The sequence below is a fragment of the Xanthomonas sp. DAR 34887 genome, assembly GCF_041245805.1.
In the GTDB taxonomy this organism is placed as follows: Bacteria; Pseudomonadota; Gammaproteobacteria; order Xanthomonadales; family Xanthomonadaceae; genus Xanthomonas_A; species Xanthomonas_A tesorieronis.
Window position 1 is genome coordinate 2,368,776 of record NZ_CP162490.1, and the last position, 57,671, is coordinate 2,426,446.

Consider the following 57,671-nt stretch of genomic DNA (forward strand, 5'->3'; position numbering starts at 1 on the left):
CCCTGCGCCGACGCCAGCGAGGCGCGCAGCGGCGCCGGATCGATCTGGAACAGCGGCTGGCCTTCCTTCACGTCGGTGCCTTCGGTGTACAGGCGCTTTTCCAGCACCCCGGCCACGCGGGCGCGCACGTCGGCGCTGCGGTAGGCGGACAGGCGCCCGACCATGTCGCGCTGCAATGGCAGCGTCTGCGGCTTGGCTTCCAGCACGCCCACTTCCGGCGGCGGCATGGCCTGCTGTTGCTCTTGTTTCTTGCAGGACGCCAACACCACCACGACGGCGCAGGCCAGGGCGAGAGAACGCAACGGGGAGGTCATCGGGTGGTACTCCGGTCTGGTGTTGATAACGAAAGGGAAGGGGCAGGCGGCGCGGCGAACGCGCGCAGAAAACCGTCGACGGCGAATTCGGCCCAGGCGCGCTGCGCGGCGGCGTCGCTGCGATGGGCGGTATGGAAGCGTTGGCGCTCGAAATCCATCCCGACGATCATGCTCAACAACAGTTCGGCCATGAAGTGCGGATCGTCATGGCGCAGCTGGCCGGCGGTCACCGCCAGTTGCAGGCGTTCGCTCAGGCGCTGCATCAACGCCTCGGCGCTGTCGCGGAACAAGGCGCGGACCTGCTCGGGGAAATGCCGCGCTTCGGCCGCGATCAGCTGGCAGCTCTGCAGCACGCTGGGCTCGGACAATTGCTCCAGATGCTCGCGGGCGAAGCGCAGCAGGCTGCCGCGCAGTTCGCCCTGCGCCGGACCCAAGTGCGTGGCGCTCAGCTCGGTATGGTCCTGGAGCACCCGTTGCAGCAGGTCCTGCTTGCTGCGGTAGCGGCTGTACAGGGTCTGCTTAGAGCAGCCGGCGCGCGCGGCCACCGCATCCATGCTCAGGCGCATGCCGGTTTCGGCCAACAGTTCGCGCACAGCGGCGTACACGCGCTGATCGCGCGCCTGGGGCAGGCGGGACGGGGCAGGGGAGGCGCTCATCGAATATGGACTATACCGTCCAGTTTAGAATTGGAACAGCCTTGACATCGGCGCGCCGATCGCGACAAGTCCCCGGCATCGGCGACGCTCCGCCGGATGAAGTTAGGGCGGTGTGACGGCGGCGCGCATGCGACTTTGCCCGATATGGCGTGTCGTTTCGTTCCCCGGCCTGGTTTGCGCCATGCAGCAAGGTAGTTGAACGCGCCACCGGTACAATTCTGGCTTTCCCAATGAGCATCGTTGTTGCTCCCCGTCATGAAACCCAAATCAGACGCTTCCCGTTCCAGCACGTCCTCGGCCGCCGCCTCCCGCAAGTCCGCGTCCAAGCCAGCTACTCCCTCGTCCAAGGCGCCCGCCAAGCCGTCGGCCAAGCAGGCCAAGGCCGCACCGGCGGTCAAGCAGGCCAAAGCCGCACCAGCCGCGAGCAAGCGCGGCGCGGCGCGCGCCACCGCCAATTCGCGGGTGATCGACGCGGTGCCGGCCGCTTCCGCGGTCGGCTTCAGCCTGGAGCCGGTCTACACGGCGTTGCGCCAGCGCTATCCGGGCGGCCGCCAGGCCGAGGCGCAGGCCTTCGCCGAGGAGTTCTACAAGCGCATGGAGGAGGACGAGTTCCCCCACCACAGCGCGCAGGAATGGGCCGCGCTGGCGGCGTCGATGCTGGAGTTCGCGCGCAAGCGCAAGCCGGGGACGTTCAACGTGCGGGTGTTCAATCCGAGCGTGAAGGAAGACGGCTGGGAGTCCTCGCGCACGGTGCTGCAGATCGTCAACAACGACATGCCGTTCCTGGTGGATTCGGTGAGCATGGCGCTGTCGGAGCTGGGCATCGGCGTGCACGTGCTCGGCCACCCGGTGCTGCGCATGAGCCGCGACAAGGCCGGCAAGCTGGAGACGGTCGGCGAGGGCAAGCCGGAATCGCTGATGCTGCTGGAGATCGACCGGCAGCCGCCGGAGGACATGCCGCGCGTGGACGCGGCGATCCAGCGCATCCTCGGCGAGGTGCGCAACATCGTGCGCGACTGGAGCGGCATGCGCGAGAAGATGCTGACCTTGGCCGACGACCTGACCACGCGGCGCCTGCCGGTGGACGACAAGGGCCGGCGCGAGGCGCAGGAATTCCTGCGCTGGGCCGCGGCCGACCATTTCACCTTCTTCGGCTACCGCGAGTACCGGGTCGAGAAGCAGGGCGGGGAAGACGTGCTGGCGCCGCTGGAGGACAGCGGCCTGGGCCTGCTGCGCGGCCACGACAAGTCGCCGGCACGTCCGGTGCGCACGCTGGCCGCGCACGGCCTCAGCGAATCGGGCATCAAGGAAGCGCTGATCCTGACCAAGACCAATGCGCGCTCGCGGGTGCACCGCAGCGGCTACATGGACTACATCGGCGTGCTCGAATTCGACGCCAAGGGCCGCATCGTCGCCGAACAGCGCTTCCTCGGCCTGTTCACGTCCAGCGCCTACAACCGCCGGCCGTGGGAGATCCCGCTGGTGCGCGAGCGCTTCGACTACGTGATGCGCAAGTCCGGGCTGACCCCGAGCAGCCATAGCGGCAAGGCGCTGCGCCACATCCTGGAGACGCTGCCGCGCGAGGAGCTGTTCCAGTCCAACGAGGAAGAGCTGTACCGCACCGCGATGGGCATCCTCGGCCTGCAGGAGCGGGTGCGCAGCCGCCTGTTCCTGCGCCGCGACAAGTACGGCCGCTTCATCTCCGCGTTGGTCTACATCCCGCGCGAGCGCTTCAACACCGACGTGCGCCTGCGCATCGAGGCTTTGCTGAAGGACGCATTGCACGGCGAATACATCGACTCCAGCGTGGTGCTGGGCGAATCGCCGCTGGCGCAGCTGCACCTGATCGTGCGGCCCAAGCCCGGCGAGGCGCTGGAATTCGACACCACCGAACTGGAATCGCGTCTGGCGCACCTGCTGCGCAACTGGCAGGACGACCTGCGCGAGGCGTTGGTCGCCAGCCGCGGCGAGCGCGACGGCCTGCGCCTGGCCGCCAGCTACGGCCGCGCGCTGCCGGCCGGCTACATCGAGGAATCGACCGCGCAGATCGCCGCGCGCGACGTCGAACGGCTGGCCGCGCTGCGCGGTCCCGACGACCTGCACCTGAGCCTGCAGTCGCTGCGCCGCGACGGCGCCGACAGCCTGCGCCTGAAGCTGTACCGCCAGCGCGACGACCTGCCGCTGTCGGACGTGCTGCCGATGATGGAGAATCTGGGCCTGCGGGTGATCTCCGAGCGCCCGTACCGGCTCACCGTGGACGGTACGCTGCTGTACATCCAGGACTTCGAAGTGGAGCCGCTGGCCGGCAGTATCGACGTCGAGCGCGCCGACGCGCCGCTGTGCGAGGCATTCGTGCGCATCTGGCGCGGCGATGCCGAGAACGACGGCTTCAACCGCCTGATCGTCGGTGCCGGCCTGGGCTGGCGCCAGGTGGCGATCCTGCGTGGCTACTGCAAGTACCTGCTGCAGACCGGCGTGCCGTTCTCGCAGGCCTACGTCGAAGAGACCTGCACGCGCTATCCGCTGCTGGCACGGCTGCTGGTGGAGCTGTTCGAGGCGCGTTTCGATCCGGCCACCGGCACCGAGAGCAAGGCGCAGATCGCCGACGGCCAGGCCGCGCTGGCGGCGCAGCTGCAATTGCTGGCGGGCGGCGACGAGGGCGCGCTGAAGGCGCTGCAACCGGTGATCGACGCACGCCGCGGCGACCGCGCTGCGCAGCTGGATGCGGCCAATGCCGCGCTGCTGAAGCTGTTCGACCAGGTCGCCAGCCTCGACGAGGACCGCATCCTGCGCAGCTTCAAGGGCGTGATCGAAGCGACCCTGCGCACCAGCTACTACCAGACCGGCAAGGACGGCGGGCCGGGCCATTGCATCAGCTTCAAGCTCGATTCGGCCAAGGTGCCGGAGCTGCCCAAGCCGCGCCCGTACCGCGAGATCTTCGTGTACGGCCCGCGCGTGGAAGGCGTGCACCTGCGCTTCGGCGCGGTGGCGCGCGGCGGCCTGCGCTGGTCCGACCGGCGCGAGGATTTCCGCACCGAGGTGCTGGGCCTGGTCAAGGCGCAGATGGTCAAGAACACGGTGATCGTGCCGGTCGGCGCCAAGGGCGGCTTCTTCTGCAAGCGCTCGCCGGGCGGCGGCGACCGCGACGCGGTGCTGGCCGAAGGCATCGCCTGCTACAAGCTGTTCATCCAGGGCCTGCTCGACATCACCGACAACATCGTCGGCGGCAAGATCGTGCCGCCGCCGCAGGTGGTGCGCCACGACCAGGACGATCCGTACCTGGTGGTGGCCGCCGACAAGGGCACCGCCACGTTCTCCGACATCGCCAACGGCCTGGCGATCGACCACGGCTTCTGGCTCGGCGACGCCTTCGCCTCCGGCGGTTCGGTCGGCTACGACCACAAGGGCATGGGCATCACCGCGCGCGGCGCCTGGGAGTCGGTCAAGCGCCACTTCCGCGCGCTGGGCCGCGACTGCCAGAGCGAAGATTTCAGCGTGGTCGGCATCGGCGACATGTCCGGCGACGTGTTCGGCAACGGCATGCTGCTCTCGAGGCATATCCGCCTGCTGGCCGCGTTCGACCACCGCCACATCTTCCTGGATCCGAATCCGGACCCGGCGGCCTCGTTCGCCGAGCGCGAGCGCCTGTTCAAGCTGCCGCGCTCCAGCTGGGCCGACTACGATGCCAAGCTGATCAGCGCCGGCGGCGGCATCTATCCGCGCACGCTGAAGTCGATCGAGATCAGCGCGCCGGTGCGCGAGGCGCTGGGCCTGGAGGCGGGCGTCAAGCAGCTGTCGCCGAACGACCTGATGAACGCCATCCTCAAGGCGCCGGTGGACCTGTTCTGGAACGGCGGCATCGGTACCTACGTCAAGGCCGCCAGCGAGACCCATGGCGACGTCGGCGACCGTGCCAACAACGGCCTGCGCGTCAACGGCGGCGAGCTGCGCTGCAAGATCGTCGGCGAAGGCGGCAACCTCGGCCTGACCCAGCTCGGTCGCATCGAGGCCGCGCAGGTCGGGGTGCTGCTCAACACCGACTTCATCGACAACTCGGCCGGCGTGGACACCTCCGATCACGAGGTCAACATCAAGATCCTGCTCAACGACGTGGTGCAGGCCAAGAAGCTGACCCTGGACGCGCGCAACAAGCTGCTGGCGTCGATGACCGACGAGGTCGCCGAACTGGTGCTGTGGGACAACATCCGCCAGAACCAGGCGCTGAGCCTGATGGAGCGGATGAGCGTCAAGCGCCTGGGTTCCAAGCAGCACTTCATCCGCACCCTGGAAGCGCAGGGCCTGCTCGACCGGCAGATCGAATACCTGCCGTCGGACGCGGAGATCTCCGCACGCAAGGCCCGCGGCCAGGGCCTGACCCGGCCGGAGCTGGCGGTGCTGCTGTCCTACTCCAAGCTGGTCGCGTTCCAGCAGCTGCTGGAATCGGACATCCCCGAAGACCCGTATCTGTCCAAGGAACTGCAACGCTACTTCCCGCAACCGCTGCAGAAGAAGTACGCCGATGCGATGGAGCGGCACCGGCTCAAGCGCGAGATCATCGCCACCGCGGTCACCAACACCACCATCAACCGCATGGGCGCCACCTTCCTGATGCGCATGCAGGAAGACACCGGGCGCAGCATCGGTGAGGTCGCCAAGGCGTACACGATCAGCCGCGAGACGCTGGACGCGCGCGCGCTGTGGACGCAGATCGACGCGCTGGACGGGCAGGTGCCCGAGTCGGTGCAGATCGATGCGCTGGAAGTGATCTGGAAGCTGCAGCGCGCGTTCGTGCGCTGGCTGCTGTTCCGTCCCGGCCCGATGCCCGGCATCACCGCGGCGGTGGAGCGCTACCACGAACCGTTCAACGACATCCGCGTCGCGTCCGGCGTGCTGTCGGACTCGCAGCGTCCGCTGTACGAGGCGCTGGTGCAGGAATGGCAGGACAAGGGTCTGCCGCCGGCGCTCGCGCAGCAGCTGTCGGAACTGCGCTTCCTGGAGCCGGCGTTCGACATCATCGAGATGGCGCGCACCCGCAAGCTCAAGCCGGTGGAGGTGTCGAAGGTGCACTTCCGCCTCGGGGAGGCCCTGCAGCTGCCGTGGCTGTTCGAGCAGATCGACGCGCTGGAGGTCAACGGCCGCTGGCATGCGGTGGCCCGCGGCGTGCTGCGCGACGAACTGGCCAAGCACCACAGCGCCCTGGCCGGGCAGGCGCTGGCGTTGCCGGGCGGCAATGCCGAGGCCAAGGTGCAGCAATGGCTGCAGCGCGACGACAGCAGCCTGCGCTTCACCCTGAACATGCTGCAGGAACTGTCGGCGCAGAAGACGCTGGATTACCCGACGGTGTCGGTGGCGGTGCAGCGCCTGGGGCAGCTGGCGGCGCACGGGGTGTGACCCGTGCACGGACCCGCGTTGCGGGTCTGGTGCGCAGGTCGGCAGCGCCGGGCCAGGTGGCCCGGTCGCTGCGGCTGTCGCGATGCCCGTTCCACCGGAGCGGGCGTGGCGCAGGCGTCGTGCTCGTCGCCATGGCCGCTGCGCGCATGATGCCGAAGGCCACGCCTCCAGCCGCGGTGCCATTCGCCCTGGCGCCTGGCGATCCGATGTCACGCGTGCAGTCCGCCTCGCGTTCTGCGGCATCGCGCTGGCATAGACCATGATCTACCTTCTCATTCCCGCGTTCGTCGCGCTGCTGCTGGTGCTGCTGGCCCGGCGGCCGTCGCTGGACGCGCGGCTGCAGCGTGCGCTGCAGGAACAACGGCAAGGCAACCTGGCGCCGCTGCGCGCGCTGTCTAGGGCGTCGTTGGGCGATGCCGCGTACGCGTGGTTTCTGCACCTGGACGCGATCGGCGAGCAGGGCGCGGCGCTGGCCGCATTGAAGCGCGCGGTCTACGCCCGCACCTGGCTGGACAATCGTTTCAGCGCCGCCTACCGGGAGTACGGCCGCCGCTGCTTTCTCGGCGTGGGCACCGAAGCGGATCATGCCGCGCTGTTGGCGCAATGGGGCGCGCGCGGCTGGCGCGAGGGCGCGGGCTGGGAGCCCGAACTGGCCTGGATCCAGGCCTTTGGCCCGCAGCAATGCAGGGATGTGGCACGCGCCTGGTACTGGTTGTGTCTGGCCGATGCGCGACAGGCCGAGGGCACGGGCGACATCCAGTCCGCGCAACTGGCGCAGCAGGTCCGCGAGCACTTGATCGCCGTCGTGCCGGAGTCGGTCCGCCAGGAGATGCAGGAACAGGCCGTGCGCACCGTCTACAACGATTACGCGTCCGGACGCTGACGCCGGCAGCACCTGGATGGCAGCGCGCGCGTAACGGCGTGCCGGGTATGATCGGCGCATGAACGTTCCTGTCCTGCCATCTTCTCCCCGCATCTGTTTCCTCGCCAGTACGGCGCCGGCCGCGCTCGCGGCGCGCGATCAGCTGATCGCACGCTATGGCGACCACGCCCCGGCCGACGCCGACGTGCTGTGCGCGCTCGGCGGCGACGGCTTCATGCTGCAGACCCTGCACCGCCATGGCGGGCTGGGCAAACCGGTGTTCGGCATGAAGCTGGGCACCGTCGGTTTCCTGATGAACCAGTCGCTGGACGACGACCTGGTGGCGCGCCTGGCGCAGGCCGAGCCGGCCAAGCTGCGGCCGCTGGAGATGCTGGCGCAGACCGAGTCCGGCACCACCACCGGTTCGCTGGCCTACAACGAAGTCTCGCTGCTGCGGCAGACCCGCCAGGCCGCACACGTCAGCATCGACCTCAACGGCCAGACCCGCGTCGACGAACTGATCTGCGACGGGGTGATGGTGGCCACGCCGGCCGGCAGCACTGCCTACAATTCCTCGGCGCACGGCCCGATCCTGCCGCTGGGCTCGCACACGCTGGCGCTGACCCCGATCGCGCCGTACCGGCCGCGGCGCTGGCGCGGCGCGATCCTCAAGGCCGACACCGAAGTGCGTCTGCGCGTGCTCGATCCGTACAAGCGCCCGGTCAGCGTCACCGCCGATTCGCACGAAACCCGCGACGTGGTCGAAGTCACCATCCGCGAATCGCGCGACCGCCTGGTCACCCTGCTGTTCGATCCGGAGCACAACCTGGAGGAGCGGATCTTGAGCGAGCAATTTATGGTTTAGGGCGGGGAATGGGGAATCGGGAATGGGGAATCGCAGAAGCGGTTTCCGTGTTTTTCGTTTTCCCCATGTCACGTCCACGCCTGTAAATCGCTTTTACCTATTCCCCATTCCCGATTCCCCATTCCCAGCCCCCAAATGTCCGACAACTCCCCCCGCCTGCTGACCGTCGCGATCACCTCGCGTGCCCTGTTCGATCTGGAAGAGGGCCATGCCCTGTTCGAGCAGCAGGGCGTGGAGGCGTACAGCGCGTACCAGCGCGAGCGCGAGGACGATGTGCTGGCGCCGGGCGTGGCGTTTCCGGTGGTGCGCAAGCTGCTGGCGCTGAACCAGGGCACGCCGCCGGAGACGCCGCCGGTGGAGGTGATCCTGCTGTCGCGCAATTCCGCCGACACCGGGCTGCGCATCTTCAATTCGATCCAGCATTACGGGCTGGGCATCGTCCGCGCCACCTTCACCTCCGGCGAGCCGACCTGGCCGTACGTCAAGCCGTTCGGCACCGACCTGTTCCTGTCGGCCAATCCGGAATCGGTGCGGCGCGCGCTGAGCCACGGCATCGCCGCGGCCACGATCCTGCCCAAGCCGCCGGGCGAGCGTGCGCAGGAAGCCGCCGCGGCGGCCGGCGCGATCGATTCGGAGCGGCTGTCCACGCAGCTGCGCATCGCCTTCGACGGCGATGCGGTGATCTTCGGCGACGAAGGCGAGCGCTTTTCGCGCGAGCAGGGCGTGGAGGCGTTCGGCCGCCATGAGCGCGAGAACGCGCGCGAGCCGCTGACCGGCGGGCCGTTCCGCAATTTCCTGTCCGCGTTGCATGCGCTGCAGTCCGCGTTCCCGGCCGGCGAAGCCTCGCCGATCCGCACCGCGCTGGTCACCGCGCGTTCGGCGCCGGCGCACGAGCGGGTGATCCGCACGCTGCGCGAGTGGGGCGTGCGCCTGGACGAGGCGCTGTTCCTGGGCGGCCGCCACAAGGGGCCGTTCCTGCAGGCGTTCGGCGCCGACATCTTCTTCGACGATTCGCAGCACAACATCGACAGCGCCGCACGCGAGCGCGTGGCCGCCGGGCACGTGCCGCACGGCGTGGCCAACCTCATCGCCAAGCCGTGAGCGCGGCCTCCGGCGGCAGCGGCGGCGCAGGCGGTCGCTGGGCCACGCTGCGCCAGCTGCTGCGGCCGGGCCGCGCGCAGACGCAGGCGCTGCGCCCGGGGCGGCCGTATGTGGAACGCGGCTGGCGCTACACCAGCCTGCAGTTCAAGGGCGAGGTAACGCAGAGCCGGATGCTCACCTGGTGGCCGCACGTGCTGGAGGTGGGCTACACCCGCAGCATGCTCGGCGCGCTGTTGCTGCGCCCGCAGCCGCACCGCATCGGCATCGTCGGCCTGGGCGGCGGTTCGCAGGCAAAATTCTGCTACCGGCACCTGCCGCAGGCGCAGATCGAGGCGATCGAGGCCGATGCCGACGTGCTGGCGTTGCGCGATGCCTTCCAGATCCCGGCCGACGACGCACGGTTCCAGGCGCTGCACGGCGACGGCGCGCGCCTGTTGCCGCAACGCCGCGGCCGCTACGACCTGCTGTTGCTCGATGCCTACGATGCCGACGGCATCCCGGCGGCCTTGCGCTCCCGCGGTTTCTATGAGGATTGCCATGCCGCGCTGACGCCCGGTGGCGTGCTGGCGGTGAACCTGTACGACACCGACACCCGCCAGCACGTGGCGCACCTGCGCAAGGTCTTCGGCGGCCGCGTGCTGCGCATGGACGAGCCGGAGCTGGACAACCACATCGTGTTCGCCTGGACCGGCGATGTGCGGGCGCTGGATGCGCGCGCCGCGCTGGCGCGCCTGCCGTGGTCGGCGCGCTGGCAGTTGCGGCCGACGTTCCGGCGCCTGCAGCGGGCATTCGAGACGACCGCCTGGCGCCGCTGAGCGGCGCGACGCGGCGACATGCTGCCGGTCATTGTGGCGCCGGCTTCAGTCGCGACAAGCAGAGGCGGAGACCCTCCATGCGCCGGTTTGCTGCTGCGGATGCATCGCGCAGTCGGGACTGAAGTCCCTCCCACAGTGCACCCAGCCGGCTTGCCGCAAGTTCTTGTGGGAGCGACTTCAGGGCACCTCTAATAGCCCCTAAAAGCATGTCGATGCACTTGCAAGACGCCGACATGCCCAGCCGGCAGGTTCGGCATCGACACGTTTTAGATGCCATGGAGTGGCAAAGGCGCATTGGCGGTAGACGGTGGGCGTTGCGGCCGCGTTTTCCATGGACGCCTTGGCATCACGGCCGCTTCGTCTTCCTGTCGCGGCTGAAGCCGCTCCTTGTATCTGGACATGGCGTCGTGATGGCGTTATGTCTTCCGACTGATCATCGGAGCAGTGCGGGAAGCCCAGTCGCTCCTGAAGCTACGAGCTTGCATTGTAGATTGGCTCCCGCACCGCACATGCTGGCCCATTGGTGTCCGCACGGTATCCAGAGTCCGCCGCTGGCGTGAACTCGCATCCACAAGGCAGGACCGGGCGCAGCGATGATCGTGTTCATCCCACGATGGAGGAGTCGTCCATGTCCCCAGTCGTCGGTATCGACGTCGCCAAACGCAGTTTCGACCTGGCCATCGACCTGGCCAACGGCAAGTACCGCACCAAGGCCAAGCTTCCCAACGATCCGAAGGGATTCCAGGCCCTGCGGACGTGGTTGCAGACCCATGCGCAGGCAGACAGCTGGATCGTGATGGAAGCCACCGGCCCCTACCACGAGGCCCTGGCCGAGTTCGTGTACGCATTGGGCTACCGCGTGTGCGTCCTCAACCCGGCGCAGATGGCGCTGTATGCACCCAGCCAGCTGACCCGGGTCAAGACCGACCACAGCGATGCCAAGCTGATCGCCAGCTACGGCCTGCGCCATGCGTCGCAGTTGCGGCCTTGGCAGCCCGATCCGCCGGCGCTCAAGCATCTCAAGGCGCTGGTGCGCCGGCGCGAGGACCTGCTGCAGATGCTGCAGATGGAGCGCAACCGCCTGGACGTTGCCGCGTCGGTGGTACGCCACTCGCTCCTGGAGCACATCGCCCAGCTGCAGATGCGCATCGCGCAGATCGAACGGGCCATTGACGACCAGATCGACCAAGATCCCACCCTGCGCGGGCAGCGCGAGCTGCTGGTCAGCATCGACGGCATCGCCGAGACGAGTGCGGCGCTGTTGCTGGCCGAGCTCGGCAACGTGGAGCGCTTCTCACACGCCTCGGCGGTGACCGCCTTTGCTGGGCTCAATCCACGGCTACAGGAGTCCGGCAAGCGCCAGGGCCAGGTCTGCATCTCCCGTACCGGCTCCCCACGCCTGCGCGCCGGCCTGTTCCTGCCGGCCTTGGTCGCCATGACCCACAACCCGGTCGTGCGGGCACTGAAACACCGTCTGCGCGAGCGTGGCAAAGCCAACAAGCAGATCATCTGCGCCGCCATGCGCAAGTTGCTGCACATCGCCTACGGCGTGCTCAAATCGCGCACGCCCTTCGACCCTCAAAAGGCCCTTGCCTGGTAGGGGGGAAGACGGTATCTACAAGAGCACAGCGCGCATGTGTAGGAGCGGCTTCAGCCGCGACAGAAAAAGGGGCACGCCATCGACACGGCGCAGCGTGCAGCTTCAGAAATGGAATTATTGGAGGTGCCCTTCAGCCGCGACAAGCGGAAGCGGAGACCCTCTAGGCGCCGGTTTGTTGCTGCGGATGCATCGCGCAGTCGGGACTGAAGTCCCTCCCACAGGCACCCAGCCGGCTTGCCGCAAGTTCTTGTGGGAGCGACTTCAGGACCCTCTAATAATTCCCAAAAGCATGTCGATGCACTTGCGAGACGCCGACACGCCCAGCCCGCAGGTTCCGGCATCGATACGTTCGCGATGCCACGGAGCGGCAAAGGCGCATTGGCGGTGGACTTGGTGGTGTTGCGGCCGCGTTTTCCATGGACGCCTTGGCATCACGGCCGCTTCGTCTTCCTGTCGCGGCTGAAGCCGCTCCTACAAGAGCACGGCGCGCATGTGTGGGAGCGGCTTCAGCCGCGACAGAAAAAGGAACACGCCATCGCCGCGCGCAGCGTGCAGCTTCAGGAATGGAATTATTGGAGGTGCCCTTCAGCCGCGACAAGCGGAGGCGGAGACCCTCTAGGCGCCGGTTTGTTGCTGCGGATGCATCGCGCAGTCGGGGCTGAAGTCCCTCCCACAGGCACCCAGCCGGCTTGCCGCAAGTTCTTGTGGGAGCGACTTCAGTCGCGACGAGCGGAGTTGGAAGCCGCTATGGTTTCGGCAATCCATGGGCGGTGTAAAGCCTGTGCACCGACCGGGTCGGTCGCAAGCTTCCTGCAGGAACTCCGGGTGGCCTCGGGCCATCGGATGTTTCTTCCGGCGCCGGTGTCGCGGCTGAAGCCGCTCCTACAGCGGCAGCAGGATGTTGCTGAGCTTCCAGCGCAACCCCTCGCGGGTGAAGACGCAGGGCACCGCGGTACCGTCGGCGGTGTGGATGGTGGCGACGAAGCGCGAGGTCGATTCGAAGCGGTGTTCGGCCTGGCGCAGCGGCTGCGGCGGGCGCGGTGCGGCGTAGGTGTCGCCGCCCACGGTGTCGCCGCTGGCGCGCTTCCATAGCGCGTCGCCCTGCAGCAAGGCGCCGATCCCGGCCGGGGTGACCATCGCATCCACGCCCATGCCGCTGACGCTGCCGGCCAGCGACAGCAGCGCGCCGCCGAACAGGCCGGCCTGCAGGTCCGGCCCGGCGCGGCGCAGCAGCGCGTCGTCCACCTGCGCCTTCAGATTGACCCGCAGGGTGGGGAAGTCGACGTAGCGCTCCAGCGCCGCCGCATCGCGCTGTTCCAGCGCCTGGCTGATGCCGCGGATCGCCAGGTAAGGCCCGGCGACGACATAGCCGCCAAGCGCGAGCAGGGCGAGGAACAGCAGGGCCAGCCATTTCTTCATGGGATGCCTCGGTATGGAACCAGCTTTTGTAGGAGCGGCTTCAGCCGCGACAGAACCTGCGGAGGGCACCTGTCGCGGCTGATGGCCCGAGGCCACGTAGAGCCGCTCCTACAGGGCGCACTATGCGCTCAGAATTCCAGATCCAGCGCCGCGCACAGGTAATCCACGAACGGGGCCAGCGTCTGCAGGTCGGCTGCCACCAGCGCGCGCAGTTTCGGCCCGGTCATGGTGGCATCGTCGAGCTGGCGCCAGAACACCCAGTTCTTGTGCTTGAGGTCGTCGATGAACTCGAACTCGGCGGGGAAGCCGCGCGGCGGCCGCACCAACACTTCCGTGGCCTCGAAATCGAAGCGGCGGCGCAGCTTCGGCGCATGCGCGGCAGCCTTCCAGCTGCCGGGATTGTCGAAGATGAACTGGCGCACCTTGCGCTGCGTATCCGGTTCCGGATGCCACAGGCCGGCGCCGACGAAGCTCTCGCCCGGCTGCAGGTGGATGTAGAACGAGGGCGCCGGCACCTGCTTGCGCCGCTCGTGGAACAGGCGCGCGCCCTGCCAGGTCTTGTACGGCGATTTGTCGTGGGAGAAGCGCGCATCGCGATGGATGCGGAACAGCGAGCCGCCGACGCCGCGCGGGTCGGCGCGGAAATGTTCGCTGACCTGGGCCAGGTCCGGCTGCAGGTCGGTGATCAGGCGCAGGAACGGCTGGCGCACGTGCTCCTCGTACTTATGCCGGTTGTCGTTGAACCAGGCCTTGTCGTTGTGCCGCGCCAGGGCACGCAGGAACTTGAAGCTGGCGTCGCTGAAATAGGAGGTCATAGGGTGCGTTGCAGGTCCTGGCCCCAAGCGGCCAGCTGATCGAGCAGGGCTTGCTTGGTAGCATCATCGGAGTGAGCCAGACGTAAATCGGCGAGCTGCGCGTAGTAGCCGTCGAAACCCAGTTCGGACAGGCCGCTGTCGCCGTGCAGGCGCTGGCGGCGGTAGTCGTCCCAGCGGCTCTGTTCGACGATGGACAGCGTCTGCGGCCAGTTGCGTGCGCGGTAGCGGAACAGCAGCTCGGGCAGGCGCGGATCGCGGAAGCCCGATTCCAGCGGCGCCAGCTGCGCCGGCGGGGTCGCCCGCACCTGCGCCATCGCACGCTTGTCGGTGTCGGCCAGGAAGCCGTCGTACAGCGAGGCGTCCACGTCGGGCGTGGCGGACGCGCGTTCGTTGCCGAACACACGGCGGACCTTCTCGGCCAGTGCCGGCCCGGCCTCGCGCAGGCGCGCGGCCTTGGCCAGGATCTGCGCCGGGTCGAGCTGCAGGCGGGCGAAATCCGGATCGCGCAGATGCGACCAGGCGACCAGCGCCGGCGCCTTGTTCAGATGCACTTCCTTCAACGGGATGCGCTGCTCGCCCTCGGGCAGGTCGGCCTGCGGCGTGTACAGGCGGTCGGCGATCTGCTCCGGGGTGTAGCGCAGCAGCGGTTCGATATCGCCCTCCAGGTCGAACACCAGCACCCGGCTGTCGATCCGTGGATGCCGCGCCAGCGGCAGCACCGGCGCCGCGCACAGGCGTGCGGCCGGATAGCGCATCGACACGTGCAGCACCGGCTGCATCGCCACGATGTCGAGCAGGCCGCCGCAGAAGCGCTTGTCGCGCAGTTTCAGCGCGTAGTCCCACAGCCGCGGCTGCCGCTCGCGGAACAGCCGTGCCATGCCGATGGTGGCGTAGACGTCGGACAGCGCCTCGTGCGCGTCGCCGTCGCGCACGCCGTTGGCCAGCGCCAGCTGCTCCAGCTTGAACGAGGTGGCGCCGTCGTCGCGCTGCGGCCAGACCACGCCGTCCGGACGCAGCGCGTGCATCAGCCGCAGCATGTCCAGCAGGTCCCAGCGCGAGTTGCCGTTGCGCCACTCGCGTTCGTAGGGATCGTGGAAGTTGCGGAACAGGCCGTGGCGGACGAACTCGTCGTCGAAGCGCAGCGAGTTGTAGCCCAGGGTGCAGGTCTGCGGCCGCGCCATCTGCTCGGCGATGCGTGCGAACGCGTCGGCCTCGTTGACCCCGTCGCGCAGCGCCTGCTGCGGCGTGATGCCGGTGATCAGCGTGGCGATCGGCGAGGGCAGCAGGTCGTCGGCCGGCTGCACGAAGAAACTGATCGGCTCCTCGACCACGTTCAGAGCCGCATCGGTACGCACCGCCGCGAACTGCGCGATGCGCGTGCGCCGCGGATCGGCACCGAAGGTTTCCAGGTCGTAGAAGAGAAAGCTGTCGGGCATGGTCGGGGCGGAACGGTGTGGAAGATGGTACAACGCGGACTGGTTTTTGTAGGAGCGGCTTTAGCCGCGACAGGCACGATCGGTAACGCGTCGCGGCTGAAGCCGCTCCTACACACGGCGGCCTGCCCGGCTCAATGCGCGCCGTCCAGCGGCGCCAGCCGCGCGTGCACGATCCGCTCCAGCCGGGCCCAGTCGATCCGCGACAGGTCGCTGTGGCCCTGCGTGGCCTGCACCAGGATCTGGCGCTGGATCTCGCTGCGCTCCAATGCCAGCGCGTACGGCGTGCGCAGGAAGGTGACCATCGTGTAGTGCGGCACGAAGCGCGTCGGGTAGCGGGTCTGCAGCGCCTGCTCCAGCTCGCGCTGCAGCAGGAAGCCGGCATCGCCGACGCGGTCGCGCATCTCGATGTAGTTCTCCAGCGCCATCTGCTGGATCGCGCTGGCATTGGGTTTGCGCTCGGCTTCGAATGCGGCATAGGCGCGGCCCAGGTCCGGTTCGCGCTGCAGGTGCGCGGCCAGCGCCACGCAATCCTCGAACGCGCAGTTCATGCCCTGGCCATGGAACGGCACCATCGCGTGCGCGGCATCGCCGAGCAGCACCGCGCGCCCGTCCAGATGCCAGCGTTCCAGGCGCAGCGTGCCGAGCAGGCCCGGCGGGTGCTGTTCCCAGTGTTCGGCCAGTTGCGGCATCAGCGGCAGCGCATCGGCGAAGTCGCGCTCGAACAAGGCCAGGGCTTCCGCGCCGCTGCGGGTGGTAGCGAAGCTGGGCTCGCCCTGGTTCGGCAGAAACAGGGTGACGGTGAAGGTGCCTTCGTCGTTGGGCAGCGCGATGCACATGTAGTGGCCGCGCGGCCAGATGTGCAGCGCGTTGGCTTCGATACGGAAGCTACCGTCGGCGTTGGGCGGGATCTCCAACTCCTTGTACGAGTGGTCCAAGAATTCGGTGTGCTCGGCCATCGGCGACTTGCGCTGCATCGCCGCGCGCAGCGCCGAGCCGGCGCCGTCGGCGCCGATCATGCTGTCGAAGCGGATGTCGTGCGGCTGGTCGTCGCGGTCGTCGATGAAGCGCGCATAGCCGGCGTCGAAGTCCACCGTGTGCAGGCGCCGGTAGAAGTGGATCTGCGCGCCGGCCTGCTCGGCCAGCTGCAGCAGGGTGATGTTGAGGTCGTTGCGGTGCACCGACCAGATCACCTCGCTGTCGTCGCGGCCATAGCGCTGCAGCTGCTGGCGGCCGTCGGCGAAGTGGACCATGCGCCCGCGCATCATCACCGCCTTGGCCATCACCGCGGCGTCGGCGCCGGCGTGGCGCAGCGCGTGCAGGCCGCGCTCGGCCAGCGCCAGGTTGATCGAGCGGCCGCGCTCGTAGTCCTGGATGCGCGGGTCGCCGCGGCGCTCGTAGACGGTGACGCGCCAGCCCTGGCGCGAGAGCAGGATGGCGAGCAGGGAACCGGCCAGGCCGGCGCCGATCAGGGTGATGCTGCGGGGGGAGGCGCTCAAGGAAAGGTCCGGCATGGCGCGCGGCCGCGGCCGCGCAGGAGGGGGCGGCTCAGACGCCGGCCCAGGTTTCCACTTCTTCGACGAAGCGGTAGACGTCGCGATAGCGGGTGTACAGCGGCACCGGGCTGATCCGGATCACGTCCGGCTCGCGCCAGTCGCCGAGCACGCCGACCGATTGCAGGTACTCGAACAGCGCACGGCCGCGTTCGCGGCCGCCGGCCACGCGCAGCGACAGTTGGCAGCCGCGTTGCGCCGGATCGGCCGGGGTGAGGATCTGCAGGGTCTCGGCCAGGCGCGCGCGGATCAGCGTTTCCAGATAGCCGGTGAGCTGCAGCGACTTGCGCCGCAGCGCCGGGAAGCCGGCGCGCTCGAACAGCTCCAGCGACGCGCGCAGCGGCGCCATGCTCAGAATCGGCGGATTGCTCAGCTGCCAGCCCTCGGCCCCGGGCGCGGCGACGAATTCCGGCCGCATCTGGAAGCGGGTGCGCTTGTCGTGGCCCCACCAGCCGGCGAAGCGCGGCGTGTCGCCGTGGCCGTGGCGTTCGTGCACGAAGGCGCCGGCGACCGCGCCGGGGCCGGCGTTGAGGTACTTGTAGTGGCACCACACCGCGAAATCGGGCGCGGTGTCGTGCAGGGTCAACGGGATGTTGCCGACCGCATGCGCCAGATCGAAACCGACCGCGGCGCCGGCCGCGCGCGCCAGCCGCGCCACCGCATCCAGGTCGAAGGCCTGGCCGGTGCGGTACTGCACGCCCGGCCACAGCACCAGCGCCAGGCGCGGGCCGTGTTCGGCGATGGCACGCTCGATCGCGGCCAGCGACACGGTGCCGTCGGCACCGTCTGGCTGCACTTCGATCAGCTCGGTGGCCGGATCGAAGCCGTGGAAGCGGATCTGCGAGGCGACCGCATGCTGGTCGGACGGGAACGCGCCGGCCTCGATCAGGATCGCCGGGCGCTCGCGGGTGGGGCGGTAGAAGCTGACCATCAGCAGGTGCAGGTTCACCGTCAGCGTGTTCATCGCCACCACTTCGTGTGGCAGCGCGCCGACCAGCTGCGCCAGCGGCGCCGCCAGCAGTTCGTGGTAGGTCATCCACTGCGTGTCGCCGGTGAAGTGGCCTTCCACCGCCAGCGTCGACCATTTGTCCAGCACCTCCTGCACCGCGGCGCGCGCGCCGCGCGGCTGCAGGCCGAGCGAATTGCCGACGAAGTAGGCCTGGTCGGCGCCCTGGTGCTGCGGGAACAGGAATTCGCGGCGCAGCTCGCGCAGCGGGTCGGCGGCGTCAAGCGCGGTGGCATGGGTGCGGGTCAGGATCTCGTTCATCGGCAGCAGGTGACAGGACGAAGGCACAGTCTACCGGTCGCGGCGTAGCGCTTCGTCGGCGACCGTCGCGGCGGCCGGCAGCATCGCGCTGCGCAACAGGTGGGTGAGGGTGCCGACGCTGTCGGCGACGCGGTCGCCGGTGTCGGCCAGCGCGGCCAGCGCCGAGCCGTCGCTGGCCTCCTGCAACTGCGCGGCCAGCGCCTCGGCCAGGCGCCGTTCGTCGTTGCGCAAGGTCGCCTGCGCCGGCGCGGTGCCGCTGCCCAGGCTGTCGGCCAGTTGCGTCAACGCCGCATGCGCCTGGCGCCGGAACTGTTCCAGCTCCGGCAGCGGCGGCAGCGCGGGGCTGTCGCGCAGCACCGCCTCCAGCGCCAGCGAGGCGCGGATCAGGCGGTTGCCGTTGGCCAGCACCGACTCGGCCAGCTTCAGTTCGCGCAGGTTGCGCTTGCGCCGCGGCTCGCCGCGCAGTCGCTCGATCGAGGCCTGCACGTTGGTGCGCGCGGTGCGCGCCGCAGCGCGGGTTTCCGGCAGCGCATGCAGCCTGCCTTCGAGCAGCGCGGCGAGGTGGTCGCGATAGGCCAGCAACAGCTGCGCCAGGGTGGCGCGGATATGCCGCCGCTCCCAGGTCGGCCACAGCGCGTAGGCGACCAGCGCCAGCGCGCTGCCGAGTACGGTGGCCTGGATACGTTCGCCGATCGCCTCGCCCGGGGCCATGCCCTCGAACGACAGCAGCAACACCAGCATGCCGGTCAGCGAGGCCACGCCGAGGCCGTAGTTGACCTGGGTCAGCAGGCGGAAGCCCAGGCAGAACACGGTCAGCAACAGCAGCCGCACCACCGCGCCGTCCATCGTGAAGTGGGCCAGCACGGTGGCCAGCACCAGCCCGGCGAAGGTGCCGGCCACGCGCAGCGCGCCGAAGCTGAGGGTGCCGCCGAAATCCGGCTTGAGCACGATCGCGGTGGTCATCGGGATCCAGTAGCCGTGCGGGATCGCCTGCCAGCGTTCGAACAGCACCGCCAGGCTCAGGCACACGCCGCAGCGCAAGGCATGCCGGAACGCGACCGAGGAGAAGCCGAGGTTGGCGCGCAGGGTCTGCAGCGGCGCCAGCGGGCGCAGCGCCGCCGGCAAGCGGGCCTCGGCCAGCTCGGCCTGGATCTCGCCGCGGCTACTGGCCCAGTGGCCGTTGCGCACCAGCGCGCGCAGCTGCCCGCCCAGGCCCTGCGCGCGGGTCACGGCGATGCGCAGCAGGCGCCGCTCGCGGGTGTCCTGCGCTTGCGCCTGGGCCTGCGCCAACGCCTCGGCCAGATCGTCGAAGCCGGTCATCGAGGCCTCTGCCGCGGCCGGGTCTTCGGCGTTGTCCAGCGCGTGGGCGAGCTGGTCCAGCACCACCGCACTGCGTTCCAGCACGCGCTCGATCGGCAAGCGCGCGACGGAGGCCTCGTCCAGGCGTCCGTGCAGGTCGGTCAGGGTCAGCAGTTCCAGCCGCGCGCGTTCGCACAGCTCGGCGATGATTCGGAACGACTGCACCGCCAGCCCGCGCGAGCGATGCTCGCCGTGCAGCATCACCATCGCCTCGAGCACCGCTTCGGTGGCCGGCGGCGCCAGCGTCGCGCTCGGCCGCTGGCGGGCGATGCCGGCCAGTTGCCGCATCAGCTCGGCCAGTGCGAACCGCTCCGGGCGGTAGCGCTGCAGCGGCCAGGCGGCCAGCGCCATCAGCATCTGCAGCACGCCGCCGGCGAAGATCAGCGCGGCCACGCCGACGCTCTGCGCGGCCGGCAGGCGCACGTCGGCGCTGACCACCAGCAGGATCATGCTGGTCAACCCGACCCGTGCCGCGACCGGGCCCAGCGCCACCAGCAGGCCGCCGCCCAGGCCCAGCAGCAACGCCGCCAGCGCCAGCGCCGCGGTGTGCGCGCCGATCAGCATGCCCAGCAGGGCGGCGCCGCCGGCGGCCAGCGCGGCCATCAGCATGCGTTGCATACGCGCCCGGTACGGCCCGGGCTGGTCGGAGAACATGGTGTTCAATGCGCCGGTGGCCATTGCCAGGCCGAGTTCGGCATGGCCGCTGGCCACGCCCACGGCGAGCGGGGCGACCACCGCGAAGGTGTTGCGCAGGGCGACGCGCAGCGGAACGTCGCGCGGCTTCAGCGCGATCAGGCTATGCAGCATCGCGGTCCGGCGCGACGGTCGGCGAGGGCGCGCTCACGGCGCGGCGGCGGGCGCCGGCACCGGATGCACCTGTCCGCAACGGCCGCAGGTGCGCAGCGCCTCGGAGGCGTAGAAGCGCGCGAACACCGGCGGAAAATCGGTCTCGATGTCGCGCAGCGGGAAGTACTCTTCGTACAGCAGATGGTTGCAGTGCTCGCAATACCACTGCAGGCCGTCGTTCTCGTGCGGCAGGCGGCGGCGCTCGATCACCAGGCCCACCGACTCGGGCAGCCGCTGCGGCGAATGCGGCACCTTCGGCGGCAGCAGGAAGGTCTCGCCGGCGCGGATCGGGATCTCGCGCACCGCGCCGTCCTCCTGGATCCGCAGCACCATCTCGCCTTCGAGCTGGTAGAACCACTCCGGGCCCTCGTCGTAGTGGAAGTCCGAGCGCGCGTTCGGTCCGCCGACCGCCATCACGATGAAGTCGCCGGCGTAGATGCACTTGTTGCCCACCGGCGGCTTCAACAGATGCCGGTGTTCTTCGATCCAGGCGTGCAGGTTCAGCGGAGCGGGAAGCATGCGGTGTCCTTGGAAGTCGTGTCGGCGCGGGTGCCGCTACCGGCTCAGCGGTCCTCGCGGTCCTCGCAGATCCTGGCCAGCGCGGCATCGTAGCGCGGCGCCAGGTCCTCGATCCGCTCCAGTTCCATGCCCAGGTCGTGCACGCGGCCGTCGCGCAGGCTGTAGACCCAGCCGTGCACGGTCAGTTCCTGGCCAGCGGCCCACGCGTCGCGCACGATCGAGGTGCGGCTGACGTTGACCACCTGCTCGAGCACGTTGAGCTCGCACAGGCGGGCGTGCTGCAGGGTCACGTCGCCGGCCTGCTGCAGGCAGCCTTCGTGCTTCTCGGCCACGTCGGTGACGTGGCGGATCCAGTTGTCGACCAGGCCCAGGCGTGCGCGGGTCAGCCCGGCATGCACGCCGCCGCAGCCGTAGTGGCCGACCACCAGGATGTGCCGCACCTTCAGCACCTCGACCGCGAACTGGATCACCGACAGGCAGTTGAGGTCGGTGTGCACGACGACATTGGCGATGTTGCGGTGGACGAACACCTCGCCCGGCGCCATGTCGATGATCTGGTTGGCCGGCACCCGCGAATCCGAGCAGCCGATCCACAGGTATTCCGGGGTCTGCTGTTTCGACAGGCGGCCGAAGAACTCAGGATCCTCGCGATTGATCCGCTCGGACCAGGCGCGGTTGTTGTGCAGTAGCTGATCGATTTTGCTCATAGCCGCGCATTATTCCAGAAGCCGGCGCGCACATGGGCGCGCCGCGGCGGCGCCGCGGACACACGCAGGCGTACGTTGGGTCGGGAGAAGGCGACGCGCCCGCGTCCGCGATCGTGCGTGGACGCCGGCCAATCAGCGCCGCTGCAGGCGCTCGCGCATCAATGCGGCCACCGCCTGCGCGCCAGGATCGGCCTGCGCCTGCAGGGCCTGGCTCACCGCCGCCACGTTCGCGGCCGGGTGGTTCTGGCTGAGCTTGAACTTCAGTTCCACCCGTTGCGGCTCGAAACGGAAGCCGACGATGCCGCGCAGCTGGCGCCGGTGCGCGGCATTGTGCGGCTCGTAGCGCCAGTCGCTGCCGAGCGCGCGCTCGTGGCGTTCGCTGAGCCGGGCCACGATGTCGGCCAGCAGCGCTTCGTCGTCGCTGACCTGCAGCTGGCCATGCAGCTGCGCGGTGGCGTAGTTCCAGGTCGGCACCCGCGCCATCGCCTCCTTGTCCGGATACCAGCTCGGCGACACGTAGGCCTGCGGGCCGTGCACGATCAGCAGCGCCGGACCGCGGTGCTGCGCCTGTGGATTGGCGCGCGCCCAGTGGCCTTCGATCACGATGCGCGCGCCGTCGCGCCGGTACAGCACCGGCAGCGGGGTGGCGCAGGGCAGGCCCTCGGCGACGGTGACCAGGGTCGCGAACGGGTCGCGCGCGATCAGCGCGTCGAGCGCATCCAGGTCGGTTTCGGCGAACGCCGGCGGGACGTACATCGGCCGCTCAGGCGCGCGCGCCCAGGGTCTGGGTCATGCGTCCGCGCAGCGCGGCATCGCTGTCGGCCTGCGGCGGCGCCACATCGCGCAGCGAAAAACCGCGCGCCAGCGCGTCGTCCTCGTCCAGGCCGTCGTAGGCGACGAATTCGGCGTCGAACAGCGCCGCTTGCGCGGTGTCCTCGCTGTCGTAGCTGAGCGTGTTGCCGTCGCTGTCCAGCACCTCGGCGGTGCCGGCGTCGCGCACGCGCAGGCGCGCCCACACCAGGATGCGGCCGAGACTGGCCAGGTACCACCGATCGGCGGCGGGTGCGTCTGAAGTCATGGAATCACCAGGGAAAGCAGCCAGAGCAGGGCCGCCATGCCCAGGCCGAAGAAGATGGTCAGCAGCGACAGCCAGGCCGGCGTCGCCAACCCGGACAGCGAGCGGTCGCCGAGCGGGCGGTAGCGGCGCCCCAACAACCAGCCCAGCGCCACCGGCTTGAGAAACGCGCCGGGACCGAACGCCGCCACCAGCGGCGGATGCCGGTCGCGGATATGCACCAGGGTCAGCGGCCAGAAGATCAGGAACGCGCTGAGTCCGGCGATGGCCACGCCGACGAAGCACAGAGCGAAGAACAGGATCATGGCGCGGCCTCCTCAGCCGGCGCATCGAAACGTGCGACGATCTCGATGGGGCCGACGATATTGTCGTTCAGCGCATCGAGCGCCTCGGCCGGGATCCACCATTCGGTGTGGTGCGCGCCGCCCACTTTCTGGATCGGATAGGGCGCCAGGAACGTCGCGCGCACGTCGAACCGGGCCACGTAGCCGACACCGCTGTCCTTGACGTTCCAGCGCCCGGCGATCTCCTCGGCGTAGCGCTGGTTGGTTACCGGATAGAAAATCGGCTGTTCCGGCAGCCGCGGCGGCCAGCGCCGGAACCCGGAGTCGCGCACCAGCGCGAACTCCTCCGGTCCCAGCGGGCGGTACATGGTCACCGTGGCGTTGGCGTCTGCCATCGCCTCAGAACTCGGCGCTGCCCGGCGCGCGCGGGTAGGGGATCGCATCGCGGATGTTGCTCAGCCCGCAGATGTAGACCACCAGGCGCTCGAAGCCCAGGCCGAAGCCGGCGTGCGGCACCGTGCCGTAGCGGCGGAAGTCGCGGTACCAGCCGTAGTGCTGCGGGTCCAGGCCGAACTGCACCATGCGGGTGTCCAGCACGTCCAGGCGCTCCTCGCGCTGGCTGCCGCCGATGATCTCGCCGATGCCCGGGGCCAGCACGTCCATCGCCGCCACGGTCTTGCCGTCGTCGTTCAGGCGCATGTAGAAGGCCTTGATGTGCTCGGGGTAGTTGGTCACCACCACCGGGCGGCCGACATGCTGCTCGGTCAGCCAGCGCTCGTGCTCGGTCTGCAGGTCCAGGCCCCATTCCACCGGGAACTCGAACTTGTGCCCGGACTTCTGCAGCAGGGTGATCGCGTCGCCGTACTCGATGCGCTCGAACGGCGAGTTGATGAACGCCTCCAGCTTGCTGATCGCGGTCTTGTCCACGCGTTCGGCGATGAACGCCAGGTCGTCGCCGCGCTCCTCGAGCACCGCGCGGAACAGGTACTTGAGGAAGTCCTCGGCGACCCGCGCGTCCTCGGCCAGATCGGCGAAGGCGATCTCCGGCTCGATCATCCAGAACTCGGCCAGGTGGCGGGTGGTGTGGCTGTTCTCGGCGCGGAAGGTCGGGCCGAAGGTGTAGACCTTGCTCAGCGCGAGGCAGTAGGCCTCGACATTGAGCTGGCCGGACACGGTCAGGAAGGTCTCCTTGCCGAAGAAGTCGCGGCCGAAATCGACCTGGCCCTTGCCGTCGCGCGGCAGGTTGGCCAGGTCCAGGGTCGACACGCGGAACATCTGCCCGGCGCCTTCGGCGTCGGAGGTGGTGATGATCGGGGTGCTGATCCAGTTGTAGCCGTTGTGGTGGAAATAACGGTGCACCGCCTGCGCCAGGCAGTTGCGGATGCGGGTCACCGCGCCGAACAGGTTGGTGCGCGGGCGCAGGTGCGCGACTTCGCGCAGGAATTCCAGCGAATGCGCCTTGGGCTGGATCGGGTAGGTCTCCGGGTCCTCGACCCAGCCGACCACGTCGATCGCCTCGGCCTGGATCTCGAAGCTCTGGCCCTGGCCCTGCGAGGCGACCAGGCGCCCGCGTGCGATCACCGCGCAGCCGGCGGTCAGCCGCTTCACTTCCGTCTCGTAGTTGGGCAGCTCGGCCGGCGCCACCACCTGGATCGGCGCGAAGCAGGAGCCGTCGCTGACGTTGACGAAGGACAGCCCCGCCTTGGAATCGCGCCGGGTGCGGACCCAGCCGCGTACCGTCACCTCGCCGCCCGCCGGGATCTTCCCGGCCAGCGCATGCTCAACGCTCACCACCGTCATGACTTGAATCCTCGCCGCAGCGACTCGATATGGAACGGGCAAGTGTACTGGCTGGACCGCAGCGCTTGCGAGGCGTGGCGCGCAGCGGCCGTCGCGCTTCCTCCCTATAATGACCGTTCGCTGTTCCCGGAGTCGTTCGCCATGGCCATCCGTCTCACTCCTGTCGCCTTCGAGCGCGTGCAGCGCTTCGTCGCCCAGACCCCTGGCGCGCTGGGCCTGCGCTTCGGCGTCGAACGCACCGGCTGCTCGGGCTGGGGCCACGTCACCGACCTGGCGCGCGAAGCGCACCCCGACGATGCGGTGTTCGAGCAGGACGGCGTGCGCATCTACGTCGACGCCGCCAGCCTGCCGCTGGTCGATGGCACCGAGATCGATTTCGCCAAGCAGGGCCTGGGCGAGACCTTCATCTTCCGCAATCCCAATGCCACCGCCGAATGCGGCTGCGGCGAGAGCTTCACCACCGACGCCGAGCATGCGGCGGCCGCCGCGCGCTGAGCGCCGGCGCCGCGCTCACCACGCGCAATGGGTCAGCACCAGCTGCGGATCCAGGTCCAGCCGTGCGTAGCCGATCTCGCAGGTCTGCCCTTCGACGAACTGCGCGCATAGCGTCTCAGTGAGCCGCAGGCGCAGCCGCTGTCGCGCCGGATCGACCCCGCACACGCGCGCCGCGGCGAAGTCGAAATAGCGCCCGACCGCGCCGAACGCGGCCTTGAACAGGCTTTCCTTGGCCGAGAACAGCGCGGTCAGCAGTGCGTCGTGCGACCACGCTGCAGTGGCCGCGGCGGCCAGCAGGTCGGCTTCCTGCGCATCGATCGCCACGCCCAGCACGGCCTCGCGCGCTGCCGGCGCGAGCAGCCGTTCCAGGTCGATGCCGATGCCATGGGCCTGGCCGGCCGGCAACGCCACGGCCGCCGCGCAGCCGTCGCTGTGGGAGATGCTGCCCAGGCTGCCGGTCGGCCAGCGCGGCTCGCGCGTCGCGCCGATCGCGATCTCGGCCTGCGCCGGCACAGGCCCTAGCGCCTCGCCCAGCGCCAGCCGCGCGGCCAGGCGCCCGAACAGGAATTCCGCCTGGCGCTTGCGCACGCTGCGCGCGACGCTGTCCGGACAGGCGATCGCCGCGGCGGCGAAGGCCTGCGGCTGGAAGCGTTCGGCCGCGAAGGCCAGCGCGTACAGCGGCCTGCCGTCGTCCAGCAGGTAGCGGTGTGCGCTGCGCAGGGCGGTGGCGACTGCTGGCGGCAGGTCCAGCTGCAGCGCCTGGCCGGCGCGCGGGGCAGGGGCGACGTGCAGGCTGGCGCTCAATGCGCGTCCCCGGCGGACCTGCCGCAGGAGCGTGCGCCGCCGCATGGTGGCGCTGGATTGGCCGCAAGGTCGCGGCCGGCAGCAGCGGCCAGGGCGAGCGGTTGCGCGCAACGCGGCATGGCGTCGGTGGCTGAGGGCGCGGGCAGGCTGTGGTTCACCCGGCCAGTGTCGCAAAACCGGCGCCGGCGCGGCAGCGACGGCCCCGGCCGGCGCATCGTTTGCAGCAGGCGGCACCCGCCGTGCATGCGCGTACGGCCGCCAACTTGCGGTGCGGCGCCTGCGCTGCCATACTTTCCGGCTTCCTGCGCCCGTCGTGGCGGGATCCCTTGCCCCACCGCACCCGTCCTGGGCCTGGCGGGGGGCTGTCCGGCCCTCGGGCCACATCCGAAAGGTATAACCACATGAGTCGTCATTACGAAATCGTGTTCCTGGTCCATCCGGACCAGAGCGAGCAGGTCCCGGCCATGATCGAGCGCTACAAGTCGCTGGTCGAGAACGGCAGCGGCACCATCCACCGCCTGGAAGACTGGGGCCGCCGCCAGCTGGCGTACCCGATCCAGAACCTGGTGAAGGCGCACTACGTCATGCTCAACATCGAAGTGGACCAGGCCATCCTGGCCGAACTGGTCGAGAGCTTCCGCTTCAACGACGCCGTGCTGCGCCACCTGGTGATCAAGCGCGACGGCGCGGACACCGAGCAGTCGCTGATCATGAAGAGCAAGGACGAGAAGGGCGACAAGCCCGAGCGTAGCGAGCGTCGTCGCCGCGACGACGAGGAAGGCGATGCGCCTGCCGCCGCCACCGATACCGACGGCGACGCCGCCGAAGCCGCCTAAGGAGCACTGCCATGTCCAAGTTCTTCCGTCGCCGCAAGTTCTGCAAGTTCACCGCCGAGGGCGTCAAAGAGATCGACTACAAGGATCTCAACACCCTGCGCCAGTACCTCACCGAGAACGGCAAGATCGTGCCGAGCCGCGTGACCGGCACCAAGTCCAAGTACCAGCGCCAGCTGGCCACGGCGGTCAAGCGCGCGCGTTTCCTGGCGCTGATCCCGTACACGGACAACCACGATATCTAATCCGAGTCCCTCGGAAGAGCCCGCACATCCATGTGCGGGGATCTAACGAACAGCCCGCGTGGGCCGGCATAGACGGCCCACGCAGGCGACTCTCTCCCGTCCTATTCGGACAGCAAACGTTGCGTCGGCGAGCCGGCGCTAACGAATAACGGAGCAAAACCATGCAACTGATTCTTCTGCAGAAAGTGACCAACCTGGGTGGCCTCGGCGACAAGGTCGACGTCAAGCCGGGCTACGGCCGCAACTACCTGGTGCCGCAGGGCAAGGCCGTGCCGGCCACCGCCGCCAACATCGCCGAGTTCGAGGCCAAGCGCGCCGATTACGAAGCCAAGGCGAAGTCGATCCATGCCGACGCCGAGGCCCGTGCGGCCAAGCTGGAAGGCGCCAGCGTGACGGTCAAGGCCAACGCGTCCACCGAAGGCAAGCTGTACGGCTCGGTCGGCCCGCGCGACATCGCCGAGGCGTTCACCGCCGCCGGCCTGCCGCTGGAAAAGGGCGAAGTGGTGCTGGGCGAAGGCGCGTTCCGCAACATCGGCGAGTACGAGGTGCTGGTGCGCCTGCACGCCGACGTCGAGACCACGGTCAAGGTCGTGGTCGAAGCCGAAGCCTGATCCACGGCTTCATGCTGTACCGAAACGGGCACCGCAAGGTGCCCGTTTCGTTTGCGCGCTCCGGCCCCGGCCCCCGCTGGGTGCCGTTATACTCATCGGTTCGTGCCCGTTTCATGTCCGGCGATCGTAGGTGTATCAAGGACTTGAAAGCGGGACTTCACCTGGATATTCATTAGCGGCAGCGCGTGCCGGCCCGGCGGCCGCCGCCTGCCATGGATTGCCTGCCTCATGCGCCTGTCGACCATCAAGCTGTCCGGCTTCAAGTCCTTCGTCGATCCGACCACGCTGCACTTGCCGACCAACATGACCGGCATCGTCGGTCCGAACGGCTGCGGCAAGTCGAACATCATCGACGCGGTGCGCTGGGTGATGGGCGAAAGCTCGGCCAGCCGCCTGCGCGGCGACTCGCTGACCGACGTGATCTTCTCCGGCTCCTCGGCGCGCAAACCGGTGTCGCAGGCCACGGTGGAGCTGATCTTCGACAACTCCGACCACACCATTTCCGGCGAGTACGCCTCCTTCAACGAGATCTCGGTCAAGCGCCAGGTCAGCCGCGACGGCAGCAGCAGCTACTACCTCAACGGCACCAAATGCCGGCGCCGCGACATCACCGACCTGTTCCTGGGCACCGGCCTGGGCCCGCGCAGCTACTCGATCATCGAGCAGGGCATGATCAGCCAGATCATCGAGGCGCGCCCGGAAGACCTGCGCGTGTACCTGGAAGAGGCCGCCGGCATCTCCAAGTACAAGGAGCGGCGCAAGGAGACCGAGACCCGCATCCGCCATACCCGCGAGAACCTGGAGCGGCTGGGCGACCTGCGCGAGGAGATCGGCAAGCAACTCGAGCACCTCAAGCGCCAGGCGCGCCAGGCCGAGCAGTACCAGGCGCTGCAGGAAGAACGCCGGATCAAGGACGCGCAGTGGAAGGCGCTGGAATACCGCGGCCTGGACAGCAAATTGCAGGGCCTGCGCGAGGCGCTGGGCCAGGAAGAGACGCGCCTGCAGCAGTTCATCGCCGAACAGCGCGACGCCGAGGCGCGGATCGAGACCGGCCGCGTGCGCCGCGAGGAAGCCGCCGAGGCCTTGAGCAAGGCCCAGGCCGAGGTCTATCAGGTCGGCAGCACCCTGGCGCGCATCGAGCAGCAGATCCAGCACCAGCGCGACCTGTCGCAGCGCCTGCACAAGGCGCGCGACGAAGCGCAGCTGGCGCTGGCCGAACTCGGCCAACACATCAGCGGCGACGAGGCCAAGCTGGCGCTGTTGCGCGAGTCGGTGGACGTGGCCGGGCCGCAGCTGGAGCAGTTGCAGGAAGACAACGAATACAAGCAGGAAGCCCTGCGCGAGGCTGAGGCCAGGCTGGCCGACTGGCAGCAGCGTTGGGAAACCCATCAGCGCTACACCGCCGAGGCCTCGCGCGCCGGCGAAGTCGAGCGCACCCGTGTCGATTACCTGGACCGGCAATCGCTGGAGGCCGAGCGCCGCCGCGAAGCGCTGGCCGCCGAGCGCGCCGGGCTGGACCTGGACGCGCTGGCCGCCGCCTTCGAACAGGTGGAGCTGCAGCACGAGACCCAGCGCGCCGCGCTGGACGGGCTCAACGAACAGGTCGAAACCCGCAAGCAGGCGCTGACCGCGCTGCAGGAACAGCAGCGCGGCGCGCAGGCGGAACTGGCCGAGGTGCGCAAGCAGGCGCAGGCCGCGCGCGGCCGGCTGTCGTCGTTGGAAACCCTGCAGCAGGCCGCGCTCGGGCAGGAGCAGGGCGCTGCCGTGGCATGGCTGAAAGCGCGCGGGCTGGATTCGGCGGCGCGCGTGGGCGAGCGCATCAGCGTCGAGAGCGGCTGGGAAAACGCGGTCGAAGGCGCGCTCGGGCAATTGATCGAAGGCGTGCTGGTCGATGCGCCGGAGACCCTGGTCGACGCGCTGGGCGAACTCGGCGAAGGCCGCATCGCCCTGGTCGGCAGCGACGAAGCGGGCGGCGACTTCGCGCCGACCTCCCTGGCCGCCAAGGTGCAGGGCCCGATCGCGATCCGCCGGCTGCTGTCGCGGCTGCATGCGGCCGAGGACCTCGCCGCCGCGCGCGCCTTGCTGCCGCAGCTGGGCGAGGGCGACTCGGTCATCACCCGCGACGGCGCGCGCCTGGGCGAGGGCTGGCTGCGCGTGTCGCGCTCCGGCGCGGCCAAGCAGGGCGCCTTGCTGCGCGAGCGCGAGATCCAGGCGCTGCGCGGCCAGATCGACGCGCTGCAGGACCGCGAAGCCGAACTGGATCAGCGCCTGGCGAGCCTGCGCGAGCAGTCGCTGGCCGCCGAGCAGCAGCGCGAGGAAGCGCAGCGCCAGCTGTACCAGGCGCACCGCAGCGTGTCCGAACTGGCCGGGCAATTGCAGAGCCAGCAGGGCAAGGTGGACGCCGCGCGCACCCGCATCGAGCGCATCGAGACCGAAATCGCGCAACTGCTGGAAACCCTGGACAGCAGTCGCGAGCAGGCGCGCGAGGCGCGCTCCAAGCTGGAAGACGCGGTCACCAGCATGGGCGACCTGGAAAGCACGCGCCATGCGCTGGAGAGCGAGCGTCGCCAGCTCACCGAGGCGCGCGACCTGGCCCGCGACGCCGCGCGCCGGGTGCGCGAGGCCTCGCACGCGCTGGCCCTGACCCTGGAATCGCAACGCACCCAGATCGCTTCGCTGAGCCAGGCGCTGGAGCGCATGGGCAACCAGCGCGGGCAACTGGATTCGCGCCTGGGCGAACTCAGCGCGCAGCTGAGCGAAGGCGATTCGCCGGTGCATGCGCTGGAAGCCGAGCACCAGGCCGCGCTCAGCGAACGCGTGCGCACCGATCGCGCGCTGGGCGAGGCGCGCGCGCTGCTGGACGGCATCGACAACGAATTGCGCGCCCTGGAACAGACCCGCCAGCAGCGCGACGAACAGGCCCTGGCGCAGCGCGAGCGCATCGCCCAGCGCCGCCTCGACCAGCAGGCGCTGGTGCTCAGCGCCGAGCAGCTGTCGGCGGCGGTGGTCAAGGCCGGTTTCGTGCTCGAGGAGGTGATCAACGGCCTGCCCGAGCACGCCGATCCGGCCGAGTGGGAGCAGGCGGTGCAGCAGATCGACGGACGCATGCGCCGGCTGGAGCCGGTCAACCTGGCTGCGATCAGCGAGTACGGCGAGGCCGCGCAGCGCGCCGAATACCTGGAAGCGCAGGACGTGGACCTGAACACCGCGCTGGAAACGCTGGAGGACGCGATCCGCAAGATCGACCGCGAGACCCGCGGCCGTTTCAAGGACACCTTCGACCGGGTCAATTCCGGCGTGCAGGCGCTGTATCCGCGCCTGTTCGGCGGTGGCCACGCCTATCTGGAACTGACCGGCGAAGACCTGCTCGACACCGGCGTGGCGATCATGGCGCGGCCGCCCGGCAAGCGCGTGTCCAGCATCTCGCTGCTGTCCGGCGGCGAGAAGGCGATGACCGCGGTGGCGCTGGTGTTCGCGATCTTCCAGCTCAATCCCGCGCCGTTCTGCCTGCTCGACGAGGTCGACGCGCCGCTGGACGAAGCCAACGTCGGCCGCCTGGCGGCGATGGTCAGGGAAATGAGCGAGAAAGTGCAGTTCCTGTTCGTCAGCCACAACAAGGCGACGATGGAAGCGGCGCACCAGCTCAGCGGCGTCACCATGCGCGAACCGGGCGTCAGTCGCCTGGTCAGCGTGGACCTCGAGGAAGCCGCGCGTTTGGCGGGCGCGGCCTGACGTGACATGCTAAATACCTTGTCTTCCCCCTACGCACCCCTGCCGGAGTAACCCCCGAATGTCCGACATGGCAATGCTGCGCATTGGTATCCTCGCCGCCGGTCTGTTGCTGATCGCGGCGATCTTCCTGTTCGGCCGCCCGAAGAAACCGACCCAGGGCCGGCGCGTGGAGCCGGCCGACCCGGCCGCGCCGCGGCGCGAGCCGTCGCTCGGCGATGCCGCGCTTGCCGCCGAGGGCGACGCGATCGCCGCGCCCGACCTGGACGGCGCCCTCGGCCAGCCCGAACTGGGCCTGTCCGCCGCCGAAGCGGCCAATGCCGAACTCGGCAAGCGGCCGAGCCAGGACTTCGACAAGATCGTCTCGCTGTACGTCGCCGCGCGTGCCGGCCAGGTGCTGCGCGGCGAGGACATCGTCGTCGCCGCCGAGAAGACCGGGCTGGTGTTCGGCCACATGAGCGTGTTCCATCGCCTGGTCGAAGGCCATCCCGAGCGCGGGCCCATTTTCAGCATGGCCAGCATCATGAAGCCGGGCAGTTTCGACATGGCCCACATCCGCGAGATGGAGACCCCGGCGATCGCCTTCTTCCTGACCCTGCCGGCGCCGCTGACCGCGCTCGATGCCTGGGAAAAGATGCTGCCGACGGTGCAGCGCATGGGCGAACTGCTCGACGGCGTGGTCCTGGACGACAGCCGCAACGCCCTCGGCCGCCAGCGCATCGCCCACATCCGCGACGAACTGCGCGCCTACGACCGGCAGCATCAGGCGCCGCCGTTGACGAAGGCGCCGCGCTGGTAGGCGCCGCGCCAGCGGCGCGGCGCTGGGATTAGGGATTCGGGATTGGGGATTCGTAAAAGCGAATCCGCTGGCGTTTTCCTTCTCCCTGCGGGAGAAGGTGCCCCGAAGGGGCGGATGAGGGTACGGGCGAAGCCTAAGGTATCAACCCCAGGCTCTTACGAATCCCCAATCCCGAATCCCCAATCCCGGCGCGCAAGCTACTTGCGCGCCTTCAAAAACGCCTCGCGAAACCGCAGCATCTCCGCCTCGGTGCCGACGGTGACCCGTACCTGCTTCGGCCAGATCGGCCAGCTGCGGCCGATCATCACCCCTTGCTTGGCCATCGACGCGGCGAACGCCTTGCCGTCGCGCTTGACGTCGACCATGAAGCAATTGGATTGCGACGGCAGGCACTTGTAGCCCTTGCTCTGCAGCCAGGCGATGGTCTCGGTGCGGATCCGCGCGTTCTCCGCGCGCCGCGCCGGCACCAGTTGCACGTCGCGCAGGCTGGCGATGCCGGCGGCCACGGCCGTGATCGCCACCGGGTTCTCGCCGAACGCGGCCAGCTTGGTCAGCAGTCCCGGCGAGGCCACCGCCAGGCCCAGGCGCAGCCCGGCCATGCCGTACAGCTTGGAGAAGGTGCGCAGCACCAGCAGGTCCTGGCGCTGGCCGATCAGGTCGATCACCGAAGGCTGTTCGCTGTAGTGGATGTAGGCCTCGTCGACCAGCAGCACGCTGGAGGCAGGCTTGTTGGCCAGCAGCCATTCGATGTCGGCGCGCGCGGTGATCGAGCCGGTTGGGTTGTTCGGGTTGCACAGGTAGATCAGCCCGGCGTTCGGATCGGCGCTGGCCATCGCCTTGACGTCGTGCGCGCCGTCGGCGCGCAGCGGCACGCGTTTGACCGGCGCGCCGTGCGCGGCGGCGACATCGGCCACCGCCTCGAAGGTCGGATCGGCCACCACCACGCCGGCGCGGGCCGAGGTGAACGCGCGCGCGGCGCGGTTGAGCGGGTCGCTGGAGCCGGGATAGACCGCGACGTGGTCGCTGGGCAACTGCTGCTCGCCGGCGAACAGCGCGATCAGGTCGTTCTGCAGGTCGAACAGATAGCGGCCGGCGCGCGGCAGGATCGCCTGCGCCGCGTCCAGCGCGGCCGGTGCCGGACCCAGCGGACATTCGTTGAAGTTCAGATACACCGGGCCTGACGCCGGCGCCACGCCGGGCGTCGCGACCGCAGCCGCCTTGCGCTTTGCCGCCTCCGCAGCGGGCGCCAGGCCCAGCGCGCCGACCGCCAGGCCCGAGGTGGCGAGGGAAAGGAAGGAACGGCGCGAAACCGGTAGCGACACGGGGACTCTCCAACGAACGGGGCAGGGAGGCAAGCTAATGTCTCCTTAACGTTTCGGCAAGTTTTCTGAATCGCGCACAAACACGCCGCGGAACGCCCGCGGCCGCTTCAGTCCCTCTCCCGCCGGAAGAGGGGTTGGGGTGAGGGCACGCCCGCCGCCGCACCATCGGTCCCAGCGTCAGGCCCTCGATCCCAACCCCCGATCCCCCAATCCCGGCCGCATCCGCATTTCCCCTCACCAGGCACCCAGTTACTATCGCCCCCTCTCCGTTACCCGATTCCGCCGCGCATGCCCGCTCCAGCCGATCTCCAGCAGCGCGTCGCCGAGCTGCGCCAGCGCATCGAAGACGCCAACGACCGCTACTACGTGCACGACGATCCATCGATCACCGATGCCGAGTACGACGCGTTGATGCGCGAGCTGGAAGCGCTGGAAGCCGAGCACCCGCAGCTGGCGCGCGAGGACTCGCCGACCCGCACCGTTGGCGCGCGGCCGGACGGCGGCTTCCCGGAAGTGCGGCACGCGATCCCGATGCTGTCGCTGGCCAACGCCTTCGAGACGCCGGGCGTGGCCGAGGAGGCCGACGACCGCGAGCGCTTCGCCGAAGTCGCCGATTTCGAGCGGCGCATCGAGCGTGCGCTGGACTTGGCCGCGCCGGTGTTCTCGGTCGAGCCGAAACTGGACGGCCTGGCGATCAGCCTGCGCTACGAGGACGGCGTGTTCGTGCAGGGCGCCACCCGCGGCGACGGCAGCACCGGCGAGGACGTCACCGCCAACCTGCGCCAGGTGCGCTCGGTGCCGCTGAAGCTGCGCGACCTGGGCACGCCGTTTCCGGCCGTGCTCGAGGTCCGCGGCGAGATCTACATGCCGCGTGCGGCCTTCGCCGAGTGGAACGCCAAGGCGCTGGAGCGCAACGAGAAACTGCTCGCCAATCCGCGCAACGGCGCCGCCGGTTCGCTGCGCCAGCTCGATCCGGCGGTCACCCGGCGGCGGCCGCTGGCGTTCTTCGCCTATTCGGTCGGCGAGGTGCGCGGGCTGGAACTGCCCGAGACCCATTCGCAGACCCTGGCGCTGCTGCGCCGCTATGGCTTCCCGGTGGCGCCCGAGGTCGCGACGGCGACCGGCTTCGACGGCCTGATCGCGTATTTCCGCCGCATCGGCGCCAGGCGCGACGCGCTGCCGTACGACATCGACGGCGTGGTCTACAAACTCGACGACTACGACCAGCAGGCGGCGATGGGCTTCGTTTCGCGCGCGCCGCGCTGGGCGCTGGCGCACAAGTTCCCGGCGCAGGAGCAATCCACCGTGCTGCGCGCGATCGAAGTGCAGATCGGCCGTACCGGCGCGGTCACGCCGGTGGCGCGGCTGGAACCGGTGCAGGTCGCCGGCGTCACCGTCACCAACGCGACCCTGCACAACGCCGACCAGATCGCGCGGCTGGACGCGCGCGAAGGCGATACCGTCATCGTGCGCCGCGCCGGCGATGTGATTCCCGAAGTGGTGCGGGTCATCGAAGAACGCCGTCCCGCCGGCACGCAGCCGTGGACGATGCCGGCGACGTGTCCGGTGTGCGGCTCGGAGCTGGTCAAGGAAGAAGACGCGGTGGCCTGGCGCTGCAGCGGCGGGCTGGCCTGCGCAGCGCAGCGCAAGGAGGCCGTGCGCCATTTCGCCTCGCGCCGGGCCATGGACATCGAAGGCCTGGGCGACCGCCAGGCCGATGCCCTGGTCGAATTCGGTTTCGTGCATTCGCTGGCCGATCTGTACGCGCTGAGCGTCGAAGACCTGGTGCGGATGAAGGCGGCGCTGGACGCGGCGACGGCCGCCGACCTGGTGCAGGCGGTGAACGACAGCAAGGGCGCGCTGACGCTCGACGCGCAGGCGCAGGCCTCGCTGGCGCGGGAAACCCCGGACTGGAAGCGCGCCGACTTCCTGCGCGCGCACCTGGCCGTGGATCTGGGCGGCAAGCTGGCGACGAAATGGGCGGAGAACCTGGTCGCCGGCATCGGCGCCAGCCGCCACACCACATTGCCGCGTTTCCTGTTCGCGCTGGGCATTCCGCACCTGGGCGAAACCACCGCCAAGGCGCTCGCGCACTGGCTGGGATCGCTGGACTTCGTGCGCAGCACGCCGGCGGTGCTGCTGCAGGCGCTGCCGGATATCGGCGGCGAGGTGGCGCGTTCGATCGCGACCTTCTTCGAACAACCCGGCAACGCGGCCGTGGTCGATGCGCTGGTCCAGGCCGGCATCCGCTTCGCCGACGAGAGTGCGCCGCCGGCGCAGCTGCGCGAGCGGCTCGACCTGGCGCACCTGCTGACCACGTTGCCGGTGGACAAGCTCGGCGGCAAGAGCGCGCAACGGCTGGCCGCGACCTACGGCACGCTCGATGCGCTGCTGCGCGCCAACGAGAGCGGCTGGACCGGCGCCGGCTTGTCGGCGGCGGGCGCGGCCAATCTCGCCGCTTACCTGGCCGATGAAGCCAGGCTGCAGGCCTTGCGCCAGGCCGACGCGGCGATGCGGCGGCTGCTCGACGCGGCGCCGGCGCAGGCCGAGCGCCGCGCCGCGCCGCTGGACGGGCAGACCGTGGTGCTGACCGGCACCTTGCAGCAACTCAGCCGCGACGCGGCCAAGGCGCGCCTGGAAGCGCTGGGTGCGAAGGTCGCCGGCAGCGTGTCGAAGAAGACCAGCTTCGTCGTCGCCGGCGCCGAGGCCGGTTCCAAACTGGACAAGGCGCAGGAACTGGGCGTTGCGGTATGGGACGAGGCGCAGTTGCTGGCCTTGCTCGGCGAGCAGGAGCAGCAGGGGTGAGCGGCGCGCACGCGGCAGGCCGGACCTGCGGATCGCCGCGATGAGCGACGCGGTGGACATCGCGGCGCTGCGCCTGCGCGCCGCGCTCAACGCGCGCATCCGCGCCTTCTTCGCCGCGCGCGACGTGCTCGAGGTGGAGACGCCGATGCTGTCGGCGGCCGGCAACACCGAACCCAACATCGACAGTTTCCAGACCCGCTTCAGCGGCCATGTCGATGCCGGCCCGGCGCTGCGCTGGCTGCGCACCTCGCCGGAATATCCGCTGAAACGCCTGCTGGCCGCCGGCGTCGGCGATTGCTACGAACTCGGCCGGGTGTTCCGCAACGGCGAGGCAGGCGGCCGCCACAATCCCGAGTTCACCATGCTCGAGTGGTACCGGGTCGGCTGGAACCACCTGCAACTGGTGGACGAGACCGTGGCGCTGGTGCGCGAGGCGCTGGCGCTGGTGGCGCGCACGGCGACGCTGCAGGTCGTCACCTACCGGCAACTGTTCCTGGATACGCTGGGCATCGATCCATTGCTGGCACCGCTGGACGCGTTGCAGCAGCCATTGCGCGATGTCCATCTCGACGCTGCAGGGCTGACCCGCGACGACTGGCTCGACCTGCTGATGACCCATCGCCTGCAACCGGCATTCCCGGCCGACCGCATCACCGTGGTCCACGACTGGCCAGCCACGCAGTGCGCGTTGGCGCGCATCCGCGACGAACAGCCGCCGGTCGCCGAGCGCTTCGAGCTGTACCTGGGTGGCTACGAGCTGGCCAACGGCTACCACGAGCTCAACGATGCGGCCGAGCAGCGGCGCCGCTTCCTGCGCGATCACGCGCTGCGCCGCGAGCGCGGCGCGCAATTGCCGCCGCTGGACGAGCGCTTGCTGCAGGCCTTGCCGGCGCTGCCCGATTGCGCCGGCGTCGCGGTCGGCGTGGATCGCCTGCTGATGGCGATGCGCGGCACCGCATCGATCGGCGACGTGCTCGCCTACGATTTCGCGCGAGCCTGAACGGCGCTGCGTTCATGTTGCGTCTTCTTGCTTTGTCGACACCGATGATGGTTTGATCCAGCCCAGCATGCGGTCGATGCGTGGTGTCGATGGAGTGGTCTTCGTTGTTCAGGTTCTACGCATAGGGGCAGAGCCAAGCATGAAGTGGTCGTACGGGCTCGGTGGCTGGTGTTGGCTGGGATTGGCGGTATCCGCATGTCCGGCGAAGGCGTTTGCGCAGGCGCCGGACGGCTACGACGCCGCGGTGGTGCGCTGCGAATCGCGCGACATGAGCTGGGTGCATTGCCCGATGCCGGTCGATCAGGGCGTCGAACTGGTCCGGCAACTGTCCGACAACGACTGCATTCGCGGCAGCGAATGGGGGTCGGACGCCACCGGGGTGTGGGTGACGCTGGGCTGCCGCGCCGAATTCCGTTCCAATCCGCCGCAACCCACGCGCAGCGCGATGCGCCGCGTATTGCGCTGCGAATCCGACGGCCGGGTCGAGAGCTGCCCGGTCATGCTGCGCGGCGCGCCGGTGCGGCTGATGCGCCAGCTGTCCTCGGTGCCGTGCCGCGAGGAGCGCAGCTGGGGCGTGCGCCGCAACGAGATCTGGGTGTCGCGCGGCTGCCGCGGCGAGTTCGAGATCGGCGCCAGCGACGGCTCCGGCTTTCCGGTCGGCGCGCGGCCGGTGCTGTGCGAATCCAAGGGCCGAACGCGGCGCCGCTGCGGGGTCAGCATCCACGGCAGCGTGCAACTGCGCAAGCAGCTGTCCGGCACCGCCTGCGTGCAGGACGAGAGCTGGGGCTGGGACCGCGACGGCATCTGGGTGGACAAGGGTTGCCGCGCGGAATTCAGCGTCAACTGAGCGCCGCCAGCAGGCCAGGCGTACGCCGCCATCGCCTTTGCGACCCGCTTTTCCACAGCCGTATGGCTGGTCATCCCCACTCCCCAATCCCCACTCCCCAATCCCCAATCCCCACTCCCCACTCCCCAATCCCCAATCCCCAATCCCCAATCCCCAATCCCCGCCGTTAAAATAGCCGGATGAACCCCGACCTCGATATCGATTACGCCCGCTACGACCATATCCGTCCGATCCTGTGGACTGGCGATGCGCTGGAGCTGCTGGACCAGCGCAAGCTGCCGTTCGTGGTCGAACACGTGCAGTGCACCGACAGCGACCAAGTCGCCGACGCGATCCACACCCTGGCGGTGCGCGGCGCGCCGGCGATCGGCATCGCTGCCAGCTGGGGCGTGGTGCTGGCCGCGCGCGATGTGCAGGCCGACGACGGCGCGCAGGCGCTGGCCAAGCTGGAACCGGCGCTGCAGCGGCTCAATGCGGCGCGGCCGACCGCGGTGAACCTGGCCTGGGCGCTGATGCGCATGCGCAAGGCGCTGGCCGCGGCCGGCGCCGACTGGCGCGAGGCGATCGCGCACGAGGCGCAGGACATCGCCGAAGAAGACCTGGCCGCCAACCGCCACATGGGCGCGCTCGGCGCAGGCCTGATCGCGCCCGGCAGCGGCGTGCTGACCCACTGCAATACCGGATCGCTGGCCACCGCCGGCTTCGGCACCGCGTTGGGCGTGATCCGCGCCGGCATGGCCCAGGGCCGCATCGGCAAGGTGTTCGCCGGCGAGACCCGGCCGTGGCTGCAGGGCGCGCGGCTGACCGTGTGGGAACTGCAGCAGGACGGCATCGACGCGACCCTGATCGCCGATTCGGCGGCGGCGCACCTGATGAAGACCGGGGCGGTGCAGTGGGTGATCGTCGGCGCCGACCGCATCTGCGCCAATGGCGACACCGCCAACAAGATCGGCACCTACCAGCTGGCCATCGCCGCCCGCCACCATGGCGTCAAGTTCATGGTGGTGGCGCCGTGGTCCACCGTGGACATGGACACCGCCGACGGCGCGCAGATCGAGATCGAACAGCGCGACCCGGGCGAGCTGTTCGGGGTGGGCGGGGTGCGCACCGTGGCCGAGGGCATCGCCGCCTGGAACCCGGTGTTCGACGTGACCCCGGCCACGCTGATCGACGCCATCGTCACCGAGCGCGGGGTGATCGAGCGGCCGGATCCCGAGCGCATGCGCGCCGCGTTCGGCAGCTGAGCCGAGGCGACCGCGGCGGACCCGCACGGTCCGGCAAATCCACGCAAGTGCTTGTTCGGGCCGGCAAAAACCAGGCATTCGCGCGCCTGTCATGGTAGAATCGGTCGGTTCGATCGACCGCTGCGCGCCGTAGATTTTCGGTGCCGGCAGGCCTGCTTGCCGCGGGCCGGCGTCCTGGTCGATTAGCCACCAGACTTACGGAACCCGAATGGCAGAATCCGCCAAGGAAATCATCCAGGTCAACCTGGAAGACGAGATGCGCAAGAGCTACCTCGATTACGCGATGAGCGTGATCGTGGGGCGTGCCCTCCCGGATGCGCGCGACGGCCTCAAGCCGGTGCATCGCCGCGTGTTGTTCGCGATGAACGAGCTGGGCGCGCACAGCAACAAGCCCTACTACAAGTCGGCGCGTATCGTCGGCGACGTCATCGGCAAGTACCACCCGCACGGCGACCAGTCGGTGTACGACACGCTGGTGCGCATGGCGCAGCCGTTCTCGCTGCGCTACCTGATGGTGGACGGGCAGGGCAACTTCGGCTCGGTCGACGGCGACTCCGCGGCGGCGATGCGCTACACCGAGGCGCGCATGTCGCGCCTCGCCCACGAAATGATGGCCGACATCGACAAGGAAACCGTCGATTTCCAGCCCAACTACGACGAGAAGGAACTGGAGCCGACGGTCATGCCGACCCGGTTCCCGAGCCTGCTGGTCAACGGTTCGGCCGGCATCGCGGTGGGCATGGCGACCAACATTCCGCCGCACAACCTGACCGAATCGATCAATGCCTGCCTGGCGCTGATCGACAATCCGCAGATCGACGTCGACGGGCTGATGGAATACATCCCCGGTCCGGATTTCCCCACCGCCGGCATCGTCAACGGCACCAGCGGCATCGTCGCCGGCTACCGCACCGGCCGCGGCCGCGTGCGCATGCGCGCCAAGGCCGAGATCGAGATCCAGGACAACGGCCGCGAGGCGATCGTGGTCAACGAGATCCCGTACCAGGTCAACAAGGCGCGGCTGATCGAGAAGATCGCCGAGCTGGTCAAGGAAAAGAAGCTGGAAGGCATCAGCGAACTGCGCGACGAGTCCGACAAGGACGGCATGCGCATCTACATCGAGATCAAGCGCGGCGAAGCCGCCGATGTGGTGCTGAACAATCTGTACCAGCAGACCCAGATGGAGTCGGTGTTCGGCATCAACATGGTGGCGCTGGTCGATGGCCGCCCGCAGCTGCTGAACCTCAAGCAGATGCTGGAGGCGTTCGTCCGCCACCGCCGCGAAGTCGTCACCCGCCGCACCATCTTCGAACTGCGCAAGGCGCGCGCGCGCGCACACATCCTCGAAGGCCTGACCGTCGCGCTCGCCAACATCGACGAGATGATCGAGCTGATCAAGACCTCGGCCAACCCGACCGAGGCGCGCGAGCGGATGCTGGCCAAGACCTGGCAGCCGGGTCTGGTCGGCGCGCTGCTCGGCGCGGCCGGAGCCGAAGCCTCGCGGCCGGAAGACCTGCCGATCGGCGCCGGCCTGGTCGCCGGCGGCTATCAGCTGACCGAAGTGCAGGCCACCCAGATCCTGGAAATGCGCCTGCACCGCCTGACCGGGCTGGAGCAGGAGCGCCTGACCGAGGAATACAAGCAACTGCTGGAGGCGATCGCCGGGCTGATCCGGATCCTGGAAAACCCCGACGTGCTGCTGCAGGTGATCCGCGAGGAGCTGATCAGCATCCGCGAGGAATACGGCGATGCGCGCCGCACCGAGATCCGCCACAGCGAGGAAGATCTTGACATCCTCGACCTGATCGCGCCGGAAGACGTGGTGGTGACGCTGTCGCACGCCGGTTACGCCAAGCGCCAGCCGGTCAGCGCCTACCGTGCGCAGCGCCGCGGCGGCCGCGGCCGCAGCGCGGCGGCGACCAAGGAAGAGGATTTCATCGACCAGTTGTGGCTGGTCAACACCCACGACACGCTGCTGACCTTCACCAGCAGCGGCAAGGTGTTCTGGTTGCCGGTGTACCAGCTGCCGGAGGCCGGCCCGAACGCGCGCGGCCGCCCGATCATCAACTGGATTCCGCTGGAGAACGGCGAGCGCGTGCAGGCGGTGCTGCCGGTGCGCGAATACGCCGACGGCCGCTACGTGTTCTTCGCCACCCGCAACGGCATGGTCAAGAAGACCCCGCTGAGCGAGTTCGCGTTCCAGTTGCGCCGCGGCAAGGTCGCGATCAACCTCGACGAAGGCGACGCCCTGGTCGGCGTGGCGCTGACCGATGGCGAGCGCGACGTGCTGCTGTTCGCCTCCAACGGCAAGACCGTGCGCTTCTCCGAACGGCCCAAGGACGACGAGGCCGAGGACGGCGCCCTCGACGAAGGCACGGGCGAGGACAACGGCGACGATGAGGTCGCGCTGGCCGAAGCCGTCGAGGACGGCGACGACGCGCGCAGCCCGCGCCGCAAGAGCCGCGGCGGGGTCAAGCCGACCGGCCGCAGCAGCCGCGGCGTGCGCGGCATCCGCCTGGCCAAGAGCGAATACGTGGTCAGCCTGATCGTGGCCGAGCCGGCCCTGGGCCAGGACGAGGATGCCGAAGACATCGAGACCGCACCGGAGACGGAGGCCGACGTCGATGCCGAGGCCGTGGTGCGCAACGGCGACGAGCCCGATGCCTACATCCTCACCGCCACCGAGAACGGTTACGGCAAGCGCACGCCGCTGGCCGAATACCCGCGCAAGGGACGCGGCACGCAGGGCGTGATCGGCATCCAGACCAGCGAGCGCAACGGCAAGCTGGTCGGCGCGGTGCTGCTGAGCACCAAGGACGAGGTGTTGCTGATCTCCGATGGTGGCACCCTGGTGCGCACCCGCGCCTCGGAGATCTCCCGCGTCGGCCGCAACACCCAGGGCGTGACTCTGATCCGCCTGTCCAAGGGCGAGAAGCTGCAGGCGGTGGAGCGGCTGGACGGTTCGCTGGTCGAAGAAGAGCCGGTCGAGCCGATCGTGGGCGAGGACGGCACGGTCGAGGTCGCCAGCGAGCTGCCGCCGGAAAGCTGATCGCGCCAGCGAGCGGCATACGACGACGCCGGCACAATGCCGGCGTCGTCGTTTCTGCAAACCCGCAAGTGCAGCATCCTTCCTTCGATCGCCTACGGATTGGCCACGAGCAGCGCCCACGCGTGATCGCTATCGGTCTGATGCAGCGCGGTCGCCTGGTGAGTCAGGAAGGACTGGTAGCCGTCGGCGCCGTTCGGTGCATGGACTTCGTCTTGCCGCTACCACTGCACGACGTGCACGCACCGCATGTATCGGTAGGAACTGCCGCGGCGGCGCGACGTGCTGCTGTTCGACAGGACTCGCCCGGGTCACGCGCCTGACCGGAGCGGTGACCACCGACCGTTGACGACTTACTTGAAGCCGCCGCCGGCCTTGATCTGCTCGCCGGTCACCCAACGGGCCTCGTCCGAGGCCAGGAACACCGCGACCGCAGCGATATCGTCCGGCGCGGCGATGCGGCCTAGCGGCGTGCGCGCCACCAGTTGGGTCTGGAAGTCCGAACCGACGAAGCCCGCGGCCTGCGCGCCTTCGGTATCGACCATGCCGGGGTTGATGCTGTTGACGCGGATGCCGCGCGGGCCCAGCTCGGCCGACAGCACGCCGGTGACCGCGTCCAGCGCGCCCTTGGTGGCCGAGTAGACCGCCATGCCCGGCGGGGTCAGCACGCTCACCAGCGAGCCGATATTGATCACGCTGGCGCCAGTCCCCAGGTGTTTGGAGGCGGCCTGGGTAACCTGCAGCGGGCCCAGCACGTTGATGTCCATCTGCCGGTGGAAGTGCGCCGGCGTTATGTCCTCCAGCGGCGCGACCTCATAGACGCCGGAGTTGTTGACCACGATGTCGAGCCGTCCGAAACGTTCCAGCGTCGCGGCGATCAGCGCCTGCGCCTGTTCGGCCTGGGCCACGTCGGCCTGGACGGCCAGGGCTTGACCGCCGGCCTTCACGATGCGCTCCACCACCGCGTCGGCACCGCTGCGGCTGGAGGCGTAGTTCACCACCACGGCGGCGCCTTCGGCCGCCAGGGCCAGTGCGATCGCCGTGCCGATCCCCTTGGATGCGCCGGTGACCACGGCGACTTTACCTGCGAGCTTGCTCATCTTGATGCGTCCTGAAAGAGAGGGAAGAACGCGCCCTGGCCCAATGCCGGTGGCGTGTGCAGCAAACAATGGGGCGCATGGGGCGGCCAAATAAGCCGGTCATCCAGGGAGAGTGCATCCCGTTTGCGGGACAAGCCCGAAGGCAATCGAGACCGCCGCACGTCTGGGCTTGCAGGGCTATCTGTCGATTAACTTCCTGCCCAACGCCGTGTACGAGCCGGTCACCTGCATGGAGCTGACCCTGCAGGCCGCGCAGCGCTACAGCTTCCCCAGCGAACGCCCGGCCTTCGAAACCGCCGAGTCAGAGCAGGTGCGCGATGAAACGCACCTGACCCGCATCTTCCAGGGCTGTCGCGAGCGCGGCTTCCTCATCGCTGTGGACGATGTCGGCGCTGGCTATGCCTGCCTGAAACTGCCGGCCGATTTCCAGCCCGACCTGATCGCGCCCTGGCGCGCGCGCGTTGGCATCCTGATGGAACGCAGCATGTCGCCTTTTTTGCCGCGATAGAACGCGCAGCGTTCACTTCCCGCTTGGGATAACGGTCCGCGGCGCGACGCGCTCATGCCGCTGCGGATGTTCCGCGCGGTGCTTCCTGCGAGGAATTTTTCATGAACGATCTTGATCAAACACAACGCCGCGGCGGTTGGCCGCTGCGGCTGCTGGGCGGCGCATGCGCGCTGATCGGCTTGGTGCTGGCGGCGGGCGGCGCGTGGCTGCTGGCGCTGGGCGGTTCCTGGTATTACCTGTTCGGCGGCTTGGGCCTGCTGCTGTCGGGCGTGCTGCTGGCGCGCGGTAGGCGCAGCGGTGCGTGGTGGTTCGCCGCGACCTTCGCGCTGTCGCTGCTGTGGGCGGCGTGGGAATCCGGCGCCGATTACTGGCGCTGGGTGCCGCGCATGGGCCTGATGGTGTTCCTGGGCCTGCTGCTGGCACTGCTGTTGCCGCGGCTGGACCGTCCGGTGTCGCGCGGCCTCTCGCGTGGCCTGGCCGGTGCACTGGCGCTGGTCTTCGTGGTTGCCTTCGCGCTGGCCTTCGTGCCGTACGGCGTCACCGAGGCCGACGGCATGCTCGCACACGCCGCCGGCATGGCGGCGGCGGTGACCGTGCCGCGTGCCGGGGCGCAGCCGGCCGAGGCGCCGGCCGAAGCGGACTGGGCCGCCTACGGGCACGACAATGCCGGCAGCCGCTACACGCCGCTGCGGCAGATCACCCCCGACAACGTGGCGCAGTTGCGGACCGCGTGGACCTTCCGCACCGGCGACCTGCCGGCCAAGCGCTGGGGCGCGGAGACCACGCCGCTGAAGATCGGCGACAGCCTGTACCTGTGTACCGCGCGCAACCAGCTGATCGCACTGGATGCCGCTACCGGCAAGCAGCGCTGGCGCTACGATCCCAAGGTGGCGGACAAATCCATTCCCTACACCGCGGCCTGTCGCGGCGTCAGCTACTACCAGGTTCCTGACGCGGCGAATGCAGCGCCTGCGCCGGGCGGCGGCGGGGCGCCGGCCGCGCTGGCAGAAGGGCAGCGCGCCTGCCGCAGCCGCATCATCGAGGGCACCCTGGACGGCCGCCTGATCGCGGTCGACGCCGCCAGCGGCAAGCCCTGCGAGGACTTCGGCACGCATGGTCAGGTCGACATCACCGTCGGCATGGGCGACACGCCGCCGGGCTATGTCTCGATCAATTCGCCGCCGACCATCGTGCGCGGCGTGCTGGTCACCGGCCATCAGGTGCTGGACGGGCAGCAGCGCTACGAGCCGTCGGGCGTGATCCAGGGCTTCGATGCGGTGACCGGCCAGCTGCGTTGGGCCTGGGACATGACCCATCCGGACTGGAACGGCGCACCGCCGCCGGGGCAGAGCTGGACCCGCGGCACGCCGAACATGTGGACCTCGGCGGCGGGCGACGAGCAGCTCGGTTACGTCTACCTGCCGATGGGCAACTCCAGCGCCGATTACTGGAGCAGTTCGCGCACCGCGGCCGAGGACCGCTACGCGACCTCGCTGGTGGCGCTGGACGTGACCACCGGCAAGCCGGTGTGGAACTTCCAGACCACGCATATCGACGTGTGGGACTACGACCTGGGGTCGCAGCCGACGCTGGTGGATTTCCCGCATGACGGCGGCAAGGTGCCGGCGGTGATCCTGCCGAGCAAGCAGGGCGAGATCTACGTGCTGGACCGGCGCAGCGGCAAGCCCTTGGTCGGCGTGGAGGAACGTGCGGTACCCGGCGGCGGGGTGGAGCCGCAGCGTCGCGCCAAGACCCAGCCGTTCTCGCTCTACCACTCGCTGCGCAAGCCGGATCTGACCGAGCGCGACATGTGGGGCATCACCCCGATCGACCAACTGGTGTGCCGCATCCAGTTCCGCAGCGCCAGCTACAAGGGCATCTACACGCCGCCGGAGGTCGCTCGCCATTCGATCGAGTATCCCGGCTATAACGGCGGTTCGGATTGGGGCAGCGTTGCGGTGGATCCGCAGCGCGGCGTGATCGTCGCCAACTACAACGACATGCCTAACTACAACCGGCTGGTTCCGCGGGCCAAGGCCGACAAGCTGGGCTGGGCGCCGCGCGACCAGGTCCGTGGCGATGCCGGCGGCGCCGAAGGCGCGGGCGATCCGCAGGCCGGCACGCCGTACGCGATCAACGTCAACGCCGGCTGGCGGCTGCCGTTCACCGGCCTGCTGTGCAAGCAGCCGCCCTACGGCGGCATCCGCGCGATCGATCTGGCCAGCGGCAAGACCCTGTGGGATCGCCCGTTCGGCAGCGCCCGTGGCAATGGCCCGTTCGGCATCCACTCCGGCCTGCCGATCGAGATCGGCACGCCCAACAACGGCGGCGCGGTGGTTACCGCCAGCGGCCTGATCTTCATCGCCGCGGCCACCGACGACATGATCCGCGCCATCGCGCTGTCCACCGGCAAGACCGTCTGGCAGGCCAAGCTGCCGGCCGGCGGCCAGGCCACGCCGATGCTCTACGCGGTCGGCGGCCGCGAATACCTGGTGATCGTGGCCGCCGGCCATCACTTCATGGAGACCAAGAAGGGTGACTACGTGATCGCCTATGCGCTGCCGGCGTCATAGGCTTCGCCAAGGCAGCGCGGGCGTGCGGGGTTCGTCCCGCCGTCGCCTGGTGTGCGGCGCGCGGCGTGCCATGTGCGGCGGATGCATTGCCGTACCTGGCGTGTCGCATGCGGGTGCGGCAAAACCGAGGGACGGTGAAGCCGCACGCGATGGCATTGCGGGCGGGTTTCCATGGATGTCTTGGCATCACGGCCACTTCGTCTTTCTGTCGCGGCTGAAGCCGCTCCTACAACAGGCGCACCGCGCTTCTGTAGGAGCGGCTTCAGCCGCGACAGGAAAAACGCCACGCCATCGACACGCGCTACGCGTAGCTTGCGGACTGAAGTTGTTCGAGTGCCCTCCAGCCGACAGGCATTACCGCTAGCGCCGGTCGCGGCCGAAATTGCGCCTACCTATGTGTCTGCGCGCGAACCGCGACGGCTCGTGCCGGCGCCGCGCTACTCCAACTGCTCGCGCGCGAACGCCGCGTCCAGCGCTTCCATCGCGTCGCGCGGCTTGAGCTTGGCCGCCTTTTCGAATGCGCCGGCGGCGGCGTCCTCGCGCTTGTCGCCGTGCAGCAGCAACAGCACGTTGGCGTATTCGACATGCGCGATCGGCGCATCCGGGGTCAGCTTCAGCGCTTGCTGGATATGCTGCTCGGCGGTCGCGGCCTTGGCCCCGTAGGTGAGGCCGCCGATCATCGCGCCGACCTTGCCGATGATCTCGGCGTGGTACAGCGCCAGCGCCATGTGCGCCTCGGCGTGCTTGGGTTCCAGTTCCAGCGCGGCCTCCAGCGATTGCCGCACCTTGCCGGCGATGCCTTGCTTGAGCGCCTTGACGATGCTCAGCCCCTGGCTGTAACGGCCCAGCGCGAACGCGTGGCGATAGTGGCTGTTGGCCTCGTCCGGCAGCGCGGCGATCGCCGCTTCGGCCAGCGTCGCGGCCTGCTGCAGGCGCTGCAGTTTTTCCTTGTCGTCGTCGACCAGGTAGCTGGCGTGGATGCCCAGCGCCTTGACCGCGACCGAAGCGCCGAACACGCCCAAGGCCTGTCCAGCGGTGTAGGCCTGCTGGAATTGGCCCTGATGGAAGGCGCGCCAGGCCTCGATCAGCGCCGCCGACAGCGTCTGCGCATCGTGGCCCTTGCCGGCCTTGCCGGCGGCGGCGAGCAGCGCCTGCGCGCGGGCCAGATCCGGGTACGGTTCGCGGTCGCCGGCGTGCAGCTTGGGCCAGGCTTTCTTCAGCGCCTCGCCCGGATAGGCGTAGGCGGTGGCGTCGTACGGAAACGGCGCCCATGCGGTCGGTTTTGCTGCCATGCCTGGCCTCCCTGAAGTTCGCGCCGAGCATGGCGCCGCGATCGCTGGCTGGCAAGCTGCACTGCGGATAGTGTGTTTGCTCAAGCCGCTGCCGCCAGCATGCGTCGCATCGGTGCCGCTGTCGGCACCTCAAAGGAGAGCTGCGATGGCGACCAAGAAGCGTTCCACCTCCGTCCGCCGGTCCGAGGCCCTGGCGCCGCGGCATCTGTGGCTGGCCGGCCTGGGTCTGGTGTCGTTGACCCGCAAGCGTGCGCTGGCTGCGGCCGCCGATGCCGCCAGCGGCGCGAACACCTTGAAAGCGCTGGTGGCGCAGCTGGCCGACGACGCCGAGAGCAGCGTGCGCGAAGGTGCCGCGGCGCTGCGCGGCCAGGTGCAACCGTTGAGCGCCGAAGTCGAGGCGCGGCTGCAGCCGGTGCTGGTCAAGCTCGGCCTGCAGCCCAAGCCGCGGGCCACGTCGCGCAAGCGGCCGGCGGCGACCAAGACCGCCAAGCGGGCGAGCAAGAAGACCGCTGCGCCGCGCCGCGCGGCGAAGCGCAGCGCACGCGCGCAGTAGCAGCGAACGGCACCGTTATCGGACGCGGGAGCGCTTCGGGTGCGGCGCCGTAGTGCGGGTGACGCGGCGTGGAGTCTGTCGCGGCTGAAGCCGCTCCTACAGGGGCTTGCGGCAGGCAGTAACAGGGCTGCCCGTTCGATTCACCAATATGCCGATAGATGCTGGCGACAACGTCGGCGAGCTAGCGCGGCGTCCGCACCATGCGCTCGAGCAGATGTTCGACCACGCGCTCGGGCTCGGTGGTGCGGCCGACATGCGCCGAAGACATCTGGATGATGGAGCTGCGTCGCGCGGTCAGCCAGTGGAAGCGCGCGCGCGGCGGCAATTGTGCGATCGGGCCGGCATCGGCGTCGCCGCGGCAGATCGCCGGGATCGCATCCAGGTAGGGGCGCAGGCGTTCGATGTCCAGGGTCGGGTCCAGTGCGTGCAGCCGCGCCGGCTCCAGTTCGATCGCGGCATGCAGCAGCCTGGAGGTCGGGCACGACACGATCACCCCGACGTTGACGAATTCCTCGCGCTCCACCCGCGGCACCACGCGGATGATCGCGTAGTCATACGTGTGCAGCGTGGGCACGGAGCGCCTCCTCGACGAATGCGGCGCGCAGCGCCAGCCGCCGTTTCAGGTAGTCGGCATAGGCCTGGCGGTGCGCGTCCACGTGCGCGAAGCTGGCTTCGGCCTGCAGCCACGCGTCCGGGATCTGCGCCACGATGGCGTCGATGACCGCATCGGTCAGCCGCGGCGCCAGCGCCGCGTCGGCCTGGGCGATGGCGCTGGCGTAGGGCAGCAGCACATGGTCGCGGATGCGCGCGAACGGCGAGGCGCAGGCGCTGCCGGCGTGCTCCCAGTCGTGGTGGAAATACAGCGCCGCGCCGTGGTCGATCAGCATCAGCTTGCCGTGCCAGACCATCAGGTTGGTATTGCGCGCGGTGCGATCGACGTTGGTGACGAAGGCGTCGAACCAGACGATCGCCGAGGCCAATGCCGGGTCCGGACGCAAGGCCGCCGGATCGTAGTTGATTGCCCCGGGCAGATAGTCCAGTGCCAGGTTCAGGCCCTCGCTGGCGCGGATCAGATCCTGGATTTCCGGATCCGGCTCGGTGCGCGCGAATTCGCGGTCGAGCAGCGCGAACACCAGTTCCGGCATCGGCAGGCCCAGCACGCGCGCCAGCTCGCCGCCCAACAGTTCGGCGATCAGCGCCTTGGGTCCTTGTCCGGCGCCGCGGAACTTCAGCACGTACAGGCCGTCGTCGTCGGCCTCGACCACCGCGGGCAGCGAGCCGCCTTCGCGCAACGGGGTTACGTAGCGGGTGGCGACGACGGTTCTCACGCGGATTCCGGGTGGCGAGGGCGGGGCGGCAAGCCTAGCCGATGCCGGCGGCGCTTGGCGAATCGATGCGCGCGGCGCAGCAGCCATTCTGCGTCGCCGCCGCCCGCCGAGAGCGGGTCCCGCGCTCAGTCCAGATAGGCCTGCATCAGCGTGGCCAGGTGGGTGCGCTCGGTCTCGCGCAGGAACGGGCTGATCAGCAGCATCACCTGCACGATGCCCTGGCGGATCGCCAGTTGCTCGTCCTTCTCGCCGCGCGCGGCGGCGTAGTTGAGCCAGAACGTGGCCACCACCAGCACGTTGGTGGCGATGCCGCCCAGTTCCTGTGCGGTGGCGCGCATCGCTCCGGCCTGCGCCAGCCCCTGGAACACCGCCTGGGTGCTGTCGTCGGCACGGCGCAGGATGCGCGCGAAGCGCAGGCGCAGGCGCCGGCTGCGGCTGAGGATCTCGTTCAGATCGCGATACAGGAAGCGGTAGTCCCAGATGCACTCGAACACCAGGTGCAGTTGCAGCCAGATGTCCTCCAGCCCGGGCAGGCGCGCGCCCGGCAACTCCAGCGCCGCGTCCATGCGCTCCTCGTAGCGCGCGAACAGGTGCTCGATGATGTCGTCCTTGTTGCGGAAGTGGTAGTACAGATTGCCCGGGCTGATCTCCAGCTCGTCGGCGATATGGTTGGTGGTGACGTGTGGCTCGCCCTGCGCGTTGAACATCGCCAGGGCCGTGTCGAGAATGCGCCGGCGGGTGTCGCGCGCCATCAGGCCAGCAGCTTCTTCACCAGGTCCACGTACTTCTTCTGCGCCTCGGCCTGCGGCATGCCCTTGAGCTTGGCCCAGGCCTCGTACTTGGCGGTGCCGACGAAGTCGAAGAAGCCCGGCTTGGCGCCGGCGACGTCGCCTTCCGCGCCCTGTTTGTACAGCGCGTACAGGCGCAGCAGGGTGTCGTTGTCGGGACGCTCCTCGCGCTGCTTGATGTCCTTGGCCGCTTTTTCGAAGGCCGCCTTGATGTCTGCCATGTCGTTGCTCCCGCCCTGACCGGGACGCATCACAGCACGCGCGCACGGTCCGGTCAACGCGGGCGCCGGACTCGCCAGTCCGCCCGCTGGCGGAGCTTCAGGCCACCGGTGCCGGCTGCAGCGCTGCGATGGCCTGCGGCTGCGCCTGCCGCGCCAGCGACGCCTTGGCGGCGATCGAGCGGATCGCGTCGGTCACGTCGGCGAGCGGAACGTGGCTGCTCAGCCGCTGGAAGGTGTCGCGGCTGTTGTAGCCGGAGCCGTCCTTCAGGTATTGCTCGTACATCGACAGCAGCTCGGTGCAGGCGGCGGTCAGGGTATCCACGTTGCCCCTGGCCAGGGCGTGACCGATCTGGTCCAGGCTGTGCAGGCAATCGGAGAGCCAATGCAGGTCGTAACGCGCGCTGCTCAGCTCCGGTCCGTTGTGGCCGCGGCTGTAGGCGCTGTAACGGCGGATGCTGCGGGCGACCCGTGCCACGTGCGCGAGCAGCGTGCCGATCTCGGCGGAGATGTCCAGATGTTCCATCACCAGGATCGACACCGGTGGCCGCTCCACGGCCTGCTCGGCCGGCGCCGCTTCCTGCGTCTGCAGTTCCAGCGTCTTCCGCAGGCTCGCATAGGCCTGTTGCAGCGTCTCCAGCTCGCGCGCGCTGATGGCCGCGCGCGCCTTCATCTGCGATAGCGCGGCCTGGTGGCGGGCGAGGCTGTCCTGCACGCTCGCCTGTTGTTGTTGCTCGCGGCGCAGGCGGCCGAAAAAGATCCAGGCGAGAACGCTGGCGGTGATCGCCCAGAGCGCGACGGCGGGAGTCAGGTAGATCAGGATGCCCATGAAGGCTCCTCGAAACGTTGCATCCTTTGTCGGCGCCGGTTGGGCGATCTTGAGCCCGACTGTCGCGATGCGTGACGGCGTTCCGGCTACGCGCCGGCCGGTGTGTTTTTCACCGCGTCGGGTTCGCTCGAACGCGTGGGTGGCATGCGCCGCATTGGGCGGAAGGCTGGCCCGCGGCGGGCGATTGTCGAGCGAGCGTTGTTCTCTACGGAGCGGGCTTGGACAGCGCCTTCGACTTCGCGTACAGCGCCTTGGCGATCTCGGCATCGCCCAGCGCAGCGTGGCATTCGGCCAGGCTGTCCCAGGCGTTGGCCGAGTCCGGATACAGCTCGGTGTTCAGGGTGAATACCTTCAACGCCCTGCCTGCACCGAGGCTCTCGCGGATGGCGTAGCCGCTGGCATTGATCGCGCGCTCCCGTTCGTTGGCGGGGACGCCGTCGCTGTCGCGCAGCCACGCATGCATGGCGTCGGCAGCGTTGGCGCTTTCGTCCATCGCATAGGCGATCAAGCGTTCGGACAGGACCGCATGCGGGAACTCCTTCGGCGCGACCTGCGCCATCGTGCTTTCCACCAGCGTGCTGGACCAGACATTGCGGGCGCTGCCGTTGGTGAAGTACACGAATATCCAGTAGCCGTTGGCCAGGCTGCCCTTGTAGGCGAGTCTCGCCCGCACGCGGGTGCCGCCATCGTGGCCGACCTGGGTGTAGCCATCGCTGCGGGTGGTATCCCAACCGGTGGAGAAGAAGTTGCTGCCGCCGCCGGCCAGCGTCTGCGGTTGCCACAGTCTTTCCAGGGTCGCCGTGCGCACCAGCTTGCCGTTGGCCAGCGCCTGCAGGAAGCGGTTCATGTCACCGACGGTGGTCTGCAGATCGGCGTGGCCCCAGCCGTAGCTCGGCCAGGGGTCTTCATCGGCCGGCTGCAGCGTGCCGTCCTTGCCGAGGTACGGCACGGCCGCGCGATCCCGCGGGACGCCGGCCAGACCCCACGACGTGCTGCGCATCCGCAGTGGCTGCAGGATGCGTTCGCGTGCGATGGCGGGGTAGGGCTTGCGGTAATGCGCTTCCAGCAGGGCAGTCAGCACCAGATAGTTGGCCTGCGTGTACTGCACGCGGCTGCCGGTGGCGAACTGCATCGGCGCCGCGCCGGCAACCTTGAATGCAGCGGCAAGGTCGGGCGCCACCCCAGGGTAGCCCTTGCTCACCCAGCGGTTGTCCACACGCTCGTAGTATTCGGCAATGCCGGAGCTGTGATTGAGGAAGTCGCGCACGTGGATCGCCTGCCATGCGGCCGGCAGGTCCGGGACGTAGCGGCTTGCCGGGGCATCCAGCTCCACCGTGCCCTGATCCACCAGTTGCATCACCAGCGTGCTGGTCAACAGCTTGGCCATCGACTGCGCGGCGAAGACGGAATCGACGGTGGCCGGCGCATGGGTAGCCCGATCGCGTTCGCCGCTGGCGCCCCGGTAGAGCACCTGGCCGTTGTGTGCGACCAGCACCGCCTGACCGGCGATGCCATAGCGTTCGCGGTTGGCCTGCAGCTGGGCGTCCAACTGCCAGGCGAGGTCGTGCGAGGTGTCCCGAGCCGAAACAGGCAGGCTGCCGAGCAGGGTGCAGAGCAGTGCGGCAGCAAGGGCGCGATACATCGCGGTGATCCATCGGCGGCGATGGCGCATCATCTTCACGACAGCGGACAGGGTCAAGCGTGTGTAGCCGCGCCGTTGCGGCCGCTCTTGTAGCAGGCATCGTGCACGCGGACCCATTGAGCCGAGCATGCTCGGCGCTACACAACGCAGGCGGGTGCCGTTAGTGACCGGCACCCGTCCAAGCGGCACGCGATCAGCGCAGAATTCCCGGCAGATCCAGCCCTTTCTCCTTCGCGCATTGCACCGCGATCTCATACCCCGCGTCCGCATGCCGCATCACGCCGCTGGCCGGGTCGTTCCACAGCACGCGGGCGATGCGCTTGGCGGCGGCTTCGCTGCCGTCGCAGACGATGACCATGCCGGCGTGCTGGGAGAAGCCCATGCCGACGCCGCCGCCGTGGTGCAGCGAGACCCAGGTCGCGCCGCTGGCGGTGTTGAGCAGGGCATTGAGCAGCGGCCAGTCGGAGACTGCGTCAGAGCCGTCGGCCATCGCCTCGGTCTCGCGGTTGGGCGAGGCGACGCTGCCCGAATCCAGGTGGTCGCGGCCGATCACCACCGGCGCCTTCAGTTCGCCGTTGGCCACCATCGCGTTGAACGCCAGACCCAGCCGGTCGCGATCGCCCAGGCCGACCCAGCAGATGCGCGCCGGCAGGCCCTGGAACTTGATCTTCTCGGCGGCCATGTCCAGCCAGCGGTGCAGGTGCGGGTTGTCCGGAATCAGTTCCTTGACCTTGGCGTCGGTCTTGGCGATGTCCTCCGGGTCGCCGCTCAGCGCCGCCCAGCGGAACGGGCCGATGCCGCGGCAGAACAGCGGGCGGATGTAGGCGGGCACGAAGCCGGGGAAGTCGAAGGCATTCTCGACGCCTTCTTCCAGCGCCATCTGCCGCAGGTTGTTGCCGTAGTCCACGGTCGGCACGCCCAGCGCATGGAAGGCGAGCATGGCGCGGATGTGGTTGGCCATCGAGTCGCGCGCGGCGGCCTCGACTTCCTTCGGCGCGCTGGCGCGCTTTTCGTCCCACTGCTCGACGCTCCAGCCCTGCGGCAGGTAGCCGTTGACCGGATCGTGCGCGGAGGTCTGATCGGTCAGCAGGTCCGGCTTGACCCCGCGGACCAGCAGTTCGTCCAGCACGTCGGCGACATTGCCGAGCAGGCCGACCGACAGCGGCTTCTTCGCCGTGCACGATTCCTCGATCAGGCGCAGCGCTTCGTCCAGGTCGTCGGTCCACGTATCCAGATAGCCGGTGCGCAGGCGCATGTCGATGCTGCTCTTGCGGCATTCCACCGCCAGGCACGAGGCGCCGGCCATCACCGCGGCCAGCGGCTGCGCGCCGCCCATGCCGCCCAGCCCGCCGGTGAACAGCCACTTGCCGGCCAGGCTGCCGTTGTAGTGCTGGCGGCCCATTTCGACGAAGGTTTCGTAGGTGCCCTGGACGATGCCTTGCGCGCCGATGTAGATCCAGCTGCCGGCGGTCATCTGGCCGTACATCGCCAGGCCCTTTTTATCCAGCTCGTTGAAATGGTCCCAGGTGGCCCAGCGCGGCACCAGGTTGGAATTGGCGATCAGCACGCGCGGCGCATCGGCGTGCGTGCGGAACACGCCGACCGGCTTGCCGGACTGCACCAGCAGGGTCTGGTCGTCGTCCAGGCGCCTGAGCGCGGCCACGATCGCGTCGAAGGATTCCCAGTCGCGCGCGGCGCGGCCGATGCCGCCGTACACCACCAGTTCCTGCGGGCGTTCGGCCACGTCCGGGTGCAGGTTGTTCATCAGCATGCGCAGCGGCGCTTCGGTCAGCCAGCTCTTGCAGGTGAGGGTGCTGCCGGTGGGCGCTTGGATGGTGCGGGTGGTGTCGAGGCGGGTCATGCGGATTCCTTGATCTGAAAGTCCGCACATGCCGGTGCGGGGTTTGCGAAGGATGCGCAGCGTCAAGCCTGCGTGGGGAGCGGTGCGGGTGCTGGCGGGGAGCGCGCGAAGTCCAGGCATGCCAGCAGCACCTGCTGCAGCACCGCGCGCAGCGGCGCGGCGTACTCCGGCCGCCAGGGCGAGGGCCAGTTGTCCGGCGACACCTCGGCCGGTTCGTGCATGTAGCCGCGGCAGGCCAGTTCCATCTGGATCGCATGCACGCCGCGCTGCGGTGCGGCGTGGTGGCGCGTGCTCCAGCCGCCCTTGAAACGGCCGTTGCGCACGTGGCTGAAGCCGCTGCCGGCGCAGACCCGTTCGACCGCATCGGCCAGCGCGGGGGCACAACTGGTGTCGTTCGCGCCGGAAGGTCCCGCGCTGCCGATATTGAACTGCGGCAGTTCGCCGTCGAACAGGTGCGGGATGCGCGAGCGGATCGAATGCGCGTCGTAGACCACGATGGCCGGATGCTGCGCGCGCAGGCGCTCGATCTCCGCATCGAGCGCGGCATGGTAGGGATCGAACCATTGCGCGCGGCGCGCGGCGATCTCGTCCGCGTCCGGCTCGGCGCCGGGGCGATACAAGGGTTGCGCGTCGAAGGTGGTCAGCGGGCACAGGCCGGTGGTGTTCTGCCCGGGATACAGCGAGGCGCCGCCGGGATCGCGATTGACGTCGATGACCGAACGCGAGATCGCGGTGCGCAGCGTGGTGGCGCCGAGCGCGGTGGCGAAGGCGTACAGCTGATCCACCCACCAGTCGGCATCGCGTTGCGCCAGCCACGGCGACACGAAACGCTCGGCCAGCGCTGCCGGCAACTCGGTGCCGGTATGCGGAAAGCTGAGGATCAGCGGCGCGTCGCCGCGGTGCAGGGTGAGCCAGTCGGGCAGGGTGGTCATGTGGGGCCTCGCTTTTCTGTAGGAGCGGCTTCAGCCGCGACCGGGCGTCACCGGTAAAGCCCGGTCGCGGCTGAAGCCGCTCCTACAGGGATCATGATCCGGACGTCGCATCCGGGAGGGACACGTCCACCGCCTCCGCCAGCGCGCCATCGCGCACCAGCGCCGTGGCGGCCAGCATGTCCGGATGGAAATAGCGGTCGTCCTGCAGCGCCGGTACCTGCGCGCGCAGCAGGGCGCGTGCCGCTTCCAGCGCGGCGCTGGAGCTCAGCGGTGCATGGAAATCGCAGCCCTGCGCGGCGGCAAGCAATTCGATGCCGACCACGTTGGCCGCGTTCTCGGCCATCGCCAGCAGCCGCCGCGCGCCGTGCGCGGCCATCGAGACGTGGTCTTCCTGGTTGGCCGAGGTCGGAATCGAATCGACGCTGGCCGGGTAGGCACGCTGCTTGTTCTCCGACACCAGCGCCGCGGCGGTGACCTGCGGGATCATGAAACCCGAGTTCAACCCCGGCTTGGGGGTCAGGAACGCCGGCAATCCGGACAGCGCCGGATCCACCAGCATGGCGACGCGGCGCTCGCTGATCGAACCGATCTCGCACACCGCCAACGCCAGCATGTCGGCGGCGAAGGCCACCGGCTCGGCGTGGAAGTTGCCGCCGGACAGCGCCTCGCCGGTATCGCTGAACACCAGCGGATTGTCGGATACGCCGTTGGCTTCGATCGCCAGCGTGCTCGCGGCCTGGCGCATCACGTCCAGCGCCGCGCCCATCACCTGCGGCTGGCAGCGCAGGCAGTACGGATCCTGCACGCGCACGTCGTTGTCGCGATGCGAATCGCGGATCGCAGAACCCTGCATCAGCGCGCGCAGCGCCGCGGCGGTGGCGATCTGCCCGTGCTGGCCGCGCAGGGCGTGGATGCGCGGATCGAATGGGGTGTCCGAGCCTTTCGCCGCCTCGGTGGACAGCGCGCCGGCGACCAGGGCGGCATGGAACACGCGCTCGATCTCGAACAGCCCTGCCAACGCGTAGGCGGTGGAAAACTGGGTGCCGTTGAGCAGCGCCAGGCCTTCCTTGGCGCCCAGCGCCAGCGGCTGCAGCCCGGCCTGCGCCAGAGCCTGCGCGGCCGGCATGCGCTTGCCGCCGACGAAGGCCTCGCCGACGCCGATCATCACCGTGGCCAGGTGCGCCAGCGGCGCCAGGTCGCCGGAGGCGCCGACCGAGCCCTGGCACGGCACCACCGGGATTACGTCATGGCGCAACAGCGCTTCCAGCAGCGCCAGCGTGGCCGGTCGCACGCCGGAGGCGCCCTGCGCCAGGCTGGCCAGCTTCAGCGCCAGCATCAGCCGCACCACCGGCAGCGGCATCGGCGCGCCGACTCCGGCCGCATGCGACAGCACGATATTGCGCTGCAAGGCGTCCAGGTCCTCGCGCTCGATGCGCACGCTGGCCAGCTTGCCGAAACCGGTATTGATGCCATACACCGGCGCGCCCTTGGCGACGATCGCTTCCACCGTCTGCGCGCTGCGCAGCACCGTCTCGGCGCAGCCGGCATCCAGACGCACGCTGGCGCCGCGGTACACGGCGCGCCAT

The 57,671-nt window shown here is 69.2% G+C and carries 48 protein-coding genes (2 of these 48 cut by a window edge); 20 read left to right on the top strand and 28 right to left on the bottom strand.

Annotation, left to right across the window (positions count from 1 at the left end; genetic code table 11):
* Positions 1-314 carry the 5' end (the start) of an efflux RND transporter periplasmic adaptor subunit gene (locus AB3X08_RS10085; RefSeq protein WP_369938003.1) on the bottom strand. Its footprint begins 964 nt before the window's first position, so 314 of the gene's 1,278 nt are visible here — the first part of the coding sequence; the start codon lies at positions 312-314; its stop codon lies beyond the left edge, outside the window.
* The gene (locus AB3X08_RS10090) at positions 311-970 is read right to left on the bottom strand and encodes a TetR/AcrR family transcriptional regulator (RefSeq protein WP_369938006.1); all 660 of its coding nucleotides are present in this window, start codon (positions 968-970) and stop codon (positions 311-313) included. Before AB3X08_RS10090 ends, AB3X08_RS10085 begins: the two co-directional genes overlap by 4 nt.
* Positions 971-1,225: 255 nt before the next feature.
* Between AB3X08_RS10090 and AB3X08_RS10095 the strand changes: the two genes are divergently transcribed.
* The 6 genes from AB3X08_RS10095 to AB3X08_RS10120 all read left to right on the top strand — a co-directional run bounded on the left by AB3X08_RS10095 (position 1,226) and on the right by AB3X08_RS10120 (position 11,604).
* A complete protein-coding gene (locus tag AB3X08_RS10095; RefSeq protein WP_369938007.1) occupies positions 1,226-6,361 on the top strand; it encodes an NAD-glutamate dehydrogenase in 5,136 nt (1,711 codons plus the stop codon).
* 259 nt (positions 6,362-6,620) lie between these two features.
* Positions 6,621-7,244, top strand: coding sequence for a hypothetical protein (locus AB3X08_RS10100; RefSeq protein WP_369938009.1), 624 nt, complete (start codon positions 6,621-6,623; stop codon positions 7,242-7,244).
* Between the two features lie 73 nt (positions 7,245-7,317).
* Positions 7,318-8,088 (top strand): NAD kinase, encoded by a 771-nt coding sequence (locus tag AB3X08_RS10105; protein ID WP_184410915.1) that lies wholly within the window; start codon positions 7,318-7,320, stop codon positions 8,086-8,088.
* A 135-nt stretch (positions 8,089-8,223) separates the two neighbouring features.
* Complete coding sequence (locus AB3X08_RS10110) at positions 8,224-9,189, top strand: 5'-nucleotidase (protein WP_369938010.1); 966 nt, start codon at positions 8,224-8,226, stop codon at positions 9,187-9,189.
* Positions 9,186-10,004 (top strand): transferase, encoded by an 819-nt coding sequence (locus AB3X08_RS10115; protein WP_369938013.1) that lies wholly within the window; start codon positions 9,186-9,188, stop codon positions 10,002-10,004. The genes AB3X08_RS10110 and AB3X08_RS10115 overlap by 4 nt, the downstream gene beginning before the upstream one ends.
* 628 nt (positions 10,005-10,632) lie before the next feature.
* Positions 10,633-11,604 carry an IS110 family transposase gene (locus AB3X08_RS10120; RefSeq protein WP_369938015.1) on the top strand — a complete coding sequence of 324 codons (972 nt, stop codon included), beginning with the start codon at positions 10,633-10,635 and terminating at the stop codon, positions 11,602-11,604.
* An 882-nt stretch (positions 11,605-12,486) separates the two neighbouring features.
* On the opposite strand, the gene AB3X08_RS10125 is transcribed toward AB3X08_RS10120, so the two are convergent.
* The 13 genes from AB3X08_RS10125 to asnS all read right to left on the bottom strand — a co-directional run bounded on the left by AB3X08_RS10125 (position 12,487) and on the right by asnS (position 24,681).
* On the bottom strand, positions 12,487-13,023 hold the full coding sequence (locus AB3X08_RS10125) for a DUF2939 domain-containing protein (RefSeq protein WP_369938016.1): 537 nt from the start codon (positions 13,021-13,023) through the stop codon (positions 12,487-12,489).
* A gap of 128 nt (positions 13,024-13,151) precedes the next feature.
* Positions 13,152-13,838, bottom strand: a complete 687-nt coding sequence (locus tag AB3X08_RS10130; protein WP_369938018.1) for a DUF2461 domain-containing protein — start codon at positions 13,836-13,838, stop codon at positions 13,152-13,154.
* Complete coding sequence (gene sbcB / locus AB3X08_RS10135; RefSeq protein ID WP_369938020.1) at positions 13,835-15,274, bottom strand: exodeoxyribonuclease I; 1,440 nt, start codon at positions 15,272-15,274, stop codon at positions 13,835-13,837. The genes AB3X08_RS10130 and sbcB overlap by 4 nt, the downstream gene beginning before the upstream one ends.
* Positions 15,275-15,405: 131 nt before the next feature.
* Positions 15,406-16,785, bottom strand: coding sequence for an FAD-dependent oxidoreductase (locus AB3X08_RS10140; RefSeq protein ID WP_369938021.1), 1,380 nt, complete (start codon positions 16,783-16,785; stop codon positions 15,406-15,408).
* Between the two features lie 34 nt (positions 16,786-16,819).
* Positions 16,820-18,091, bottom strand: coding sequence for a kynureninase (kynU, locus tag AB3X08_RS10145; protein ID WP_369938022.1), 1,272 nt, complete (start codon positions 18,089-18,091; stop codon positions 16,820-16,822).
* A 30-nt stretch (positions 18,092-18,121) separates the two neighbouring features.
* A complete protein-coding gene (locus tag AB3X08_RS10150) occupies positions 18,122-20,257 on the bottom strand; it encodes an FUSC family protein (protein ID WP_369938023.1) in 2,136 nt (711 codons plus the stop codon).
* Between the two features lie 33 nt (positions 20,258-20,290).
* Positions 20,291-20,815, bottom strand: coding sequence for a 3-hydroxyanthranilate 3,4-dioxygenase (locus AB3X08_RS10155; protein WP_369938025.1), 525 nt, complete (start codon positions 20,813-20,815; stop codon positions 20,291-20,293).
* Between the two features lie 44 nt (positions 20,816-20,859).
* Complete coding sequence (gene can / locus AB3X08_RS10160; protein ID WP_184410123.1) at positions 20,860-21,522, bottom strand: carbonate dehydratase; 663 nt, start codon at positions 21,520-21,522, stop codon at positions 20,860-20,862.
* Positions 21,523-21,654: 132 nt separating this feature from the next.
* On the bottom strand, positions 21,655-22,278 hold the full coding sequence (locus AB3X08_RS10165; protein ID WP_369938026.1) for an FMN-binding negative transcriptional regulator: 624 nt from the start codon (positions 22,276-22,278) through the stop codon (positions 21,655-21,657).
* Between the two features lie 7 nt (positions 22,279-22,285).
* Positions 22,286-22,600, bottom strand: coding sequence for a hypothetical protein (locus AB3X08_RS10170; RefSeq protein WP_369938027.1), 315 nt, complete (start codon positions 22,598-22,600; stop codon positions 22,286-22,288).
* Positions 22,597-22,902: a hypothetical protein gene (locus AB3X08_RS10175; protein WP_369938028.1), complete on the bottom strand. Its 306-nt coding sequence runs from the start codon at positions 22,900-22,902 to the stop codon at positions 22,597-22,599. Before AB3X08_RS10175 ends, AB3X08_RS10170 begins: the two co-directional genes overlap by 4 nt.
* Positions 22,899-23,324 (bottom strand): ADP-ribosylation/crystallin J1, encoded by a 426-nt coding sequence (locus tag AB3X08_RS10180; RefSeq protein WP_369938029.1) that lies wholly within the window; start codon positions 23,322-23,324, stop codon positions 22,899-22,901. The genes AB3X08_RS10175 and AB3X08_RS10180 overlap by 4 nt, the downstream gene beginning before the upstream one ends.
* Positions 23,281-24,681 (bottom strand): asparagine--tRNA ligase, encoded by a 1,401-nt coding sequence (gene asnS, locus AB3X08_RS10185; protein WP_369938030.1) that lies wholly within the window; start codon positions 24,679-24,681, stop codon positions 23,281-23,283. Before asnS ends, AB3X08_RS10180 begins: the two co-directional genes overlap by 44 nt.
* Positions 24,682-24,822: 141 nt before the next feature.
* Between asnS and AB3X08_RS10190 the strand changes: the two genes are divergently transcribed.
* Positions 24,823-25,176, top strand: coding sequence for a HesB/IscA family protein (locus AB3X08_RS10190; RefSeq protein ID WP_369938032.1), 354 nt, complete (start codon positions 24,823-24,825; stop codon positions 25,174-25,176).
* Positions 25,177-25,191: 15 nt separating this feature from the next.
* Here the strand turns inward: AB3X08_RS10190 and AB3X08_RS10195 are convergent, their stop codons facing one another.
* A complete protein-coding gene (locus AB3X08_RS10195) occupies positions 25,192-25,980 on the bottom strand; it encodes a 4'-phosphopantetheinyl transferase family protein (RefSeq protein WP_369938034.1) in 789 nt (262 codons plus the stop codon).
* Positions 25,981-26,381: 401 nt separating this feature from the next.
* Between AB3X08_RS10195 and rpsF the strand changes: the two genes are divergently transcribed.
* From rpsF to zipA, 5 genes are all read left to right on the top strand, one after another.
* Positions 26,382-26,816 carry a 30S ribosomal protein S6 gene (gene rpsF, locus AB3X08_RS10200; RefSeq protein ID WP_184410117.1) on the top strand — a complete coding sequence of 145 codons (435 nt, stop codon included), beginning with the start codon at positions 26,382-26,384 and terminating at the stop codon, positions 26,814-26,816.
* Positions 26,817-26,827: 11 nt separating this feature from the next.
* Complete coding sequence (gene rpsR / locus AB3X08_RS10205) at positions 26,828-27,058, top strand: 30S ribosomal protein S18 (protein ID WP_005926280.1); 231 nt, start codon at positions 26,828-26,830, stop codon at positions 27,056-27,058.
* A gap of 161 nt (positions 27,059-27,219) precedes the next feature.
* Entirely contained in the window at positions 27,220-27,669 is a 450-nt protein-coding gene (gene rplI / locus AB3X08_RS10210) for a 50S ribosomal protein L9 (protein WP_184410116.1), read from the top strand.
* A 228-nt stretch (positions 27,670-27,897) separates the two neighbouring features.
* Complete coding sequence (gene smc, locus AB3X08_RS10215; protein ID WP_369938037.1) at positions 27,898-31,401, top strand: chromosome segregation protein SMC; 3,504 nt, start codon at positions 27,898-27,900, stop codon at positions 31,399-31,401.
* A gap of 58 nt (positions 31,402-31,459) precedes the next feature.
* Positions 31,460-32,197 carry a cell division protein ZipA gene (gene zipA / locus AB3X08_RS10220; protein ID WP_369938039.1) on the top strand — a complete coding sequence of 246 codons (738 nt, stop codon included), beginning with the start codon at positions 31,460-31,462 and terminating at the stop codon, positions 32,195-32,197.
* A 197-nt stretch (positions 32,198-32,394) separates the two neighbouring features.
* Here the strand turns inward: zipA and AB3X08_RS10225 are convergent, their stop codons facing one another.
* Positions 32,395-33,519: a pyridoxal phosphate-dependent aminotransferase gene (locus AB3X08_RS10225; RefSeq protein WP_369938041.1), complete on the bottom strand. Its 1,125-nt coding sequence runs from the start codon at positions 33,517-33,519 to the stop codon at positions 32,395-32,397.
* A gap of 288 nt (positions 33,520-33,807) precedes the next feature.
* Here AB3X08_RS10225 and ligA point away from each other — a divergent pair, with 288 nt between their 5' ends.
* From ligA to gyrA, 5 genes are all read left to right on the top strand, one after another.
* Entirely contained in the window at positions 33,808-36,324 is a 2,517-nt protein-coding gene (gene ligA, locus AB3X08_RS10230) for an NAD-dependent DNA ligase LigA (protein WP_369938043.1), read from the top strand.
* 40 nt (positions 36,325-36,364) lie between these two features.
* A complete protein-coding gene (gene epmA / locus AB3X08_RS10235) occupies positions 36,365-37,324 on the top strand; it encodes an EF-P lysine aminoacylase EpmA (protein WP_369938044.1) in 960 nt (319 codons plus the stop codon).
* Positions 37,325-37,463: 139 nt separating this feature from the next.
* The gene (locus tag AB3X08_RS10240) at positions 37,464-38,171 is read left to right on the top strand and encodes a DUF3011 domain-containing protein (RefSeq protein WP_369938046.1); all 708 of its coding nucleotides are present in this window, start codon (positions 37,464-37,466) and stop codon (positions 38,169-38,171) included.
* Positions 38,172-38,350: 179 nt separating this feature from the next.
* Positions 38,351-39,415, top strand: coding sequence for an S-methyl-5-thioribose-1-phosphate isomerase (gene mtnA / locus AB3X08_RS10245; RefSeq protein WP_369938047.1), 1,065 nt, complete (start codon positions 38,351-38,353; stop codon positions 39,413-39,415).
* A gap of 208 nt (positions 39,416-39,623) precedes the next feature.
* Positions 39,624-42,464 (top strand): DNA gyrase subunit A, encoded by a 2,841-nt coding sequence (gene gyrA / locus AB3X08_RS10250; RefSeq protein ID WP_369938048.1) that lies wholly within the window; start codon positions 39,624-39,626, stop codon positions 42,462-42,464.
* Positions 42,465-42,814: 350 nt separating this feature from the next.
* Here gyrA and AB3X08_RS10255 read toward each other — a convergent pair whose 3' ends face one another.
* Positions 42,815-43,561, bottom strand: coding sequence for an SDR family NAD(P)-dependent oxidoreductase (locus AB3X08_RS10255; RefSeq protein ID WP_369938049.1), 747 nt, complete (start codon positions 43,559-43,561; stop codon positions 42,815-42,817).
* A gap of 169 nt (positions 43,562-43,730) precedes the next feature.
* Here AB3X08_RS10255 and AB3X08_RS10260 point away from each other — a divergent pair, with 169 nt between their 5' ends.
* Positions 43,731-44,069 (top strand): EAL domain-containing protein, encoded by a 339-nt coding sequence (locus AB3X08_RS10260; RefSeq protein ID WP_369938051.1) that lies wholly within the window; start codon positions 43,731-43,733, stop codon positions 44,067-44,069.
* 101 nt (positions 44,070-44,170) lie between these two features.
* On the top strand, positions 44,171-46,642 hold the full coding sequence (locus AB3X08_RS10265) for a membrane-bound PQQ-dependent dehydrogenase, glucose/quinate/shikimate family (protein ID WP_369938052.1): 2,472 nt from the start codon (positions 44,171-44,173) through the stop codon (positions 46,640-46,642).
* Positions 46,643-47,079: 437 nt separating this feature from the next.
* Here the strand turns inward: AB3X08_RS10265 and AB3X08_RS10270 are convergent, their stop codons facing one another.
* Positions 47,080-47,934 (bottom strand): hypothetical protein, encoded by an 855-nt coding sequence (locus tag AB3X08_RS10270; protein ID WP_369938054.1) that lies wholly within the window; start codon positions 47,932-47,934, stop codon positions 47,080-47,082.
* 145 nt (positions 47,935-48,079) lie between these two features.
* Between AB3X08_RS10270 and AB3X08_RS10275 the strand changes: the two genes are divergently transcribed.
* Positions 48,080-48,487 (top strand): hypothetical protein, encoded by a 408-nt coding sequence (locus AB3X08_RS10275; protein WP_369938055.1) that lies wholly within the window; start codon positions 48,080-48,082, stop codon positions 48,485-48,487.
* 181 nt (positions 48,488-48,668) lie between these two features.
* Here AB3X08_RS10275 and AB3X08_RS10280 read toward each other — a convergent pair whose 3' ends face one another.
* From AB3X08_RS10280 to hutH, 9 genes are all read right to left on the bottom strand, one after another.
* The gene (locus AB3X08_RS10280) at positions 48,669-49,061 is read right to left on the bottom strand and encodes a DUF3037 domain-containing protein (protein ID WP_369938056.1); all 393 of its coding nucleotides are present in this window, start codon (positions 49,059-49,061) and stop codon (positions 48,669-48,671) included.
* Entirely contained in the window at positions 49,039-49,815 is a 777-nt protein-coding gene (locus AB3X08_RS10285) for a HipA family kinase (RefSeq protein ID WP_369938057.1), read from the bottom strand. Before AB3X08_RS10285 ends, AB3X08_RS10280 begins: the two co-directional genes overlap by 23 nt.
* 125 nt (positions 49,816-49,940) lie before the next feature.
* The gene (locus AB3X08_RS10290) at positions 49,941-50,567 is read right to left on the bottom strand and encodes a TetR/AcrR family transcriptional regulator (protein WP_369938058.1); all 627 of its coding nucleotides are present in this window, start codon (positions 50,565-50,567) and stop codon (positions 49,941-49,943) included.
* The gene (locus AB3X08_RS10295; RefSeq protein WP_184410100.1) at positions 50,567-50,824 is read right to left on the bottom strand and encodes an acyl-CoA-binding protein; all 258 of its coding nucleotides are present in this window, start codon (positions 50,822-50,824) and stop codon (positions 50,567-50,569) included. The genes AB3X08_RS10290 and AB3X08_RS10295 overlap by 1 nt, the downstream gene beginning before the upstream one ends.
* 97 nt (positions 50,825-50,921) lie before the next feature.
* Entirely contained in the window at positions 50,922-51,650 is a 729-nt protein-coding gene (locus tag AB3X08_RS10300) for a hypothetical protein (protein ID WP_369938059.1), read from the bottom strand.
* Between the two features lie 205 nt (positions 51,651-51,855).
* A complete protein-coding gene (locus tag AB3X08_RS10305) occupies positions 51,856-53,292 on the bottom strand; it encodes a serine hydrolase domain-containing protein (RefSeq protein WP_369938060.1) in 1,437 nt (478 codons plus the stop codon).
* Between the two features lie 193 nt (positions 53,293-53,485).
* A complete protein-coding gene (hutU, locus tag AB3X08_RS10310) occupies positions 53,486-55,153 on the bottom strand; it encodes a urocanate hydratase (RefSeq protein WP_369938061.1) in 1,668 nt (555 codons plus the stop codon).
* A 62-nt stretch (positions 55,154-55,215) separates the two neighbouring features.
* On the bottom strand, positions 55,216-56,085 hold the full coding sequence (gene hutG / locus AB3X08_RS10315; protein ID WP_369938062.1) for an N-formylglutamate deformylase: 870 nt from the start codon (positions 56,083-56,085) through the stop codon (positions 55,216-55,218).
* Between the two features lie 91 nt (positions 56,086-56,176).
* Positions 56,177-57,671, bottom strand: partial view of a histidine ammonia-lyase gene (hutH, locus tag AB3X08_RS10320; RefSeq protein WP_369938063.1) — the 3' portion only. It continues 47 nt past the right edge of the window; only the last 1,495 of its 1,542 coding nucleotides appear in the window; its start codon lies off the right edge, out of view; its stop codon occupies positions 56,177-56,179.

Excerpts from the sequence above, each read along its gene's own strand:
- AB3X08_RS10090 (WP_369938006.1), bottom strand. The coding sequence starts at position 970 with ATGAGCGCCTCCCCTGCCCCGTCCCGCCTGCCCCAGGCGCGCGATCAG.
- AB3X08_RS10095 (WP_369938007.1), top strand. The coding sequence starts at position 1,226 with ATGAAACCCAAATCAGACGCTTCCCGTTCCAGCACGTCCTCGGCCGCC.
- AB3X08_RS10100 (WP_369938009.1), top strand. The coding sequence starts at position 6,621 with ATGATCTACCTTCTCATTCCCGCGTTCGTCGCGCTGCTGCTGGTGCTG.
- AB3X08_RS10110 (WP_369938010.1), top strand. The coding sequence starts at position 8,224 with ATGTCCGACAACTCCCCCCGCCTGCTGACCGTCGCGATCACCTCGCGT.
- AB3X08_RS10120 (WP_369938015.1), top strand. The coding sequence starts at position 10,633 with ATGTCCCCAGTCGTCGGTATCGACGTCGCCAAACGCAGTTTCGACCTG.
- AB3X08_RS10125 (WP_369938016.1), bottom strand. The coding sequence starts at position 13,023 with ATGAAGAAATGGCTGGCCCTGCTGTTCCTCGCCCTGCTCGCGCTTGGC.
- AB3X08_RS10130 (WP_369938018.1), bottom strand. The coding sequence starts at position 13,838 with ATGACCTCCTATTTCAGCGACGCCAGCTTCAAGTTCCTGCGTGCCCTG.
- sbcB (WP_369938020.1), bottom strand. The coding sequence starts at position 15,274 with ATGCCCGACAGCTTTCTCTTCTACGACCTGGAAACCTTCGGTGCCGAT.
- AB3X08_RS10140 (WP_369938021.1), bottom strand. The coding sequence starts at position 16,785 with ATGCCGGACCTTTCCTTGAGCGCCTCCCCCCGCAGCATCACCCTGATC.
- kynU (WP_369938022.1), bottom strand. The coding sequence starts at position 18,091 with ATGAACGAGATCCTGACCCGCACCCATGCCACCGCGCTTGACGCCGCC.
- AB3X08_RS10150 (WP_369938023.1), bottom strand. The coding sequence starts at position 20,257 with ATGCTGCATAGCCTGATCGCGCTGAAGCCGCGCGACGTTCCGCTGCGC.
- AB3X08_RS10155 (WP_369938025.1), bottom strand. The coding sequence starts at position 20,815 with ATGCTTCCCGCTCCGCTGAACCTGCACGCCTGGATCGAAGAACACCGG.
- can (WP_184410123.1), bottom strand. The coding sequence starts at position 21,522 with ATGAGCAAAATCGATCAGCTACTGCACAACAACCGCGCCTGGTCCGAG.
- AB3X08_RS10165 (WP_369938026.1), bottom strand. The coding sequence starts at position 22,278 with ATGTACGTCCCGCCGGCGTTCGCCGAAACCGACCTGGATGCGCTCGAC.
- AB3X08_RS10170 (WP_369938027.1), bottom strand. The coding sequence starts at position 22,600 with ATGACTTCAGACGCACCCGCCGCCGATCGGTGGTACCTGGCCAGTCTC.
- AB3X08_RS10175 (WP_369938028.1), bottom strand. The coding sequence starts at position 22,902 with ATGATCCTGTTCTTCGCTCTGTGCTTCGTCGGCGTGGCCATCGCCGGA.
- AB3X08_RS10180 (WP_369938029.1), bottom strand. The coding sequence starts at position 23,324 with ATGCGATCCCCTACCCGCGCGCGCCGGGCAGCGCCGAGTTCTGAGGCG.
- asnS (WP_369938030.1), bottom strand. The coding sequence starts at position 24,681 with ATGACGGTGGTGAGCGTTGAGCATGCGCTGGCCGGGAAGATCCCGGCG.
- AB3X08_RS10190 (WP_369938032.1), top strand. The coding sequence starts at position 24,823 with ATGGCCATCCGTCTCACTCCTGTCGCCTTCGAGCGCGTGCAGCGCTTC.
- rpsF (WP_184410117.1), top strand. The coding sequence starts at position 26,382 with ATGAGTCGTCATTACGAAATCGTGTTCCTGGTCCATCCGGACCAGAGC.
- rpsR (WP_005926280.1), top strand. The coding sequence starts at position 26,828 with ATGTCCAAGTTCTTCCGTCGCCGCAAGTTCTGCAAGTTCACCGCCGAG.
- rplI (WP_184410116.1), top strand. The coding sequence starts at position 27,220 with ATGCAACTGATTCTTCTGCAGAAAGTGACCAACCTGGGTGGCCTCGGC.
- smc (WP_369938037.1), top strand. The coding sequence starts at position 27,898 with ATGCGCCTGTCGACCATCAAGCTGTCCGGCTTCAAGTCCTTCGTCGAT.
- zipA (WP_369938039.1), top strand. The coding sequence starts at position 31,460 with ATGTCCGACATGGCAATGCTGCGCATTGGTATCCTCGCCGCCGGTCTG.
- ligA (WP_369938043.1), top strand. The coding sequence starts at position 33,808 with ATGCCCGCTCCAGCCGATCTCCAGCAGCGCGTCGCCGAGCTGCGCCAG.
- epmA (WP_369938044.1), top strand. The coding sequence starts at position 36,365 with ATGAGCGACGCGGTGGACATCGCGGCGCTGCGCCTGCGCGCCGCGCTC.
- AB3X08_RS10240 (WP_369938046.1), top strand. The coding sequence starts at position 37,464 with ATGAAGTGGTCGTACGGGCTCGGTGGCTGGTGTTGGCTGGGATTGGCG.
- mtnA (WP_369938047.1), top strand. The coding sequence starts at position 38,351 with ATGAACCCCGACCTCGATATCGATTACGCCCGCTACGACCATATCCGT.
- gyrA (WP_369938048.1), top strand. The coding sequence starts at position 39,624 with ATGGCAGAATCCGCCAAGGAAATCATCCAGGTCAACCTGGAAGACGAG.
- AB3X08_RS10255 (WP_369938049.1), bottom strand. The coding sequence starts at position 43,561 with ATGAGCAAGCTCGCAGGTAAAGTCGCCGTGGTCACCGGCGCATCCAAG.
- AB3X08_RS10265 (WP_369938052.1), top strand. The coding sequence starts at position 44,171 with ATGAACGATCTTGATCAAACACAACGCCGCGGCGGTTGGCCGCTGCGG.
- AB3X08_RS10270 (WP_369938054.1), bottom strand. The coding sequence starts at position 47,934 with ATGGCAGCAAAACCGACCGCATGGGCGCCGTTTCCGTACGACGCCACC.
- AB3X08_RS10275 (WP_369938055.1), top strand. The coding sequence starts at position 48,080 with ATGGCGACCAAGAAGCGTTCCACCTCCGTCCGCCGGTCCGAGGCCCTG.
- AB3X08_RS10290 (WP_369938058.1), bottom strand. The coding sequence starts at position 50,567 with ATGGCGCGCGACACCCGCCGGCGCATTCTCGACACGGCCCTGGCGATG.
- AB3X08_RS10295 (WP_184410100.1), bottom strand. The coding sequence starts at position 50,824 with ATGGCAGACATCAAGGCGGCCTTCGAAAAAGCGGCCAAGGACATCAAG.
- AB3X08_RS10300 (WP_369938059.1), bottom strand. The coding sequence starts at position 51,650 with ATGGGCATCCTGATCTACCTGACTCCCGCCGTCGCGCTCTGGGCGATC.
- AB3X08_RS10305 (WP_369938060.1), bottom strand. The coding sequence starts at position 53,292 with ATGTATCGCGCCCTTGCTGCCGCACTGCTCTGCACCCTGCTCGGCAGC.
- hutU (WP_369938061.1), bottom strand. The coding sequence starts at position 55,153 with ATGACCCGCCTCGACACCACCCGCACCATCCAAGCGCCCACCGGCAGC.
- hutG (WP_369938062.1), bottom strand. The coding sequence starts at position 56,085 with ATGACCACCCTGCCCGACTGGCTCACCCTGCACCGCGGCGACGCGCCG.